This is a genomic window from Streptomyces sp. NPDC055955 (assembly GCF_042270245.1).
GTDB lineage: Bacteria > Actinomycetota > Actinomycetes > Streptomycetales > Streptomycetaceae > Streptomyces.
The window spans coordinates 1-57,070 of sequence record NZ_JBHJYS010000023.1; the positions used below are offsets into that span (position 1 = coordinate 1).

At 68.7% G+C, this 57,070-nt stretch carries 47 protein-coding genes and 9 pseudogenes (1 of these 56 cut by a window edge); 28 read left to right on the forward strand and 28 right to left on the reverse strand.

The window, feature by feature from the left end:
• Positions 1-259: 259 nt before the first annotated feature.
• Together ACFC96_RS35085 and ACFC96_RS35090 are read right to left on the reverse strand one after the other, a co-directional pair.
• Positions 260-604, reverse strand: a complete 345-nt coding sequence (locus tag ACFC96_RS35085; RefSeq protein ID WP_376616033.1) for a hypothetical protein — start codon at positions 602-604, stop codon at positions 260-262.
• A gap of 19 nt (positions 605-623) precedes the next feature.
• Positions 624-929, reverse strand: a pseudogene (locus tag ACFC96_RS35090) (amino acid oxidase); the annotation flags it as partial.
• Positions 930-2,120: 1,191 nt separating this feature from the next.
• Here ACFC96_RS35090 and ACFC96_RS35095 point away from each other — a divergent pair.
• Complete coding sequence (locus ACFC96_RS35095) at positions 2,121-2,480, forward strand: CAP domain-containing protein (RefSeq protein WP_340459786.1); 360 nt, start codon at positions 2,121-2,123, stop codon at positions 2,478-2,480.
• Between the two features lie 470 nt (positions 2,481-2,950).
• Positions 2,951-3,490 (forward strand): hypothetical protein, encoded by a 540-nt coding sequence (locus tag ACFC96_RS35100; protein ID WP_376616035.1) that lies wholly within the window; start codon positions 2,951-2,953, stop codon positions 3,488-3,490.
• On the opposite strand, the gene ACFC96_RS35105 is transcribed toward ACFC96_RS35100, so the two are convergent.
• Complete coding sequence (locus ACFC96_RS35105) at positions 3,468-3,731, reverse strand: hypothetical protein (RefSeq protein WP_376616037.1); 264 nt, start codon at positions 3,729-3,731, stop codon at positions 3,468-3,470. The two genes, ACFC96_RS35100 and ACFC96_RS35105, sit on opposite strands and share 23 nt — an antisense overlap.
• Positions 3,698-3,943, reverse strand: coding sequence for a hypothetical protein (locus ACFC96_RS35110; protein ID WP_340459788.1), 246 nt, complete (start codon positions 3,941-3,943; stop codon positions 3,698-3,700). The genes ACFC96_RS35105 and ACFC96_RS35110 overlap by 34 nt, the downstream gene beginning before the upstream one ends.
• Between ACFC96_RS35110 and ACFC96_RS35115 the strand changes: the two are divergent.
• Positions 3,939-4,616 (forward strand): annotated as a pseudogene (locus ACFC96_RS35115) (DUF5753 domain-containing protein); the annotation flags it as partial. The gene ACFC96_RS35110 and the pseudogene ACFC96_RS35115 sit on opposite strands and share 5 nt — an antisense overlap.
• 39 nt (positions 4,617-4,655) lie before the next feature.
• Here ACFC96_RS35115 and ACFC96_RS35120 read toward each other — a convergent pair.
• Complete coding sequence (locus tag ACFC96_RS35120) at positions 4,656-5,225, reverse strand: GNAT family N-acetyltransferase (protein ID WP_376616039.1); 570 nt, start codon at positions 5,223-5,225, stop codon at positions 4,656-4,658.
• A gap of 145 nt (positions 5,226-5,370) precedes the next feature.
• On the opposite strand from ACFC96_RS35120, the gene ACFC96_RS35125 reads away from it, so the two are divergent.
• On the forward strand, positions 5,371-5,802 hold the full coding sequence (locus ACFC96_RS35125; RefSeq protein WP_340458578.1) for a SpoIIE family protein phosphatase: 432 nt from the start codon (positions 5,371-5,373) through the stop codon (positions 5,800-5,802).
• Positions 5,803-6,031: 229 nt separating this feature from the next.
• On the opposite strand, the gene ACFC96_RS35130 is transcribed toward ACFC96_RS35125, so the two are convergent.
• Positions 6,032-8,044, reverse strand: coding sequence for an NPCBM/NEW2 domain-containing protein (locus ACFC96_RS35130; RefSeq protein WP_376616041.1), 2,013 nt, complete (start codon positions 8,042-8,044; stop codon positions 6,032-6,034).
• A 149-nt stretch (positions 8,045-8,193) separates the two neighbouring features.
• Here ACFC96_RS35130 and ACFC96_RS35135 point away from each other — a divergent pair.
• Both ACFC96_RS35135 and ACFC96_RS35140 read left to right on the forward strand, forming a co-directional pair.
• Positions 8,194-8,922 (forward strand): annotated as a pseudogene (locus ACFC96_RS35135) (IS5 family transposase); the annotation flags it as partial.
• A gap of 76 nt (positions 8,923-8,998) precedes the next feature.
• Entirely contained in the window at positions 8,999-9,424 is a 426-nt protein-coding gene (locus tag ACFC96_RS35140; RefSeq protein ID WP_376616043.1) for a GNAT family N-acetyltransferase, read from the forward strand.
• A gap of 13 nt (positions 9,425-9,437) precedes the next feature.
• Here the strand turns inward: ACFC96_RS35140 and ACFC96_RS35145 are convergent, their stop codons facing one another.
• Positions 9,438-9,845: a hypothetical protein gene (locus tag ACFC96_RS35145; RefSeq protein WP_376616045.1), complete on the reverse strand. Its 408-nt coding sequence runs from the start codon at positions 9,843-9,845 to the stop codon at positions 9,438-9,440.
• Positions 9,846-10,074: 229 nt separating this feature from the next.
• Here ACFC96_RS35145 and ACFC96_RS35150 point away from each other — a divergent pair, with 229 nt between their 5' ends.
• Both ACFC96_RS35150 and ACFC96_RS35155 read left to right on the forward strand, forming a co-directional pair.
• A complete protein-coding gene (locus ACFC96_RS35150) occupies positions 10,075-10,623 on the forward strand; it encodes an alpha/beta fold hydrolase (RefSeq protein WP_376616272.1) in 549 nt (182 codons plus the stop codon).
• Positions 10,624-10,986: 363 nt separating this feature from the next.
• Positions 10,987-11,188, forward strand: a pseudogene (locus ACFC96_RS35155) (transposase); the annotation flags it as partial.
• 48 nt (positions 11,189-11,236) lie between these two features.
• Here the strand turns inward: ACFC96_RS35155 and ACFC96_RS35160 are convergent.
• Positions 11,237-11,500, reverse strand: a pseudogene (locus ACFC96_RS35160) (aminoglycoside phosphotransferase family protein); the annotation flags it as partial.
• A gap of 430 nt (positions 11,501-11,930) precedes the next feature.
• Entirely contained in the window at positions 11,931-12,062 is a 132-nt protein-coding gene (locus ACFC96_RS35165; protein WP_376616047.1) for a hypothetical protein, read from the reverse strand.
• Between the two features lie 9 nt (positions 12,063-12,071).
• Here ACFC96_RS35165 and ACFC96_RS35170 point away from each other — a divergent pair, with 9 nt between their 5' ends.
• Positions 12,072-13,268, forward strand: a complete 1,197-nt coding sequence (locus ACFC96_RS35170) for a Gfo/Idh/MocA family protein (RefSeq protein WP_376616048.1) — start codon at positions 12,072-12,074, stop codon at positions 13,266-13,268.
• Between the two features lie 138 nt (positions 13,269-13,406).
• On the opposite strand, the gene ACFC96_RS35175 is transcribed toward ACFC96_RS35170, so the two are convergent.
• The 6 genes from ACFC96_RS35175 to ACFC96_RS35200 are packed head-to-tail and all read right to left on the reverse strand — an operon-like array spanning position 13,407 to position 19,559.
• The gene (locus tag ACFC96_RS35175) at positions 13,407-14,756 is read right to left on the reverse strand and encodes a Gfo/Idh/MocA family protein (protein WP_376616050.1); all 1,350 of its coding nucleotides are present in this window, start codon (positions 14,754-14,756) and stop codon (positions 13,407-13,409) included.
• Between the two features lie 2 nt (positions 14,757-14,758).
• A complete protein-coding gene (locus ACFC96_RS35180) occupies positions 14,759-15,781 on the reverse strand; it encodes a LacI family DNA-binding transcriptional regulator (protein WP_376267302.1) in 1,023 nt (340 codons plus the stop codon).
• Positions 15,774-16,376, reverse strand: a complete 603-nt coding sequence (locus ACFC96_RS35185; protein ID WP_376616052.1) for a hypothetical protein — start codon at positions 16,374-16,376, stop codon at positions 15,774-15,776. The genes ACFC96_RS35180 and ACFC96_RS35185 overlap by 8 nt, the downstream gene beginning before the upstream one ends.
• Positions 16,377-16,381: 5 nt before the next feature.
• On the reverse strand, positions 16,382-17,248 hold the full coding sequence (locus tag ACFC96_RS35190) for a carbohydrate ABC transporter permease (RefSeq protein ID WP_376616053.1): 867 nt from the start codon (positions 17,246-17,248) through the stop codon (positions 16,382-16,384).
• Positions 17,249-17,250: 2 nt separating this feature from the next.
• On the reverse strand, positions 17,251-18,216 hold the full coding sequence (locus tag ACFC96_RS35195; protein ID WP_376616055.1) for a carbohydrate ABC transporter permease: 966 nt from the start codon (positions 18,214-18,216) through the stop codon (positions 17,251-17,253).
• A 53-nt stretch (positions 18,217-18,269) separates the two neighbouring features.
• On the reverse strand, positions 18,270-19,559 hold the full coding sequence (locus tag ACFC96_RS35200; protein WP_340458391.1) for an ABC transporter substrate-binding protein: 1,290 nt from the start codon (positions 19,557-19,559) through the stop codon (positions 18,270-18,272).
• A 552-nt stretch (positions 19,560-20,111) separates the two neighbouring features.
• On the opposite strand from ACFC96_RS35200, the gene ACFC96_RS35205 reads away from it, so the two are divergent.
• Positions 20,112-20,348, forward strand: coding sequence for a hypothetical protein (locus ACFC96_RS35205; protein WP_376616057.1), 237 nt, complete (start codon positions 20,112-20,114; stop codon positions 20,346-20,348).
• A 70-nt stretch (positions 20,349-20,418) separates the two neighbouring features.
• On the opposite strand, the gene ACFC96_RS35210 is transcribed toward ACFC96_RS35205, so the two are convergent.
• Positions 20,419-24,339 carry a glycoside hydrolase family 2 TIM barrel-domain containing protein gene (locus ACFC96_RS35210; RefSeq protein ID WP_376616274.1) on the reverse strand — a complete coding sequence of 1,307 codons (3,921 nt, stop codon included), beginning with the start codon at positions 24,337-24,339 and terminating at the stop codon, positions 20,419-20,421.
• Positions 24,340-24,521: 182 nt separating this feature from the next.
• A complete protein-coding gene (locus ACFC96_RS35215; protein ID WP_376616284.1) occupies positions 24,522-24,989 on the reverse strand; it encodes a hypothetical protein in 468 nt (155 codons plus the stop codon).
• 101 nt (positions 24,990-25,090) lie between these two features.
• On the opposite strand from ACFC96_RS35215, the gene ACFC96_RS35220 reads away from it, so the two are divergent.
• Positions 25,091-25,294 carry a hypothetical protein gene (locus ACFC96_RS35220; protein WP_376616285.1) on the forward strand — a complete coding sequence of 68 codons (204 nt, stop codon included), beginning with the start codon at positions 25,091-25,093 and terminating at the stop codon, positions 25,292-25,294.
• Here ACFC96_RS35220 and ACFC96_RS35225 read toward each other — a convergent pair.
• A pseudogene (locus ACFC96_RS35225) lies at positions 25,195-25,830 on the reverse strand (GH59 galactosidase); the annotation flags it as partial. The gene ACFC96_RS35220 and the pseudogene ACFC96_RS35225 sit on opposite strands and share 100 nt — an antisense overlap.
• Before the next feature lie 7 nt (positions 25,831-25,837).
• Between ACFC96_RS35225 and ACFC96_RS35230 the strand changes: the two are divergent.
• Positions 25,838-26,137 carry a hypothetical protein gene (locus ACFC96_RS35230; RefSeq protein WP_376616059.1) on the forward strand — a complete coding sequence of 100 codons (300 nt, stop codon included), beginning with the start codon at positions 25,838-25,840 and terminating at the stop codon, positions 26,135-26,137.
• Positions 26,138-26,874: 737 nt separating this feature from the next.
• Positions 26,875-30,447 (forward strand): protein kinase, encoded by a 3,573-nt coding sequence (locus ACFC96_RS35235; RefSeq protein WP_376616060.1) that lies wholly within the window; start codon positions 26,875-26,877, stop codon positions 30,445-30,447.
• A 13-nt stretch (positions 30,448-30,460) separates the two neighbouring features.
• Here the strand turns inward: ACFC96_RS35235 and ACFC96_RS35240 are convergent.
• Positions 30,461-30,696: pseudogene (locus tag ACFC96_RS35240) on the reverse strand (IS5/IS1182 family transposase); the annotation flags it as partial.
• Between the two features lie 199 nt (positions 30,697-30,895).
• Between ACFC96_RS35240 and ACFC96_RS35245 the strand changes: the two are divergent.
• From ACFC96_RS35245 to ACFC96_RS35270, 6 genes are all read left to right on the forward strand, one after another.
• Positions 30,896-31,291, forward strand: a complete 396-nt coding sequence (locus ACFC96_RS35245; RefSeq protein WP_376616062.1) for a hypothetical protein — start codon at positions 30,896-30,898, stop codon at positions 31,289-31,291.
• Between the two features lie 753 nt (positions 31,292-32,044).
• Positions 32,045-32,356, forward strand: a complete 312-nt coding sequence (locus tag ACFC96_RS35250; protein WP_376616064.1) for a trypco2 family protein — start codon at positions 32,045-32,047, stop codon at positions 32,354-32,356.
• Positions 32,346-35,291 carry a trypsin-like peptidase domain-containing protein gene (locus ACFC96_RS35255; protein ID WP_376616066.1) on the forward strand — a complete coding sequence of 982 codons (2,946 nt, stop codon included), beginning with the start codon at positions 32,346-32,348 and terminating at the stop codon, positions 35,289-35,291. The genes ACFC96_RS35250 and ACFC96_RS35255 overlap by 11 nt, the downstream gene beginning before the upstream one ends.
• A 351-nt stretch (positions 35,292-35,642) precedes the next feature.
• Complete coding sequence (locus ACFC96_RS35260) at positions 35,643-36,236, forward strand: uridine kinase (protein ID WP_376616068.1); 594 nt, start codon at positions 35,643-35,645, stop codon at positions 36,234-36,236.
• 121 nt (positions 36,237-36,357) lie between these two features.
• A complete protein-coding gene (locus tag ACFC96_RS35265; protein WP_376616070.1) occupies positions 36,358-37,347 on the forward strand; it encodes a CehA/McbA family metallohydrolase in 990 nt (329 codons plus the stop codon).
• A gap of 62 nt (positions 37,348-37,409) precedes the next feature.
• Entirely contained in the window at positions 37,410-37,553 is a 144-nt protein-coding gene (locus ACFC96_RS35270) for a Uma2 family endonuclease (protein ID WP_376616072.1), read from the forward strand.
• 267 nt (positions 37,554-37,820) lie between these two features.
• On the opposite strand, the gene ACFC96_RS35275 is transcribed toward ACFC96_RS35270, so the two are convergent.
• Complete coding sequence (locus ACFC96_RS35275) at positions 37,821-38,840, reverse strand: LuxR family transcriptional regulator (protein WP_376616074.1); 1,020 nt, start codon at positions 38,838-38,840, stop codon at positions 37,821-37,823.
• 250 nt (positions 38,841-39,090) lie between these two features.
• Between ACFC96_RS35275 and ACFC96_RS35280 the strand changes: the two genes are divergently transcribed.
• Complete coding sequence (locus ACFC96_RS35280) at positions 39,091-41,835, forward strand: M4 family metallopeptidase (RefSeq protein ID WP_376616076.1); 2,745 nt, start codon at positions 39,091-39,093, stop codon at positions 41,833-41,835.
• Positions 41,836-42,485: 650 nt separating this feature from the next.
• Here the strand turns inward: ACFC96_RS35280 and ACFC96_RS35285 are convergent.
• On the reverse strand, positions 42,486-43,253 hold the full coding sequence (locus ACFC96_RS35285; protein ID WP_340459196.1) for a D-Ala-D-Ala carboxypeptidase family metallohydrolase: 768 nt from the start codon (positions 43,251-43,253) through the stop codon (positions 42,486-42,488).
• 549 nt (positions 43,254-43,802) lie between these two features.
• On the opposite strand from ACFC96_RS35285, the gene ACFC96_RS35290 reads away from it, so the two are divergent.
• Positions 43,803-44,156: a hypothetical protein gene (locus tag ACFC96_RS35290; RefSeq protein ID WP_376616078.1), complete on the forward strand. Its 354-nt coding sequence runs from the start codon at positions 43,803-43,805 to the stop codon at positions 44,154-44,156.
• Positions 44,157-44,167: 11 nt separating this feature from the next.
• A pseudogene (locus ACFC96_RS35295) lies at positions 44,168-44,287 on the forward strand (aldehyde dehydrogenase family protein); the annotation flags it as partial.
• A gap of 36 nt (positions 44,288-44,323) precedes the next feature.
• Here ACFC96_RS35295 and ACFC96_RS35300 read toward each other — a convergent pair.
• The 3 genes and pseudogenes from ACFC96_RS35300 to ACFC96_RS35310 form a co-directional block, all read right to left on the reverse strand.
• The gene (locus ACFC96_RS35300; protein WP_376616286.1) at positions 44,324-45,076 is read right to left on the reverse strand and encodes a hypothetical protein; all 753 of its coding nucleotides are present in this window, start codon (positions 45,074-45,076) and stop codon (positions 44,324-44,326) included.
• Positions 45,077-45,389: 313 nt separating this feature from the next.
• The gene (locus ACFC96_RS35305) at positions 45,390-46,319 is read right to left on the reverse strand and encodes an ADP-ribosylglycohydrolase family protein (protein WP_376616080.1); all 930 of its coding nucleotides are present in this window, start codon (positions 46,317-46,319) and stop codon (positions 45,390-45,392) included.
• A gap of 98 nt (positions 46,320-46,417) precedes the next feature.
• Positions 46,418-46,606: pseudogene (locus tag ACFC96_RS35310) on the reverse strand (hypothetical protein); the annotation flags it as partial.
• 298 nt (positions 46,607-46,904) lie between these two features.
• Between ACFC96_RS35310 and ACFC96_RS35315 the strand changes: the two are divergent.
• From ACFC96_RS35315 to ACFC96_RS35325, 3 genes are all read left to right on the forward strand, one after another.
• Positions 46,905-47,678, forward strand: a complete 774-nt coding sequence (locus ACFC96_RS35315; protein WP_376616082.1) for an SDR family NAD(P)-dependent oxidoreductase — start codon at positions 46,905-46,907, stop codon at positions 47,676-47,678.
• A gap of 369 nt (positions 47,679-48,047) precedes the next feature.
• Positions 48,048-49,058, forward strand: coding sequence for an aldo/keto reductase (locus ACFC96_RS35320; protein ID WP_376616084.1), 1,011 nt, complete (start codon positions 48,048-48,050; stop codon positions 49,056-49,058).
• A 49-nt stretch (positions 49,059-49,107) separates the two neighbouring features.
• Positions 49,108-49,527 carry an SRPBCC family protein gene (locus tag ACFC96_RS35325; RefSeq protein ID WP_376267354.1) on the forward strand — a complete coding sequence of 140 codons (420 nt, stop codon included), beginning with the start codon at positions 49,108-49,110 and terminating at the stop codon, positions 49,525-49,527.
• A gap of 196 nt (positions 49,528-49,723) precedes the next feature.
• On the opposite strand, the gene ACFC96_RS35330 is transcribed toward ACFC96_RS35325, so the two are convergent.
• The 4 genes from ACFC96_RS35330 to ACFC96_RS35345 form a co-directional block, all read right to left on the reverse strand.
• Entirely contained in the window at positions 49,724-49,942 is a 219-nt protein-coding gene (locus ACFC96_RS35330; protein ID WP_376616086.1) for a hypothetical protein, read from the reverse strand.
• A gap of 401 nt (positions 49,943-50,343) precedes the next feature.
• Positions 50,344-51,708: an FG-GAP repeat domain-containing protein gene (locus tag ACFC96_RS35335; RefSeq protein ID WP_376616088.1), complete on the reverse strand. Its 1,365-nt coding sequence runs from the start codon at positions 51,706-51,708 to the stop codon at positions 50,344-50,346.
• 640 nt (positions 51,709-52,348) lie between these two features.
• Positions 52,349-53,026 carry a response regulator transcription factor gene (locus tag ACFC96_RS35340; protein ID WP_376266386.1) on the reverse strand — a complete coding sequence of 226 codons (678 nt, stop codon included), beginning with the start codon at positions 53,024-53,026 and terminating at the stop codon, positions 52,349-52,351.
• On the reverse strand, positions 53,023-54,276 hold the full coding sequence (locus tag ACFC96_RS35345) for a sensor histidine kinase (protein ID WP_376616090.1): 1,254 nt from the start codon (positions 54,274-54,276) through the stop codon (positions 53,023-53,025). The genes ACFC96_RS35340 and ACFC96_RS35345 overlap by 4 nt, the downstream gene beginning before the upstream one ends.
• A gap of 124 nt (positions 54,277-54,400) precedes the next feature.
• Here ACFC96_RS35345 and ACFC96_RS35350 point away from each other — a divergent pair, with 124 nt between their 5' ends.
• The 3 genes in view from ACFC96_RS35350 to ACFC96_RS35360 are tightly spaced (each overlapping or abutting the next) and all read left to right on the forward strand, a layout consistent with a single transcriptional unit that may run on beyond the window.
• The gene (locus tag ACFC96_RS35350) at positions 54,401-55,348 is read left to right on the forward strand and encodes an ABC transporter ATP-binding protein (protein WP_376616092.1); all 948 of its coding nucleotides are present in this window, start codon (positions 54,401-54,403) and stop codon (positions 55,346-55,348) included.
• Complete coding sequence (locus ACFC96_RS35355; RefSeq protein WP_376616094.1) at positions 55,345-56,907, forward strand: hypothetical protein; 1,563 nt, start codon at positions 55,345-55,347, stop codon at positions 56,905-56,907. The genes ACFC96_RS35350 and ACFC96_RS35355 overlap by 4 nt, the downstream gene beginning before the upstream one ends.
• On the forward strand, positions 56,904-57,070 hold the start of the coding sequence (locus ACFC96_RS35360; RefSeq protein WP_376616096.1) for an ABC transporter permease. It continues 670 nt past the right edge of the window; only the first 167 of its 837 coding nucleotides appear in the window; the start codon lies at positions 56,904-56,906; its stop codon lies beyond the right edge, outside the window. The genes ACFC96_RS35355 and ACFC96_RS35360 overlap by 4 nt, the downstream gene beginning before the upstream one ends.

The window sequence follows — 57,070 nt, forward strand, 5'->3', positions numbered from 1 at the left end:
GCACCACGGCAAGGTGGTGCCGTGGTGCTACGGATCAGTGCCGGCATCTGCTGCGACGGCGGAAGACCACTGTGTCGCCGAACGGCTTCATAGCAAGCGCTGGCCTGTCCACCGACGTTCCAGCTCACCCTGACGGGCCGAAGTCAGTAAGGGGCCAACTGTAGCGCTAAGTCTCAACGCCGTGACCACCAAAGGAAGCACGGTCAGGGGCGAACTTGAGTGCCTACGGACCAACAGACCTGGTCCTTGGCTCAGTTGTTCAGGGTTGGATCGGGTCGACCATGCTGTCCGGGTGGGCCGCGACCACGTATCTCGTGGCGGTCACGCTGCAAAGGCCGAAGACGTGCATGAGGCGGACGGGATCGGCGGTCTCGCGGGCCTCGTCGAAGATCCGGTCTTGGCGGAGCTTGCCGACGGCGACGTCGGCCTTGTCGAACGCTGCCTTGACGACTTCCGGACTGATCTGCGGTTCAGCGTCATCGACAGCGGTCTGATTACTGCACGTCAGCGAGCCCGACGTCCTGCCCGGACCGCCCCTGTTCGACCGTCCCGTCCCTGCCCGTGATGAGCGATTCCAGCGGGCGTTCGCGGTGAAGCGAACCACCTGCCGCGAGTCCCTACGGGAACGGAAGTCCGATCTTCCCCGCGGACTGCGGGGTGATGGCCTCCAGTGCGCCCTGCACGCCCGAGCCGAGGTTGTGCGGGATCTTGCTGACGACGGCGCCCGTCTGTACGCGGCGCACCCCTATCGCCCTGGTCAGCGCCTTCGGTATCTGATCCATGCCGCCGACCGGCTGGAACATCAACATGGCCTGGTCGAAGCCGAATTCGAAGGAGAAGTAGCGCCCGACGCCGCTGGCGAACACCTCGGAGGCGGACGGCACGTCACCGAGCAGCACACCCTCCTCGCATTCGTGGCCGGGCTCGACGACAGCGTCGTCCTCGAGCCCGGCCTCATGAGCCGAAGCACGCGAGCTCTCACCAGCAAAGCCGGCTGAACCGGCGGACAAGGCCGGTCGAGGCACCCTAATTGTCACTAATGAGGCATTCGACTTGTTACAAAGGCGGCGTCGCGTTCCTTCGGCAGCGTTTCTGTCGCCAGTACCGAGGTGGAGCGGGAGCAGTTCGCCGGGGTCCGCCGAGGTTGCCCCCGCCAGCGGCAATCCTGCCTTCTGACACCCTCACCCTCCACGCACCAGCGGCGCCAACACGCGCCGCCGTCGTGGACGCCGCAGCTCGCGCCGACGGCAGTCGCGTTGGGCCGGACGGTGAGCACTCGTCGTCCCGTGACATAAGCCACACAAGCTTTTGGCTCTCAGGTCGTCGAATAGTAGATCGAGGCTTGGCAGCATAGTGCGTTTTATCCGTCTTGAAGCAGGCATATTCCGAGCCAGATCGAGCGGCATTCAACCCGCTCAACACTTTTCCCGTTCGGGTGGTGAACAACGGTTTCTGACGGACCAACGGGCTTCTTCGCAAGTCCGGGAGCCGGACCAGCACGCCTGCGCGCCCGTTTCAAGAGCCGTCCATGACTACGAGCCGAGCTAGTAGTGCCGCTTGTTGCCGCACCCCGACAACAGTTCTAAGAATGTCGGCCGCAAGGCGTCTCCGCGGCCCAGGTGCAGGAACTGGGCGGAGCCGGACCCCTGGGGGCGCTCCGCGATCACCGAGCGAGGTCACGCATGAGGAAGCACCGCAGAAAGCCGTCCCGCCGGCCGATAGCCATCGCTGTCATCGCCGTAGGAGCCGTGGGTGTGCCCTCCGCCGCCATGGCCTGCATGGACAACCAGGGTGATGCGGGCAGTCACCCCTCCAGCCACAGGGAGAACGTGAGCTCCCACCAGGGGTGGACGGACTGGTCCTGGAGTCATGGGCCGACTGCGGGAGCGTCGAAGAGCCCCACTGCGACTCCCAGCGCGCGTCAGACCAGCGCGTCTCCCAGCGCACCGCGGACCACCGCAACTCCCAGGGCACCACGGACCACCGCGACTCCCAGCGCACGTCAGACCACCGCAACTCCCAGCGCACGTCAGACCACCGCAACTCCCAGCGCACCACGGACCACCGCGACTCCCAGCGCACCTGCTACGACCTCACCGGCATCCGGATACACGGCTCGCGTGCTGACGCTCGTCAACAACGAGCGCAGCAAGGCCGGATGCTCCCCGCTGACGATGAACGCGAAGCTGACCAAGGCCGCTCAGGACCACAGCAAGGACATGGCATCCCACCGGAACATGTCCCACACGGGCTCCGACGGGTCGTCGCCCGATGACCGGATCACGCGTGCCGGATACAGCTGGAGCTCCTACGGCGAGAACGTCGCCTACGGCTACTCCACACCCGAGAAGGTCATGGCGGCCTGGATGTCCAGCCCGGGCCACAAGCGCAACATCCTCGACTGCTCGTTCAAGGAGATCGGCATCGGCCTCGCGCAGCCCGACAGCTACTGGACTCAGGACTTCGGCACGGCTCGATAGGGACGCGGCGGGGATAGTGCGCATCCCCCCGGCGGCCGCATCGTCATCCCGCAGCGGCTCAGGGGAACCGTCAGCGGATCGCCCGGATCATGCGGACGTTCTCCATCACCGGCATCCGCCTGCGCAGACGCGTGCGCACCAGGCGAGTTGTTCGAGCCAGGCATGAGGGACGCCGTGCGCGCCGACGGTGGCTCCTGGTCGAGCTTGACCAGGAACTTCTTGAACTCCTCGGCCCGGTGACCTTGTCGACGAAGTACGGGTCCGTCGACAGCCTAAAGGTCTGCGGCTCGGCGAGACCGGAGCCGCGCCGATCCCGTGGACACCACTGCCGTGCGGCTTCCCCCGCCGATCGGCGAACCCGCTTGCGATCTGAGGTGCAGCCACTGGACGGAGGGTGAGTTCGGGGCCGTTGGTCTGCGACATGGGAGGCCGACGGGCTTGCCATCGCGCCGGGTCGTAGGGTCTCGTGCATGCAAGCAGACAGCTCTCTGGAATCCCGTTCTCTCCTGATCAACGGCACTGTCGGCGCCGGCAAGACGTCGGTGGCTGAGAGCGTGGGCGGCCTTCTCGCCGATGCCGGGATACCTCATGCCGTCATCGACCTCGACTGGCTGCGCCAGTCATGGCCAGCGCCTTCGGGAGACCGCTTCAACTTCGGCATGATGGTGCGGAACCTGCGCAGCATGGCCGACAACTACCGTGCTGCTGGGGCAACTCGGCTGGTCCTCGCCGGTGTGATCGAGAACTTGGGCGAGCGGAAACTGTGCGGCGATGCGGTCAGCACTGAGCTTTCGACATGTCGGCTTCAGGTCGATTTGTCGGTCAACCACCAGCGTCTCATGCGGCGTCACGAGAACGAGCCCGAAGCGTTGCGATGGCACCTGGCCAGGGCCGGCGAGCTGGCTGGGATCCTCGACCAAGCAGCAGTCGATGACTTCATCGTTGACGCCACCACGCGCTCGGTCGGCGAGGTCGCAGTCGATGTGATCAAGAAGGTCGGCTGGCTGTGACGCAGCTGCTATGCCCCGCTGCCCACGTTCCTCCTGTGGCGCCGCATGAAGCTGTGGGATCGGAGCGCCACAGGCGGAGATCGACAGTTGGCGTGGACCAGCTCTCCTCCTTCGTCATGGTCGGCATCTGGTAGCTGATCGAGATCCGCTGGTCCAGCGCCGCCAGGACGCCGTGCTTCATCCGCTTGCGCAGCGTGAGCTGCCAGATCAGCAACACCGCGAACGGCGTCGTGGAGTCCATGTCGCCTGCGCCGTGGTGACCGCGTGCTCGCACCAGTCGCACACCGCACGGACCTTCTTCAGACTGTCCAGGACCGCCTCGAGGTGCTCGGTGGTCAGGAGTTCTTCCTGCACCATGACCACCGCGTTCTGCATCCCTACACAGAAACTCGTGCGCTGCCCCAGGATCCGCAGCACCGCCGTAGGCGTCTGCTGGAACTGAACCACGGACATCCGCCTGTGGTGCACTCACTGCGACGCCGTGAGCGAGGTCGAGGACTTGATCGCGTCGTCTCTCAATGCGGAGTCCCTGTACACGGAGTGGCGGCGGCGAACTCGCCAAGGGCTGCGGCAGCTTCAAGACAGCTACGTGCAGCTCTACCAGTCGACCCGCCTGTTTCGCGTGTACTCACCGACCCTCATTCCAGGACTGCTCCAGACCGAGGGATACGCGCGCGCACTGCTGAGCATCAACGCAGAACTACTCGACGTTCCCAACGACGCCGGGGCCGCGGCGGACGCCCGCGTGGAGAGATCGCAGATCATCCACCAGGCCGGGCACAGATTCGTCCTGGTCGTCGAGGAAAGCGCCCTGTACTACCAGCTCGGCGATCACGACGCGATGGCCGCACAGCTCGGCTACCTGCTCACCGCCGGCGCCCTCCCGGCGGTGTCCCTGGGCATCATCCCCATGAACACGCCAGCACGCGGCCAGTGGCCCCAAGAGGTGTTCCACGTGTACGACGACACGCTCGTTTCCGTGGAGCTCCTGTCAGCCCAAGTCAGTGTGACCCAGCCATCAGAGATCGCACTGTATCTGCGTGCGTTCGAGCAGCTGCGGAGCATGGCCGCATACGGCGCGGACGCGCGAGCGCTGATCGTGAAAGCCATTGATGCACTGGGCTGACCGTGTGGCTTCGTTCTTGGGCCTCGTGCGACGGCTAGCTCAGAGTGTGAGCGCGAACCGGCGGCAGACATGGATGCGCGCGAACTCGCTCCTCAGCTGCCGTTCTTCCTCGAGGCGGGCGTGCAGGAAGGCAGCCATAGGCTTCAGGCCCGGTCGACGACTTCCTACGGCACGAGCCGGTTCCCCAGGCTCGGTGTAGTAGTTCGCGTAGACGTGCAGGTAGTGGTCGCTCTCGATGAACCCCCTGGCCCGATACCAGCGCAGCGTGTCAGGAAGGTCTCGAGTCCAGGCATCAAGCGTGACCACGCCCAGGGCTCGTGCGCGAGCTTGAGCTTCTGCGAGGAGCGCCCGGCCGTGTCCTTGGTGCTGGTGGTCGGGATGGACAGCGACCGTGTCAATGGTCGCCAGGCCGCCGTCGACCGTCACGTCGATGATGCCGAGCACGGTCCCGGAATCCCACGCAGCGACCAGCTCGAATCCTGGTACAGGGATCTCCGGTTTCCTCTGCAGAACATCATCGAAGTAGGGGGTGTTCAGGAAGGACAGCACCCGGCAGCGGAGCCATGATGCTTCGTCTGCGGGGGCGTAGTCACGGATGATGCGGCTCACGTTCGTGATCCTCAGTCGTCGTGGAGTTCAACGGGGCGTGGTCACGAATCGGCGAGATCATGGACGTCACCCTGGACCTGAGCCCACCCGGCAGCAAACATATTTCCGCGCCAACCGAACTGGTCGAACGCCGCGGCCAGATGCGGTGGTTGTAACGGGCGTCGTGGTCACCGCGGCCGCCGCGCTCACGGCTGGCTATCTGCTAGGACGGCTGCGCCCATGGCGGCGTGCGGGCGACTGGGCAGCCGATCAGGTCCGCTTCACCGGGGCGGCAGTCTTCCGTCAGGCCACACATCGGGTGCTGCCCGGCCAGATCCCGGGCCGGGGTGGCGGTGGCGGCTCGGCGGTCAGCCGGGCGCTGCAACCCGGCGAGGTCCTGCTGCTCCATACTGACGGAGCGAGCGAGGCGCGCAACGGCGACGGCACCTTCTACCCCATGCAGGAGCGACTGGACACCCGCTTCCACAAGCAGCCCGGCCCCACCCCGGCAGAGGTCGTCTCCTACCTCGACACTGACCTCGGTCTTTTCGCCGACCGTGCCCACGACGACCTCGCCCTGCTCGTCCTGGCCCTGTGACCTATAACGACTCAGCCGCCTCTGACGACGGCAGGACCGTGGAGATGGCTGCTTCACCCAGGAACGGGCCCGAGGCCCTAGCTGTATGGATGAGGTCGAGGTAACCGCCCGGGACCTCGACACGCATCTGTCGGCCAACCGGATGTGCGAGGTGAACATGGACCACGCGACGGACCGCGGCTACCACTCCGTGATCGTGGAGCTGAGGACGCGACCCGTCCCGGAGCCACTAGGAACAAGTGACCTTCAGGCCGCCCCAGTCCGCGTGGTCGCTCCCGTTCCCGTCGTCGGCGGTGGTCGCGATCAGACGGACGAACTGGCCTCCGGACACGTCGACTTCGAGGGGCACAGCCTTGTCCTGCCAGCTGAGCTTGCCGGTGTCGACAGCCTTCGTGCGGTCCTTCCAGACCTCGAAGGTCACGGTGCCGCGCTGGGCGCCCACGTCGTCCTGCGCGTCGTCGACACCGACCTCGGCTTTGAGCGTGGAGCAATGGCCGGCCGTGTAGTAGACGGCTTCGCTCCACGCGTGCGTGCCCAGTCCCTTGGGGTAGACGGTGCCGCCGATGGTGAGTGGAGTGCCGTCACCCTGGTCCTGTTCGCCGTTGGTCATGTCGCGCTCCATCGGGCCCCAGCCGTTTGTGGACTTCACCCAGGTGGTGTCGCTGAGGTACGAGTCCCCGGTCGGTACCTCGTCGGCGACTGTCACCGTGGTGGTCGAGGTGTCGCTAACGGGGTGCCCGTCGAGCAGGTAGCGCGCGGTGGCGGTCAGCTCGTACGTTCCTGGCTCCAGCCCCTTGGGGGGCGTGAGCCGCCAGTCGCCGACGAGGGGCTTGTTCCGGGTGACGTACTCCGCCGTCGTCGGGCCACCGGTTTCGATGTGCCAGCCCTCGGGGGCGGTAAGCCGCACGGTCGCCTCGCGCAGCGGCCTGCCGCCCTGGTCGGCGAGTTCGGTGTGCACGCTGGTCACTTCGCCGGGCGTGACGAGTGAGGCGGGCGCGCCATCGTAGAGAAGTGGCGCGTCAACTCCGAAGCTGTGTGCGGGAGTCGAGGCGTCGCCGCCCCGCGCCGGGCGGACCTTGTAGATGACGAGACCGTGCGCGGGGACGGACGCCTGGATCGTGCCCTGGCTGCGCAGGTGGTCGCCGGTAAAGGCATCACTCAGTGCGTACGAGTGCGACTTGGGCACGTCGGTCGCCCCGGCCGTCGTACTGATCGTCGCGGCGTAGTCGTTCTCGTTGTAGAGGGCGACCGCGATGCTGCCGTCGGCAAGGGGTTTGGCCAGAACGTAGCGGCCGCCGGCCTCCGTGACGACCCTGGCCTGCTTGCCGAGGGGGTCCTGGTCGATGCCTGTCAGCGTGCGGTTGCCCACCAGCTTCAGGGTGGCCTCGGATGCGGTCGACAGGTCCGTGCCGAGCAGCAGGGGCGAGGCCATCATGACCCACATGCCGAAGTGGGTACGGTACTCGTAGTCGCTCATGCCGCCGTTGCCGACCTGGAGCATGTCCGGGTCGTTCCAGTGCCCTGGACCCGCGTAGTTGGCGAGGGGCAGGTTCGCACGGATGATGCTCTTAACGCTGTCCCAGTCGTCGGTGATGTCGCCAGTGGTGCGCCAGGAGTGCCCGCCGACCGAAGTGGCCCATTCCCAGGGCTTGTTGGCGCCCCACTCGCACAGGTTGAACAGCATGTTCCGGCCAGTGGCGGCGATGGCGTCGCCCATCGCCCGGTAGCGTTCCTGGGCGGGCAGACCCTGGTTGTTGCAGTTGTCGTACTTGATGTAGTCGATGCCCCAGTCCGCATACCGCTGGGCGTCGACCCGCTCGTGGCCGAGACTTCCCGGATATCCGGCACAGGTGGCCGTGCCCGCATCGCCGTAGATGCCGAGCTTGAGGCCACGCTCGTGGACATAGTCCGAGAGCCACTTCAGACCATTGGGGAACTTAGCCGGGTCCGCGACGAGGCGGCCGTCGGCGTCACGCTCCTTGAGGGCCCAGCAGTCGTCGATGTTCACATACTTGTAGCCGAGGTCCTTCAGCCCGAGGGACACGAAACGGTCCGCGGTGTCCGTGATCAGTTTCTCGTTCACACCGCAGCCGACGGCGTTCCAGCTGTTCCAGCCCATCGGCGGGGTCCGCGCCACGGATACGGCCGCGGGTTCGGCCGCGTTCCGCGCGTCGGCCGGGGCGGCGGCGAGCGCCGTGGCGAGGAGCGCAGCGGCGAAGGCGGTGGTCAGCATCCGTTTCATGAGGCGGGAGTAAACCGCGCGCCGCACGGGGTGCGCCAGAGCGGACGCCCCCTGCGGGCCAACGAGTCCAAAGAGTCCCCGTAGAAAGTCCAACTCCCTGACCAGTTCTGCCTCGAGCCTGCACCCGCTTTCCAGGACCCGGGGGGAACTTCAGCCGGCCTCCCGACCACGACCTGCGGAGCCTGTTGGACGCGGTCCTCTACGTGAACCGCACCGGGATCCCCTGGCGCTACCTGCCACACGACTATCCGCACTCGAACACGGTCTACGCCTCCTTCGTGCGCTGGCAGGAGGAGGGTGTCTTCGACCAGCTCAATAGCCTCCTGCGTCGGCAAGTCCGCAGGCAGGAAGGTCGGGAGGACGAACCGACCGCATGTGTCATCGACTCCCAGAGCATCAAAACCTCCACCAATGTTCCCGCCTGCGAGCAGGGCATCGACGCGGGCAAAGAGATTGTGGGCCGCAAGCGGAGCATCGTCATCGACACCGTCGGACTCCTCCTCGGAGTCCTCGTCACCGCGGCCAGCGTGCAGGACTCCATCGCCGGCCAGACGCTCATCGAACGCGTCGCCAAGCACCCCACCATCCGCAAGACCTGGGTCGACGGCGGCTACCGCCAGCACCTCGTCGAGCACGCCGCCACCCTCGGCATCGACATGCACATCGTCCGCCGCGACCCCGCCACCAAGGGATTTGCCGTCCTGCCCCGCCGTTGGACCGTCGAGAGAACCCTGGGCTGGCTCATGAACCACCGACGCCTCGCCCGCGACTACGAAGCCCACCCACACCGCTCCGAAGCCATAATCCACCTCGCAATGATTAACCTCATGACCCGCAGACTCACCGCCGAATCCACCCCGAGCTGGCGAGGCACCTGAACTACCCTCAACCCGGCAATCCGGGATGAAACAACAGGAGCAAACGCCCTCTGAGCGAGCGAGGCAGTATGAGGCCGTGATCACACAGATTTCGCGCGACGACCTGTCACTGCTTGAGCGGGCGGTCCGTCACTTCCGTGGAGCCGAAGAGGCCGATTTGGTTCGGGCGTTTGCTGACACACCCAGTGCACTCGCCCTCGTAGCGGCCGACGAGGCAGGGATCCTTGGGTGGTGTTGGGGGCACCATCTGGCGCGTCCGGACTCGGCATCGATGCTTTATGTTCACCAACTTGAGGTGGCGGAATCGCATCAGCGTCGCGGTGTCGGACGGGATCTTCTTCGCGCCTTCATGGAGGCGGGGGCGAAGGCCGGGGCCACGACGATGTTCTTGGCCACCGGCGAGGCGAACGTGGCGGCCCGGTCGCTGTACGAATCCCTCGGAGGTGGGCTTGCTACGCAGGGACCCACGGTGAACTACTGGTTTCTCCTCGATCCGCGGTAGGACCTGAGAGTGGCTATTGGCCGCCGTTGTCTCCGCGACGACTGATACTCGTGATCACTGTCGAGATATAGGCCTTGGGTGGGAGGCCCGAGTGGAAGCCTTCTGGCTGGCCGAAGACGACGAGCGCGCGCAGACGTGTTGGTGATGGCGCGTCTGCATCGTTCATCCGGGATATAGACGCCATGAGCGGGTGGAACGGCATCCTCTGCTCGGTGATGGAATCCGCAGCCGGGTCGGCGTGGTCAACGTGCCACTTCCCGCGCTTCTCAACGCGATCGTCGCGGCCTTGTTCCTGGTGGTGGAAACGGCTGAAGATGACGGCAGCGAGCCCCTGCCCGATCTTCTGGGCATTGCGGCACGCCGTCCATGGTCCAGGCAGAGTCGCGTCGGTAAACAGCGGCGCCGACAACCCTTCGGCCATGGCGTTCCACGAGCGAGCGCCCTGGCCTCGCCCACGCAGTTCCTCATCATCTCCGGCCCCCAGGGGAACGCTTCGCCGTCACCGTGACGCCCCAGCCGAGCGCAACACCCGCATCAGCCCACATGCACGCCCCTGAGCTGCGAAAACGGTTTGAAAGCAGGGTTTGAACTTGTTATTTGACCTTTGGCAGAGCCTCAGTGAGACCGGTAGGTTCTCCGCGGTGACCTCGATGGAGACGCAGGGCCTCGTGTCGATGACGGACGAGGCGCAGTTGCGCTGGATGGCGCTGGGAGACACCACCCGGCGGCCGGCCGTGGTCATGCTCCATGGCGGTCCGGGTCTGCCGGACTACCTAGGCGATGTAGCAGCCATGGTCGCGGACCTTGCGCCCGTGTACCGGTACGACCAGCGCGGCACGGGCCGGTCGCCGTGGCGGGGGCGCCATTCCCTCGCCCGGCATGTCGACGATCTCGCTGAGCTGCTCGACGCATGGGACGTGTCCAAGGCCGTGCTGATTGGGCATTCCTACGGCACAAACCTGGCGACCCGGTTCTGTCTGGCGCCCTCTGACCGGGTTGCCGCGATGCTGCTGATGTGCGGGCCATTCGTCGGCGATTGGCGCTCCGGGGACCGAGCGGAGCGCGATCGCCGAATGTCCGCAGCACAGCAGGAGCGGCTCCGCGCATTGGAGGAGTTGCCGGACCGCACGGAGGAACAGGAAGTCGAGTTGCTCACGCTGGCCTGGTTCACCGACCATGCCGATCCCGAACTTGGGTAGCACTGGGCCGCGCAAGGAGCCCGGCGGCGTCGCCCCGTCAACTGGACTATGAATGGCGAACTTGGCAGGGAAGGACGCGCGGACCCGCTCGATGATCATCTTGCCGAGCTGCGCGCGTGCCTGCCCACGCCAACGGAGCTCCTCGGTGGGACCGACGATCCCCGACCTGTGTCGGCTCTTGATTCACTTGCGCTCTGGCTCGATCTTCCGCTGACGCGGATCGAGGGCGCTGGGCACGAGCCTTGGCTGGAGCGGCCTAACGCCGTGCGTGCGCACCTTCGGCGATTCGTGCAAGGCACGGTGGGCGCATAAATTCCGGCGGGCTTGCTGGCTGGCGTCATCCCTGGCTGGCGGCACCGCGAGGGTCGGCTCACCCCGGCCCGCGTCCGCCGGGGGTTCAGGAACCTCCACCTTCACCTGCACAGCGCGGCCTGTGCACCCAAACCCTCAACTCCCGTCCCAGGGAGCCTACTTGGCTGGAAAGGGCCGGCGGACCGCCACCCGATACGACGTGGGCAAATCGGCTATACGCTCCCAAAGCATCGCTGAACGTAATCAACTCAAAATCTCGTCGCTTGGTTCCTTGCCGCTTTCACGTGACCTTCGGCGATTTCTACAGACCATCCAATCGCCTGGTTACCGCGTCGAAGGTCGGCCAGGGTGGCCCCTCTCGCAGCAAGCGGAGGAATTCTTCTCCGAATCCCTTCCCGTTCGGGAACTGGTCTCCGAGCTCCCAACGCCACGCTGCGAGCATCGCGAGGACGAGCTGTCGGCAGTCATCGAGCAGCCCTTGGTCGACGTCCGGGTAGTACTTGCAGACTTCCTCGGGAGCGTGGGCGAGGTCGAACTCAACCGGTCCACGGCAACACGTCTTCACTTGTGTTCGCGCGTCCAGCCTTCCCCTCACCTGTTGCACCCCGATGGCCGGGACGCTCTTGGGCTTGAACGCTCCGCTTCACACCCCACCGTTGCCAGCGACGCATGGGAGCGCGGGGACGGGCCTTGGCCACTGGCCCGAAGTTCAGCCGATCGATACCTCCTTCACGTGGCTGTCCTTACTTACCGGGACAAGCCCCGGATGCACGGGAGTTGATCTCTGTGTGACAGATCGCGGGCGACCTTCGCCCGAAGTGCTGCGGATGGGCAAGCACAGGCGCCCGGTCCGGACCGCTGAGCGCGAGGGCCAGGCTCAGGCTTTTTAACGCTTCCACCAGAGTTGCTCAGCCTGGCACATTGCGCGGTCCAAGCACCGTTCGGGTGGTGCATTGACTAGTAACCGGGCACTTGCTTCAATCGCTTGAAACGTATCAGCGCCGGTCGGAGACCGAGCCCAGGAAGCGGCCCGACGAGCTGCCCATGCAGGCCCACGACAGGTCCAGGAGTGCCATGCACTGGTTCGAGCCCCGTACGTCCCGCACCGGGACGGTGCCCGCCTGCACCGTCGAGCTGTGAGGGCACAGCCGACCCCGGTCGTCCTGGTCGGCGGTCGCGGCTACGGCCGTACGCACCTGGCCAACCTGCGACGACTCACCGACACAGGACGGGTACGGGTCGTCGGGGTCTGCGACCAAGCACCGCTCATGGCCCACGAGTTGGAGGGACTCGGGCCGTTCGAGTCGATCGTGCAGTCCACAGACCTCACACCGCTCCTCACGCGCACACAGCCGTCGGTCGCCGTCATCAGCACCCCCCTGCACACCCACGTACCGCTCGCTCTCAGCGCCGTACGGGCCGGCGCGCACGTCCTGGTCGAGAAGCCGCCCGCACCCTCGCTCGCCGGCTTCCGCCAACTCGCGGCAGGGCTGGCCGAGTCGGGCCGGGTGTGTCAGGTCGGGTTCCAGTCGTTCGGCTCCGAGGCCGTGCACGCCGTGCGACGGCTGGTCGCTGACGGCGCCATCGGGCGCCTCGTGGGGGTCGGCGGCGCCGGGGCATGGGTGCGTGAGGCCCGCTACTACGCCCGCTCCCCCTGGGCCGGACACCGGCGCTTCAAGACCGATGACGGAGCCCGCGCCGCGGTGGACGTGGTCGACGGCGTGCTCACCAATCCTCTCGCCCACGCCCTGGCCACGGCGTTGCGCGTGGCCGGCAGTGACCGCGAACAGGACGTCGCAGCAGTGGAGTTGGAGCTCTACCGGGCCCACGACATCGAGGCCGACGACACGTCCTGCGTGCGCGTGACCACCGCGCTCGGCACGAAGGTGACGCTCGCGGCCACCCTGTGCGCCGAGGCCAACTCTGCCCCGTACATCTTCGTGCACGGCGAGGCCGGCCGGATCACCCTGCACTACACCGAGGACCGGATCCTCTTGGAACGGCCTGGCCACGAGGCCGAACGGCTCACGTATCCGCGCACCGACCTCCTGGACAACCTCCTCGAACATCTCCGGGACGGAACCGACCTGTTGAGCCCGCTCGCCCGCAGCGGCGCGTTCACCCGGGTCGTGGAGTCCGTTCGGACCGCAGCCGATCCGGTGCGGCTCGCGCCGGGCGTCTGGCACCCAGTCGGCGAAGGTCCCCATGAGCGTCGGGTGATACCCGGAGTCGACGCCCTCACCGACGAGAGCGCGAGACGCCTCGCCCTCTTCAGCGAGCTCGGGACACCCTGGGCGAAGGCGACGGTGAGCGAGGCGGTCCGGCCTCACTGATCCGGCTTGCTTCACTGCCGCAACCCCCGCCGATGCGGCGGGGGTTGCCTCTACCGCGGTTCCCGCAGAGGTGGAGTGCCGACCATCGCCGGACGGCGGGGACACCTGGCATTCGTGTGCCCCCGTCTCCTGCACCGCTCAGTGACCCGCACCAGCGAACAGACCCGCCACGTCCACCGGCAGGCCCGTTGCCAGTGACTCGTTGCCCGCGATGCCCACCGCCAGGGCCCGTGCCCCGTCATGAGCCGTCGCGCCCTTGCCCGCGGCAGGGACCACGCCCTCGTCCGAACCGTCGCCGAGCGGGCCGAAGAGCTCCTTGAGCATGCGCAGATCGCCGCCTCCGTGCGAGCCCGCCGCGACCTCGAACGTCACCGCGCGCGGCTCCTGCCACAGCGGGCGCAGCAGGATGCGGGTGCGGCCCGGATTGTCCATCACAACGCCGCCGTGCGCAGCCTTCCCGGCGTCGCCGGATGTCCGCGGGCGCGGCCAGGTGTTCTCCTCGACCTCCAGCTCCAGGCGTCCCGCCGTGCCGTTGAACATCACGCGGTAGCCCTCCCACGGCGAGTATGCGGTGAGGTGGTACGTCATCGTGGCGCCCGAGTCGTAGCGGACGAGCACCGCCAGGTCGTCCTCGATGTCGATGCCGTCGCCGAATACGTTACGGTCGCGCAGATACGCCACGCCCTGCTCCGCTTCGGCGTCCAGGTAGAGGGACTTGAGGTTCGGGTCGTCGGCGAGATGAAGTGCATAGGGGTCGTCGGCGGCCGTCTGCGCGCCGTGAGCGCGCTCGTACTCACGGCGCAGCCCGGTGGCCTCGCCGTTGTCCCGCCCGTAGAAGACCAAACCGCCCTCGGCGTGCACGCGTGAAGGAGCCGCGTTCAGCCACCAGTTGACGAGGTCGAAGTGGTGGCCGGACTTGTGCACGAGCAGACCGCCGCTGTGCCGCTTCTCGCGATGCCAGCGGCGGAAGTAGTCGGCGCCGTGCCGCACGTCGAGCAGCCACTCGAAGTGCACCGACCGCACTTCGCCGATCGCGCCCTCGGCGAGCAGCTGCCACACCTTCTCGTGGGCGGGGTTGTAGCGGTAGTTGAAGCCGACGGACAGTTCGCCGCCGGTCCGCTCGACCGTCTCGAGGATGGCACGGCACTTCTGCGCGTCAGTCGTCAAGGGCTTCTCCGTGACGACCCGGCAGCCTGCCTCGAGGGCGAGGTTGATGTAATGGTGGTGGGTCGCGTCGACCGTGGTGACGACGACCTCGTCAACGCGTTCGCGGCGCAGCAGGTCCGCGAAGTCGTCGACACCGCAGGCCGCCGCTCGCCCCTTGCCGAGTCCGATGAGCAGGCGTTGGTGATGGGCGATCCGGGCGGCGCTGGGATCGGCGAGCGCCACTATGTCGTAGTGGGAGCGGGCACCGAGTGCCTTGGTGTACATCTGGGCGCGGTGGCCGGTGCCGACGATCGCGGTACGCCGGGTGGCGGGGGTGACCATGTTCAGAGTTCCTTCCGTAGGACGGGTCCGGTGGAACGGCGGACGATCAACTCGCTGGTCAGGACGGACTGGTGGGGTGTGCTGTCAGGATCGTCCAGGCGGCGCAGCATCAGGTCGACGGCCCGTTCGCCGAACGTGTCGAGGGGGATGCGGACCGAGGTGAGCGCGGGCGTGGCCACGGTGGCGAGCAGGGTGTCGTCTGCGCCGACCACACTGACGTCGTCGGGGACGCGCACGCCGCGCTCCGCGAGCCGGGCCAGCACGCCGAGGGCCATCAGGTCGTTGTGCGCGACGACCGCGGTGGCCCCCGCCGCGAGGGCCAGGTCGGCGACCTGTGCACCCATGTGGAACTTAGGCTCATGTGGTCCGAACTCCGTTACCTTCAGCGCCAGTTGCTTGGCGGCGTCGCGGACGGCGTGGCCGCGCTGTTCACTCGACCAGGAGTTGCGGGCGCCCAGGATCAGCGCCAGGTGGCGGTGACCGAGGGCGTGCAGATGGGCCACCGCCTGGCGCAGACCGTCCTCGCTCGGCGCGACGACGGACGGAACGCCGGGCACGCTCCGGTTCACGGCGACGCTGGGCACCTGCCGTACGACCTCGACGAGGCGGCTCTCATCCATCCTCGGGGAGACCAGGAGCAGCCCGTCCACCTGGCGGGCCAGGGTGAGCGCCAACTCGTACTCGTCGTCGGGGTGTTCATCGGTGTCGGCCAGGAACACCGCGTAGCCCTTGCGGCGAGCTCGGGCCTGCACCGCCTTGGCGATCACGGCGAAGAAGGGGTTCGCTATGTCAGGCACTATCAGGCCCAGCGTCCCGGTGCGACCGAGTGCGAGCGAGCGGGCGATCCGGCTGGGCCGGTAGCCGAGCCGCTCCGCCGCGGCGAGGACGCGGGCCCTGGTCTCCGGGCGTACTTGGTGCGGGGAGGCGAAGCAGCGGCTCACCGTGGAGGGGGAGACGCCGGCCTGGGCCGCCACGTCCTCGGCCCCCGCGGCCCCGACGCCTCTGCGCCGGTCGTCCTCAGCCATGGTGTCTCCGTCCCTGCGAGCGGGCCGGACGCCGGTCCACTGCCACCGCCGCCAGGGCGAGGACTCCCGCGACCAGCGGAGCGAGCAGCATCAACTGCCATACGCACACCACCGATATGAGCACCGCCCCGCCCAGCATGGCCGTCCCGGCCAGATCCCGGCCCGGCCGGGACCAGCGACCCGTGAGCGACCAGTGGGCGGCAACCCGTACCTGCACCACGATCACCGCCCCGGCCGCCCCGGCAACCACCAGAGCGAGGAGCCCGAACCCGGGCAGATCCCCGGCGGACGCCGCAAGGCGCAGGTCGGCGGCGAGGAAGGCGAGGGCCAGCAGGCCCAGCGCCCCCATCGCCGTACCACCGCGCAGCGCCGCCCGCCAGGTCGCCAGGAAGCGCCGGGCCGTACCGGAGGAGGGCCCGTCCGGCACACAGCGGCGTACCTCCGCGCAGCCCGCCGCCATCGCTGCCGGCCAGGTCACCACGAGCAGCGAACCGGCCGCCACGAGCAGCCCGATCCACAGCACCTCCGCGAAGAGCGTGAAGCGCTCGCCGTACGGGGTGTCGCGCCGACGGGCCGGCACAGAACCGGAGTCCATGGCCGTCAGCCCTTCATTCCGGATGTCGCCGCGCCCTCGATCAGCAGCCGCTGGAACGCCACGAAGAAGACGATCACCGGGAGCAGGGAAAGCACCGACATGCCGAGCATCGCCCCGTAGTCCTGGCTGCTGGTCGAGTCGACGAAGAGGCGCAGCGCCATCGGCAGCGGGTACTTCTCCGGCGACTGGAGGTAGACGAGCGGTGCGAAGAAGTCGTTCCACGACCAGATGAAGGTGAAGATCGCCGTGGTGATCAGCGCGGGCCGAAGGAGCGGCAGCACGATGTGGCCGAAGATGCGGAAGTGGCCGCAGCCGTCGATCACGGCCGCCTCGTCGAGGCTGCGCGGCAGATTGCGCACGAACTGCACCATCAGGAAGACGAAGAACGCGTCCGTGGCGAGGAACTTCCCCAGCAGCAGCGGGACGTACGTGTCGATCAGGCCGGCCTTCTGGAACATCGTGTACTGCGGGATCAGCAGCAGATGCGTGGGCAGCAGGATCGTGCCGATCATCACGGCGAACATGGGGCCGCGCCCCCGGAACCGCAGCCGCGCGAAGGCGTACGCGGCAATCGAGCAGGACAGGACGTTACCGAGCACCGAACCCAGAGCCAGGAACAGGGAGTTGGTGAAGAACCGCCAGGCCGGGACCTCCGCGATACCGTCCAGGGCCGTGCTGAACCCGTACCAGGTGATCTTCGAAGGCAGCAGGTCGAAGCTGGAGATGATCTCGTCGGCGGGCTTCACTGCCGCGGTGAACACCCACACCACCGGATAGAGGAGGACGAGAAGCAGGGCGAGCGCACCCACGTGCCAGGCGACGGAGCGGGTACGTGCGCGGGGTGCCCCGGTGGGGATGTGCGTCGTCGTCATGGTCACTTCTCCTCGCCCGCGTAGTGGACCCAGCGGCCCGAGGTCTTGAACAGCACCGCGGTGATCACGCCGACGACCAGGAGCAGCACCCAGGTCAGGGCGGCCGCGTAGCCCATCCGGAAGTCGTTGAAGCCAAGTTCGTACAAGTACATCGAGTAGACGTGGGTGGAACCGGCCGGGCCGCCCGTGCCGTTGGAGAGCACAAACGCCGAGTTGAACATCTGGAAGGCGTGCACCATCTCCAGGACCAGGTTGAAGAAAATCACCGGGGAGAGCATGGGGACGGTGACGGAGACCAAGCGGCGCCAGGGGCCCGCCCCGTCGATCTCCGCCGCCTCGTACAGGTCCCGCGGGATCTGCTGCAGGGCTGCCAGGAAGATGACCATCGGGGCGCCGAACTGCCATACCGACAGCGCCACGAGCGACATCAACGACCAGTCCGGATTGGAGATCCAGCCGCCGGCGTGCACCCCGAACACTCCGAGGAAGCGGTCGACGACGCTGCCCGTGGAGAACAGCAGCCGCCACACGATGGCCGCCCCGACGCTCGCGCCGATCAGCGACGGCATGTAGAAGGCGGCGCGGTAGAAGTTGCGGCCCTTGCGGCGGGTGTGGAGCAGGAGGGCCACCGCGAGCGCCGCGATGAGTTTGAGGGGCGTGGCGACGACTACGTAGAGGAGCGTCACGCCGACCGTGTCGCGGACCTCGGGGTCGTCGAAGAGGATGCGCTTGTAGTTGGCGAGGCCGATCCAGCGGGGAGCGTCGAACAGGTTGTAGTCGGTGAACGACATGTAGAGCGAGAACAGCATCGGCGCGAGCGTCAGCACGGCCGCGCCGAGCATCCAGGGAGTCAGGAAGACGTACGCGGCGCGGTCGTTGGCGCGCCGACGGCGACGCTGCTTCACCGGGGTGCTCGACGGTGTGCGGGTGCGGGGTATCGCGGCGTCGGTCGTCGTCGTAGAGGCCATGAGGGCTCCGTACGTTGAGGAGGGGGGCGGTCGGTCCGGTTCCGGCCCTGACGTCAGGCGAGGACGACCTTCGCCTGGTCGAAGAAGAGGTCCACCGCGTGGTCCACGGAGACGCGGTCGTAGAAGAGCTTCTCGGCGACGCGCTGCAGATAGACGTTGAGGGAGGCGCCGCCGTCGGCCGGTGGCGGCGGAGTCGGCGCGAGCGTCGGCGCGATCTCCTTCTCGTACGCCTGGACCTGCTGCACTGCCGGATCGGTGATCTCGGCGGCGCCCTCCTGGCTGGTGGTGGGCGGCATGCCGATGTTGGTGCCGAGGATCTTCGCCACCCGCCGGTCATTGATCATGAAGTTGATGAACTGTGCGGCTTCACTGACGTACGGGCTCTCGGCGGCGGCACTGAGCAGCATGCCGGGCTTGGCGTAGATGCCGGAGCGGCCGGTGTCGGTGGGGACCGTGGCCAGGGTCAGCTTGCTGCCGCGCATCGTGCTGCGGCCGCCGACCTGGTTGTCCCACTCCAGGTTGGAGGCGACGCGGCGGGTGCTGATGGGGTAGCCGGGCAGCGACTCCGGGACCACGTCCGGGCCCGCGAGCGCGCCCTCCTTGCGCCAGTTGTCGGCCTGGGCGAGGTAGCGGCGCATGTCGTCGCGGCCGAAGCCGAGTTCGCCCTTTTCGGTCCACATCTGCATGCCGTGCTGGCGCATGTACGTCTCGACGCCCATGTAGTTCTGAGCGGGGTTGTCCATGCCGAACTGCTTGCGCCTGGTGTGCCGGGTCACCTGGAGGGTCTGCTCCATGAACGTGTCCCAGTTCATCGACGCACTCGGCGCCCGCGCCCCGGCAGCGGCCCACACCTTGGCGTCGTACTGCACCGAGACGCTGTTGTGCGACAGGGGCAGTCCGACGCGGCGGTCCTCCACCATGCCCGCGGTGCGCAACGACGACACCAGCGTGGTGGCGTCGATCTCCTTGCCGGGACCGGTGTGCTCGCTGAGATTCGCGAGGACTCCGTGTTCGCCGAGCGTGCGGATCCATGCGTAGTCGATGTGCATGACGTCCGGCGGGCTGCCGCCAGCCGCCGCGGTGCTCAGCTTCGGCCAGAACGAGTCGAAGGCGGCGAAGCTCGACTTGACCTTGATCTTCGGATGCGCGCGCTCGAAGACAGCGATGCATTTGTTGATCAGCTCGGCCCGTACGTTGTCGCCCCAGAAGAAGTAGCGCAGGGTGACGGTGCCGCCGGCTCCGGCGGACCGGGAGGGTCCGCCGCAGGCTGTGAGCGCGGTACCTAGGCCGGTGGCCAACAGGGTGGACAGGGTGGTGCGGCGGGAGGGGGCGTCATTGCCCATAGAGGGCCTCCACGAGCGGTTCGGCGACAGTGGTTTCGACGGCGTGATGAGGTCGGACCTTTGCATGCGCTCGCAGGGGGGTCAATGCTTCTCACAAGGCAGAAAGGGCTTCAACTTCCTTTGCTGCACACCCTCTTGACAAGTCTCTGCGAGCGCTTGCAAGATTCTGCAGAAAGCGCTTGCCCCGAGGGGTTCCGGATCGATGGACAAGGCCCCGGCATGGACATCCGTGTAGAGATCATCTGCGAGACGGTGTGGGGCTCTGAAAGTCATCGCTGCAGATCAAGCGGCGTTGCCCTTGCCGAATGCCTCATCCATCCAGGCGGGAGCGGGCTTCGGCACCCGCCGAGGCCACTCAAGTCGCCGCTATCGCTTGGCGGCGGCGGGCGCGGCGTGACGATCAGTCGTGCTGCTGCGACTGGCGTACCCGGGTGTGGCGAACACGCCCGTAATGCTGCGACTGATGCAGATGAGCGACCGTGAGAAGAATGTTGAGATCCTGGCCTTGCGCCACGCGCCGCCTCAGCGCCGGCCACCGGCGACGCGCTCGCGGTGACCTACCCGGCGCCGCGCGACGTGACCTCGGTGACGGTCCTGCGCCCGGACGACGCGACGGCCTCGAAGGCACAGGTGCAGCTGCGGATCAACGGCGCATGGCAGCCCCTCGGCCCACTCGACGGTTCCGTCGCGACACTGCGCGCGCCCGCGGGGACGAGCGCGGACGCGGTGCGGCCTGCGTGGGACGACGGTTCGTCCGCGCCGGTGGTGAGCGAGGTGATCGTCAAGTAGCGGGACGTGTCGTGAACGGGCGTTGCCCGAGGAGCCGTTGACGGTATCCCGGGCAACGCCCTTCGCCCCGCTACTCCACCGCCGTGGGCGTGCGTGACAGCTTCAGGGCCTGCCCCACGTCGGTCAGCGGACGCAGCCGGAACGTGTACGTGTAGTCCCGGTTCGCGAGCAGCTTGTACGCGTCGTGCGTCTGCGCGCCCCAGCTGTTGTCGCCACCGACGCCCATCTGCCGGTGGCTGACGCGCAGGACGACCTCGTCGCGGGGGTCGAGCTGGTAGTCGTGGCGTGCGCCGAGCGACAGGTCCTCCGGGGTGAAGTGGGAGGCGTTGACCTCCACGAGCCCGTCACCGCTGACAAGGAGGCCGTGCCCGCGCCGGTCGGTGAGCGCGGCCCAGCGCACGTCCGTCTTGTTGCCGTTCTCCTGCGGCCTCATGTACGGGCTCCACTGCTCGGCGACGGTCGCCGACCAACGCCCTACGTCCGTACCGTCGTTGCGGTCCCAGTGGTTCTCCTCGGGTCCGCGGCCGTAGTAGTGCAGCCGGTCGAGGGCGGCGGGGAGCCGCAGCAGCGTGCCGACCTCGGGAATGTACGGGAGGGTCGAGGCGCCCGGGTGCAGCAGGTTGTCGACCTTGATCTCGCCGTTGCCGAAGACGGTGTAGGTGGTGGTGTACGTGGACTCGGTGGTCGTCGGAAGCGTGCCCTTGACGGCGATCTCCACCGCACGGTCCTGGAGGCCGCGCACCGTGACGCCGGTGACCTTGCGCCGGGCGCCGGCGTCCCGCCAGGTCTCGCTGCGGGTGTGCTGGCCGTTGCCGTGGTCGTTGTCGGTCGGGGCGCGCCAGAAGTTGGGGGCGGCGCCGGAGGCGAGGAGCTGCGCGCCGTCCGCCTCGTACGACGTGATCAGGCCCGTCGACTTGTCGATGACGGCCTTGAACCCCTTGCCGGTCACCGAGACGGCGACGTCGCCGTCCTCGTACGAGAGTGCCGGTACGTCGCCCAGCGGGACGGGCGTGACCTTCGGGCTCTTCGCGTCGATGGGCAGTTGTACGCGCGCCACCTCGAAGCCCGCGTCCGCCCAGGGCGCGTCCTCCTTCGTGGTGAAGGACAGGTGGAGGAAGTACTCGGCGCCGGGCGCGGGGTCGCTCGGCAGCTTCACGGGGACGGTGATGTCCTTGCTGCTCAGCGGTGCCACGTCGAGCTGCGCACGGCTCAGCCGGCCGCGCCCGACCACCTCGCCGTCGCACGCGAGCTCCCAACTGCCTTCGAAGTCACGGAGGTTGAGGAAGAGATTCTCATTGGTGAGCGTGACATCGCCCGCTCCCCCGCCCTTGACGGGCACGGCGTCGATCGCCTGGTAGATCCGCTTGACCTGCGCGGCCTTGCCGGTGTGGCCGCGGTCGGGGGTGATGATGCCGTCGGCCTCGAAGGCCCCGTCGTTGGGGTGGTCGCCCCAGTCGCCGCCGTACGCGAAGAAGGTCTTCGCCTTCGGCTTCTTCTCCTTCAGTCCGGCCGTTTTCGCGTCGAACCAGAACCGGACGCCGTCGTCCTTCGGTCCCCGCCCGTCATCGGCGAGTTCGGTGGCGCTCAGCGCACGCGCGTACACCCGCGCGCGACGGATGGTGCCGCTGAACTCGCGGGTCATGTTGTCGACGTCGACGGCGAGGGCGAGCGGGGCAGTGTTGCTCGTCGGCTTGTGTGTCGTCGCCTTGGTGGCCTTCGCCGCACCGTCCACGTACAGCGTGAGCGTGCCCGCGCCCGCGTCGAAGACGCCCGCGATGTGGTGCTCGCTGCCGCTCCACCCGTCGGCCGGAACGCCCCAGCTCGCGGTGATCCACTGGCCGCCGGAGTAGATGAAGAACTCCAGAGTCTTGCCGGACAGCTTGAGCGCGTACTGGGTGTCGCCCTTCGCCAGGATCGGCTGGTCGTAGCCTGTGACGCCCGGGGTCAGCCAGGCTTCGAGGGTGAGCGACCCGGTCAGGTCGAGGCGGTCGTCGCGCGCGAAGACCGTGGCGCCGCTGACGCCCTTGTCCCGGCTGAACTCCCCCACCGAGCTGATGATTTCGCCCCGCAGGCCCACCGGCCCTGTCTCCGTGAGGAGTTGACGGGCCGGGGTCGGCCAGGTCAGCGCCTGGTCGACGAAGTCCCAGATCCAGCCGCCCTGCAGGACGTCGTGGCGTCGGACGACGTCCCAGTACTCCTTGAAGTTGCCGGTCGAGTTGCCCATCGAGTGGGCGTACTCGATCATCACGTACGGACGGGTGTCGGCCGTGTCGGCGGCGCGCTTCTCCACGCTGCTCGGCGACTCGTACATCTTGGAGCGGATGTCGCTGACGCCGGGGCTGTCGTCGCCCTCGTACTGGATCACCCGGGTCGTGTCGTACGAGCGGATCCACTCGTGCATGGCCTTGAAGGTGGAGCCGGAGCCCGCCTCGTTGCCCAGGGACCAGATGACGACGGCGGCGTGGTTCTTGTCGCGGTGGACCATGTTCTGCGCGCGGGCCACGCACGCCTTGCTCCAGTCGGCGTGGCTGGTGGGGTACTCGTCGCGGACGCCGTGTGTCTCGAGGTTGGTCTCGCCGACCAGGTACAAGCCGTACTCGTCGGCGAGTTCGAGCCACTGGGGGTTGTTGGGGTAGTGCGAGGTGCGGACGGAGTTGATGTTCATCCGCTTGATGATCGTGATGTCCTCGATCATGTCGGCGCGGGTGAGGGCGGTGCCGCGGTCCGGGTGCATCTCGTGGCGGTTGGTGCCGCGGAACGAGACGGGCTGCCCGTTGATGCGCATCAGCCCGGCCTTGAGCGCGAACTCGCGCAGGCCCACGCGGTGCGAGAGCGTCTCGACGACCTTGCCCGACGGGTCGCGCAGCCGCAGGACGGCGGTGTAGAGGTACGGCGACTCGGCCGACCAGAGGCGGGGCGAGGGAACGGACTTGGTGTCCTGCACCGTGGTGTCGTCTGCGGAAGGGGTGACGGCCTGGGCGAGCGGGCGGGCCCAGACGGCGTGCCCGTCGGCGTCGTAGAGCTGCGTCTCGACGGAGTAGGCGCCTGTCTCGGCGTCGCCGCCGTAATCGCGGACCGTGGCCGTGACCGACAGCTCGGCGGAGGTGTAGGCGGCGCCGAGCGGGGTGTCGAGCTTGAAGTCGCGCATGTGGACGGCGGGAGTGGAGTAAAGGTACACCGAGCGGAAGATGCCGCTCAGCCGGATCATGTCCTGGTCTTCCAGCCAGTCGCCGTCGGAGTAGCGGTAGACCTCGACGGCGAGGTGGTTGGTGCCACCGGGGTCCAGGTGTTCGGTGATGTCGTACTCGGCGGGGGTGTACGAGTCCTCGTGGTAGCCCACGAGCGTGCCGTTGACCCACACGTAGTGGGCGGACTTGACCCCTTCGAAGTGCAGGAAGACGCGCCGGTCGGCCGCCCAGTCCTTGGGTACGGTGAAGGTGCGTCTGTACTGGCCCACGGGGTTGTGGCGGGTCGGCGCGGCGGGCGGCTGCGCCTCCTCGCCCTGGCCGTTGGGGCCCCACCACGGGTACGTGATGTTGACGTAGACCGGGCGGTCGTAGCCGTGCAGCTGCCAGACGGACGGCACCGGTATCGACTCCCATGCCGAGTCGTCGAGGTCCGTGCGGTAGAAGTCGTCGTTCTTGTCCGCGGGACGGTCCGTGTACGCGAACTTCCAGTTCCCGTCGAGGCTCTGGCGGTAGCGGGAGCGCGTCCGGTCGGCGGCGAGGGCCTGCTGGACGTTCTCGTACGGCATGAGCGTGGCGTGCGGCGGCTCGGTGCCGAGCTGGAAGACGTCGATGTGGCCGTTCCACTCGTCGCCCTGCGCGTCGATGCCGCTCGCGCCGCTGCCGTCACCGCCCTCGGCGGCGAGGGCGGTGACGGCGGGGAGCACGGCGGCGGGCAGGGCCAGCGCGCCGAGGACGGCGCCGCCGGCTTCGAGGAGCCGACGACGGCTGAGGTGCGGGTACGGGTACGGGTGCGGGTGCTGCATGACGGTGCCCTTCTGCGCGGATGGGGACACGTGCAACTGGTGAGGCGGGTAGAGCCTGTTGAGCCGCACCCACCCTAAGAACCCAACACAATCAACACAATGAAGTCGTCGGATTTTGTGGCTTCCTGAGTATTCTCCGCACCCGCAGCGCCACCTCGTCCCGCGGCGCCGTCTCGCTGCGGCTACGAGCCGTCGGCGCGCACCAGCCCGTCGTACGCCGCGGCCAGCCGCGCCGCGAGCTGCCGCGCACCGATGGTGTCGAGGCCCCCCTGCCCGCGCAGGCCCGCCTTCGCGGCCGAGCGCGCGGTGTCGAACAACGTCCAGGAGTCGGCCGTGTACTCCTCCTGCCGCGGGGTGCCCACGGCGTCGAGGGCGGTGCGGAGGGACCGCGTGTCCGCCTTCCCCGACACGTTCCTGGAGATCGCGTCGAACGCGTCGACGACGAGCTTGCCCGAGCGGAGCACGAACGTCGCCGTGTGCCGTCCTTCGGGCAGTCCGCGCAGCGCGTACGCCGCCGTGCGCTTGGCGCTGGCGGCCGTCCCGGCGTCCTTCGCGACGAGCTTGCCGTCGACGCGGACGTCGAGGACGGCGGTGCCGTCGTTGCCGCCGACGAGGTCGATGCCCGTGCCGGTGAAGGGGACGGTGACCAACGCGCCGGCGGTGCTGCTCGTCGACGTCGACCGGTACCAGTCGTTGGCGTCGCCGTACGCGGCGTTCCTGCTCGGTGCCGTCGTAGCCGACCGCGCTGTCCATGTTGTCGAGTTGGGCGTCGGCGTACGGCGTGTACCCGGCGATCTTCTCGACCTTCAGGTTGTCGAAGGCCGTCTTGTGGAAGTCCGTGCCGAGCTTGACCCGCCCCTCCGACTCCGGCGTCGGGTCCTCGTACGTGCTGACGGCCTTGCCGTCGATGTACGTCGTGATCGTGGCGCCCTTCGCCTCGACGGCGAGGCGGTAGTGGTCCGACGGCGCGACCGCGCCCTGCTCGATCACCGTGCCGTACTCGGAGAAGGTCCACGAACCGTCGGGGCCGATGCCGACGCCGTACGCCGCGTCGGCCGCCGTCATGCCCTTCTGCTGGCGCACGCCGAGCGTAGCGCGGCCGCCGTCCGCGTCGGGGAACGCGACGTCGACCGAGGCCGTGTAGTTCTCCCAGCGGAAGTCGCCGACCGTGGTGTTCGGGGTGCTCTTGTTCCAGGCGGCGGTGTCCTTCATGGACTGGTCCATGTACTGGTAGAGGACGTTGCCGCCGTCCGCGTCCTTGCCGACCTCCCACGCCCCGGTGTTGTCGACCATGTAACGCGGTTGGTTACCACGGGACTTGAGGTACGACGCGCTCTCGTGCGCGTACCCGAAGTCGTCGGTGTACAGGACGCGGTCGCCGGTGTCGTGCCGCTTGCCGGTCGCGTCGGTGTCGTGGACCGTGCGTTCGCCCGACCGCGGCAGGCGGCTCAGGGTCTCCTTGTCGCGACCGGACGGGGCGAGCACCGGCATCGGCGGCGTGCAGAGCGCCCTCGACCTCGCCGACCGCCTCGTCAAGAGCAACGCCAACTCCCAGCGCTCGCACTACATCTTCCAGCCGGCCATCGGCTCCTTCTACGAGGGAGCCCAGTACAGCCACAAGAAACTGGTCAGCGCGCGCGACCCATGGTGCCTGGTCACTGTCGTTGACGACGATGGTCGAGAAGTCCTCCTTGTCCGGGGCGGCGAGGGTCATGTAGCTGGGCGCCCCGTTCGAGCCGTCCCCGGTCTTGGCGGAGCTTGCCGACGGCGACCTCGGCCTTGTCGAACGCTGCCTTGACGACTTCCGGACTGATCTGCGGTTCAGCGTCATCGACAGCGGTCTGTCTACTGCACGTCAGCGAGCCCGACGTCCTGCCGGGACCGCCCCTGTTCGTCCGTCCCGTCCCTGCCCGTGATGAGCGAGAAGTGACGTGTCCCGGAATCCGCCGAACTCCAGGAATCCACCCGTAGTGGCCTGCGTTGCGCCACAGCACACGGCAGTTCGCCGCGTGCTACGAGGCCGGTAACCTCGCGTGGATATGACGTCGGACACAGAAGCTCCCGCAGCTGCAGAACCGAAGCCCGCCCAGGTTGTTCCTCATCAAGCCGACTGAACGTCCGCTCTCCCTCCACGGGGGGGGGCGGCCACGCATTACGCCTCCTCGACTGTCATGAGGAACGGGGCGAGGATCCGAAAGCGTGATCGTTGCGCTGTACACCCCCTGCACCCGAGGCCGCAGCCGCATCCGGGGGCTCTGGTGCAGGAGTTGTCGGTGCGGTGAGAACAGCAACCGATGCCGGGATGCAAACGTGCATATTCGAGGGGTGAGTGAGGCCGCCAGTAGGTGGTGAAGCCGCCGTTGCTGATGATCGCGCAGAGTTGGAGGAGAGCTTCGGTGCCGGATACCTCACCTTCGTCGCTGCCGAACTCAACACGCCCCACCCGCGAGAGGAAGGCCCGACACAGGAGAACTCCTCAGAGCCGCTCCACCACAACTCGCCCCGGACGACACCCGTAGAGAGCAGAGGATCCCCGTGAACTCACCCACGTCGCACGCCATCTGGGCCATCGGCGAAATCGTCGACGGCCGGTATCGAGTGATCGGTGAACTGGGACGCGGTGGGATGGGCATCGTCCACCGGGTGCGGCACCTGATCTGGGGCATCGACATGGCGGTGAAGAGTCCACGGCCTGACCTGTTCAGCTCTTCCGACGATCAGGAGCTGTTCGTGCGGGAGGCCGAGGCGTGGGTGTCCCTCGGGCTGCATCCGAACATCTGCGCCTGCCACTACGTGCGGTCCTTCGACGGCGTCCCCCGCGTGTTCGCCGAGTACGTCGACGGCGGCAGCCTCGCCGAGTGGATCGCCGACGGTCGCCTCTACGCCGGGGACGCCCGTCAGGCCCTCGCCCGCGTGCTCGACACGGCGATCCAGGCGGCCTTCGGGCTCGAACACGCCCACCGTCGTGGGCTGGTGCACCAGGACGTGAAGCCGGCCAACGTACTGCTCGACGGCGCGGGCGTCGCGAAGATCACCGACTTCGGTCTCGCCCGGTCCAAGACCGGCACGTACCAGACCCGCCTCCAAACGGCGCCGGAGGCCAGCGTGTTGGTGCCGACGGGCGGTATGACCGTGCCGTACGCCCCGCCGGAGCAGCTCGCGGGCGAGCCCGTGGGGCGGCGCAGCGACGTGTACAGCTTCGCCGTCTCGGTGTTGGAGATGGTCACCGGCAGGGTGCGGTGGTCGACCGGTTCCGTCGCGGGGCTCACCCTGGAGGAGTACCTGGCCGATCCCGCCAACCCCGTCGCCGCTCCTGCGGAGATCGCGCATCTCCTGCGGCGCTGCCTGCGCCAGGACCCGGCCGGCCGGCCGCCGTCCATGGCGGATGTCGCGGGCGTGCTGTGCGACGTGTACGAGCAGGTGACCGGCTCGACGTATCCGCGGCCGACGCCGCGGGAGGCCGACCTCCGCGCCGACGAGTTCAACAACCGCGGCCTCTCGCTTCTCGACCTGAGCCGCGAGAGCGAGGCGGAGAGCGCGTTCGAGCAGGCACTGGATGCCGACCCGCGCAACATACGGGCGCTGTACAACGACGAGTTGCTGCGCTGGCGGCGTGGCAGACGCAGTGACGAGGATGCGGTCGCCCGTCTCGAGGGCGCGCTGCGGGACACCGGCGACCCCAGTGAGGCCCGCCTCCTCCTCGCCCAGATTCAACTCGAGCGCGGTGAACTGCCAGCGGCTCGTACGCTATTGGACGCCGTGGGACGCGAGCGCCCCGATGAGCCGGAGGCCGCGGCAGCACGGCAGGCGGCCGACTCCGGTGCGGTCGGCCACGCTCGCTCGCTCACCGTGCGGCGCGTGCCGTGGCCGGCGCCACGCCTTGACGAGCTGGAGCACCCGCGCTCGAGGGGGTTCGCGACGTACGAGTCGCTGCCCGTCGCGCTCACCCACGACGCCCGGCTGGCACTGACCGGCTGCCCGGACGGCACGCTTCGCCTGTGGGACGTGCCCAGCGGACGCTGCGTGAAGACCCTCAGGGGGCACCGGAGGGAGGTAGAGGCGGTCGACCTCACCCCGGACGGCCGCCACGCACTGTCGCAGGGCGCAGACGGAGTGGTGCGCTTGTGGAATCTGTCCGAAGGGTTCCTGACGCGGCTCCTGAGCGACAACCCGCTGCACCACGGTGAGCCGAGACTCAAAGATCTCTCCGGTGTCGAGCGAGTGTCTCCCGGCCCTCATCGGCGGTCCGTTCATCTCACTCCCGACGGTCGCACCGCGGTGGCCATCGACGTGCAGGGCACCGTCCGGGTGTGGGACACGGCCGACGGTCGACTGCGGCGCGTCCTGCCGGGCCATACCGAAGGCGCGGGGGTACAGGTGGCCGCCGACGGCAGTCGCGTCATCGCCACCCCCACCGTGAAGAACCCTTTCCAGGTGCCCGAGGACCAGCGCGATTTCGCCGCCGTGGTCTGGGATGTCGACTCGGGCCGGCCTCTTCACACGCTGGGCGGGCACCGCGTCATGCCGAAGGTGCTGCACATCTCGCCCGACGGCCGCCGGGCGGTGACCGCGTCGTTCCACGAACTGCGGCTGTGGGACGTGGAGTCCGGTCGCTTGCTGCGAACCTTCGTCGACGCAAACAGCTCCCACGCGGCCTCCCTGTCCCCCGACGGCCGGCTGCTGGCCAGCGCCGGACCCACGTACCACGGCATCCGGCTGTGGGAGACCGACACCGGGCGCTGTCGGCGCACCTACCGGGGGCACGAGGCGGACGCCACCGCCGTCGCGTTCCTCGACGGCGGACGCACCCTGGTGTCGGCCGGTGCCGACCGGACGGTGCGCACCTGGTCCCTGCCGGGCGGCTATGCCTGCGCGCCCCGGCTGAGCCGCCCGCGCCACCACGCCGAGTTGAGCGGGCTCGGCTCGCGGGTCGACGTCCTGCTGGCCGACGCGGCACGGGCACAGGACCGCGGCCGATACGGTGTGGCGCTTGGCCATCTCCACGAGGCGCGAGCGATCGACGGGTACGCACGGGCGCCCCGCGTGATGGCTGCCTGGCGCGACCTCGCCCGGTTCACGCACCGCGTCCGGCCGCGGGCGGCGTGGCCCGTGCGTGAGTTCACCCCTGGCGGCGGCAAGGACGGGCGCGTCGCCCTGACGGCTGACGGCCGGCTGGCCGCCACCGGCAGCTGGGATGACACGGCACGGCTGTGGGACGTCCACACCGGTGCTCTGATGAAAGAGTTCACCGGCCACGCCGAGCACGTGTTGGAGGTCCACCTCAGCGAGGACGGCAGTCGGCTCCTGACGGCCGACAGCGCGGGCGCGGTGCGACTGTGGCACACCGGAAGCGGCGCCTGTCTCCGCGCCCTGAGGCCCGACATACCCCACCCCATGGGGAACCATCTGCCCGTCGCGGCCTGTCTGCTGCCCGGTGGCGACGAGGCCGTCATCGCCACCGAGAACGCCGTGCACTGGTGGAACCTGACCGCCGATGGGATCGTGCGGACCGTGAAGGCCCCCGGACAGCACCACGAGAGTGTCATAGCCGCGGCGCCCGACGGCCGCACCATCGCGGTCGGCGGCTCCCATGGCGTGCAGCTGCTCGACGCCCGCAACGGCAGGCTCCTGCACACCCTCACCGACCCACGCGTCACTCCCGGCAACTACGAAATCGTGGAGCGGATGTGCTTCACCCACGGCGGGCAACGCCTGATCGTCGCCGGCGGCTACCTCCTGTCCTACGCCGACACCATCCGCGAGTGGGATGTCGCCACCGGCACAGCGATCCGCGACTTCGGCGCGCCCCACGCATGTTCCGACCTCGCCGCCACCGCCGATGGCGACTTCGCCATCTCCTGCGGCACCGGAACGCAGGTAGTGGCCTGGGACGTACGATCGGGCCGCCGACTGCTCGCCTTCGACGCCCATGCCGCAATGTCGCCCCCCATCAGGCTGGCGATGACACCGAACGGCCAACTCGCCCTGGCCCGAACCATGGACGGCACCCTACGGGTGTGGCAGATCGACTGGGAACTCGCGGCAGCGGAAGAGCCGGAGGACCGTCCCATGGACGCCACGCCACCGACCGAAGGGGCAACGCAGTGAGCTGTCTCCAGTCTCACGCTGAGGCGTGGTGAAGGACGAGGACGGCTTTCACAATGTTGGTGACGTGGTTGGTGCTGCAGCAGAATTTGCGCAACAGGGGCCAGCCTTCAGGCTGGCCATGGCCTGCTCGCCAACGCAGCCGATCTCGGCGTGGGCAGAGCCGCGCAATCCGCGTGAGGCCGGCAGCAGGCCGCCGAACGTGTCGGTGAGGACCTGGACGTTCATGCCATGCCGTTCATGTTTCCCGCTCTTGGCGATTTTCCAGCGGGCGTTCGCGGTGAAGCGGACCGCCTGCCGCGAGTCCTTACGGGAACGCAAGGACGGCTTGAAGTTCCCCCTCTGAGCTGGACAGCCTGATACGGGGACGACAGGACCCGGAGGGAGCAGTTCCAGGTAGTGCGTATCCCTCCGCGTTCCGGTGCCGCCTCGGACACTGCATGATCGACCCGTGCTGATCGAACTGGTGAAAGTCTCTCAGTTTGCCTCGAGCCCCTGGCTGGCCCAGATCCAGACCCCGTTCGGAGGAACAGCGGTCCGCTGGCACGGTGAGCAAGCCGCGAAGCCGGGCAAGTACCACGTCGAGTGGACGGTCGACCAGGACATCTCCTGGGGGCGGAACGCCATGCCGGCCGTCGGCGTCGGACCAGGAGTCCGACCCGGCGGGCACTGCGTCGTCCTGCGCGGCAGGCTCAACCTCACAGACGACGGCACCGCCGTGCTGGACTTCGACGGCACTCAGATCCTCCTGGACCTTGCCGATCCCCTGCCCGAAGGTGTTGCCGGCACGTGGGTCGAGCTCTTCATCGAGCGCGAGAAGATCGCTCTCTATCCGTCCGGACTTTGACCAGAGGCCAGTTCTTGGTCGTCTCCCACCCTGACAACCAGATCTCATCAACGCGATCAGGTTGATCAGGCAGATAGATCACGGTGGCTTCGGGGTCCATGCCGACCGCGGCAGCCACGAGTTCGGGGTCGACTGAGCAGACGAGGCGGACGCTGAACCCCGCCTCGATCTCAACCGCCTGCGGACCTAAAGGAACCGGCCGAAGCCCTTCAAGATCTGCACATATTCGCGCCGGATCGAGGCGGCCCGCCCGGCCAGAGCCAGACGCCAACGACACCATCGACATCCTCTGGTGTGAAGTCCCAGGCGGACCGGCCCGGCGCGGTGAGCGTCCGTGCCAGTAGGCCGATGTCATTCTCGACCGTCACCGCACTGAACCTACGAGCCCGCCATGAGGCAACGAACGCCTCAACACAGTCGGCCTGAAACTCCCATGGATCGGCGGTCACCGGTTTCAGCAGGACAACACCGCCCTGGCCCACCCCCAACGGGGATGCCATCGGCACACCTTCTCGCACCTGATCACGTGGCCGAGCGGACACGGGTCGGCGCACCGGGCCGGGGAGCCGATGGCCTGACCGGCATCACCGTACGCCTCAAGGAGTCCCACATCGCCTGGGCCGACCACCGACGGGCCCTTTGAGCCATCCTGAGGCCTGAGACAAGTCAGGCCGTGCCGTGGTGAGTTGTCTTCACCGATATGCTCGATGCGCATGTGGTGGGCAGGTTGACGCACGAAACGGGGTGCCGGTGGTGGACGACGCGGTGGAACTGGCGGACATGATCGCCCAGTTGCGGGGCGAGCTGAGCCGGGCCATGTCGGACGGCGACGGCGACGATCTACGGTTCCGGGCGGAGCGTGTCGAACTCGAGCTCACCGTGGGGGTGGAGCGCAGCCGTGAGACCGGGGCGAAAGTGCGGTTCTGGGTGCTCGACGCCCAGCACGCCGCACGTTCGGCGCACACGTCCTTGCAACGGCTCACGCTGACCCTCCAGCCGGTGGACGGCGCCGACCCCGAGCGCTCCGCGCTGATCTCGGGCGATGAGCTGGCCGATGAGCTCTGAGCCCGGGCCCGCCGGGGCCGGACTCGATCCACACCGCATAGCCGAGATCATCGTGGAGGGCCGCGGCGGGCGGCGGCGGGGTTCCGGGTACCTGATCGGCGACGGCACCGTGCTGACGGCGGCTCACGTCGTGGCGGATGCGATCGACTTGGCCGTACGCTGCGATGCCGACCGGCCCACCCAGTGGTCGGCGCAGGCGACCGTGGCATGGTCGAACGCGGGCGTCGACCTCGCCGTGCTGACCGTCGCGGCACCCGCCGCACAGCAGTGGGCACCGGTGGCGTTCGGGCGGATCACCGACGACGAGGCCGTCGTCGTCGATGTGCACACGGCCGGCTTCCCGTTGTTCAAGCGGCGCAGTCGCAACGGTGTCCCCTTCCGCGAACTGCACCATGCGGTGGGGACCGTCGCGGCGCTCTCCAACCTTCGTACGGGGACGCTGGAACTGACCGTGGCCCCGGCCGGGTCCGATCCCGACCCGGCCGCGTCGCCGTGGTCGGGGATGTCCGGTGCGGCGGTCTGGGCTGGACACCGCATCATCGGCGTGGTTGCCGAGCACCACCGGTGGGAAGGCGCGGGCCGGCTCACCGCGGTCCGCCTCGACCATGCACTGCGCGAGGTCGACACCGACGAACGGACCCGCCTCACCCGGCTGCTGGGCACGCCCGGCACCGGGCCCCTGCCTCTGGCCGTCCCCGGTGCCCCCGACCCCGCACAGGCCCCGGGCACACGGGTCGTGGGCGTCCCCGTCTCGTACGGCATCGAGCTGTTCAAGAACCGAACCGCCGAACGCGACACCGTCATCGGCCACTTGAGCGATCCCACCATCCGCATGGTGACGATCCTCGGGCGTCGCGGCATCGGCAAGAGTGCCCTCGCGGCGAAGGTCATGGACCTCCTGCACCGCGGGGAGTGGCCCATGGGCGCCGAGGGGCGGGCCCCGGTCGGGCTGGTCAATCTCTCCACCCGGACCTCCGGGATCTCCCTGGAGCGGCTCTACTTCGACTGCGCACGGCTGCTCGACACCGACGGGGAGGAGCACCTGCGCAGGGTGTGGTCCGCGGGCGGATCCACCCAGCACCGGCTGGCGGAGCTGTTGCAGGCCCTCGGCGAGCGGCCCGTCGTCATCTTGATGGACAACGTGGAGGATCTGCTCCTCGAGGACGGTGGCATCGCCGACCCGGACCTGGCGGTCCTGCTCGACTGGCTGTTTCGCGCGGGCAGCGGTCCACGGCTGCTCGTCACCAGCCAGATCCCGGTTCGCCTCGCACCCGAACTACGGCGCTTCGCCGCTCAGGTGACCCTCTCCAAGGGCCTCAGTCCGCCGGAGGCCGCGACGCTGCTGCGTGAGCTGGACCGGGACGGCAGTCTCGGCATATCCGACCTGTCCGACCGCGAACTGCTCGACGCCGCCGTCCACGTCCACGGTGTTCCGCGCGCCCTCGAACTCCTCGTCGGCGCGCTCGCCGACGACGCGGTGCTGCTGCCCTCCTTGCACGACGTCCTGCAGGACTTCACCCGCCGTCAGGACGTGGTGGCCGCCCTCGCCCAGGACCGCTACGACCAGTTGGACGAGCAGGCGCGCACCGTCCTCGACGTCCTCGCGGTGCTCCGCAGGCCCGTGGGGCAGCACGCGGTCGAAGAGATCGTGCACGTCCTCGACCCCCGCCTGCCTGTGCCCGCCGTGCTCGGGCTTCTCGTGCGCGCCCGGCTGGTCGCCGCGGACCGGGCCACCCGCACCCTCGCTCTCCATCCGCTGGACGCGGACATCGCCCGCGACCAGATGCCCTGGGACGGCCCACTCGGGAGGCAGACCATGGAACGACGCATCGCCGATTGGTACGGGGACCAGACGACGCCCGACGGCACCTGGCGTACCCCGGATGACCTCGAGCCGCACCGGCGGCAGTTCGACCATCTCGTACGTGCCGGGGACCACGACGCCGCGGCGCGGGTCCTGACCGGGATCAGCAACTGGCTGGTCTGGCACGGGTCGGTACTGACGGCCCTGTCCATGCACCTGACCGTGGAGCCGCACATCACCGACGAGCGGGTACGCCTCGCCCACACCGTCGCGTTCGGCCACGCACGGTTGAGCGCGGGCCCCATGGAACAGGCGGTCACGCTGTTCACCACAGCGGCCGCGCTCGCCGAACGCCTCGGCGAACGGGCAGCGCTGCAGAACGCGCTCTTCGGTCTGGGCGATGCCCACCGGCAGCGCGGCGACCTTCCGGCCACCGTGGAAACCCTCACCCGCGCCGCCGAGCTGGCTCACGACCTCGGCGACACCGAGAACGAGGTCCACGCCTGGCTCTCGGTCAGCCTCACCCACAGCTACCTGCGCGACGGCGAGCAGGCCCTGGACATCGCCGACCGGCTCGCCGCTCTCGCCGGTACGACGCGTGACCCGCTCACCTTCGCCCGCGCCGGCAACGCGCGCACCATCGCCCTTCTCACCCTGGGGCGCTGGACCGAGACCATCTCCACGGGCGCCGATACAGTCCGCGCCTATCGCGCCGCGGGCAGCCAGGAGGCGATCGCGTACGCCCTCAACGCCCAGGGCATCGCCCACCTCGCCCTCGACGAACCGGCACGCGCGATCAGCGCACTGGAGGAGGCGCGCAGGGAGGCGTCACAGATGCAGAACCCCAGGGCCGAGGGCGTATGCCTGCTCAATCTCGCCTGGGCGTACTGGTGCGACGAGCGGATGGACGATTGCGCAGCCACCGCCCAACGCGCTCTGACCGCGCTGGAGATCGCCGGTGCCACACAGGCGGCAGCGGCCCAGTCCCTGGCCGAAGCAGCCCGCACCGTGAGCGCCTCTCCCCCGGCCGCGGCCGGCGCCCTGCGGCGCGCGGCCACCGCTCTTGACGGAAACGCCGAGGTCGTGTCCGCGGCATGGTTGCAGACGCGGGCTCGCGGGTTGGAGGCCTGACTCCGCCTCGGTCCATGAGAACGTCCCGCCCTTCGTCGCGGTGCCCGAGCGGGATCGGGAGCATCCCGGTGCCGCGCAAGGGAATCAGGTGCACGCCGGCCCGGCCCCGACCGTGGCCCGCCCCGCTCGGAGTGCCGGTCCCAGGCGCGCGCTACCGACTCCGACGCTGCGCGTCGGCTGCGGATGATCGCTGACACTAGCCCAACAACGGTCAGCACTTGTTCACGGCTTTGGACAGCGCAGCACTCGAACAGCAGTGGAGCGAAACACCGAGTCGGAAGGGGCCCCAACAGATCAGAAAAGCGGAAGGTCGCTCTTCCATCGGGTGCCTTCTGTGACCAGACTGCGGCCATGACGATGCTCCCGATCAGAGCGGAACACGTGGCAGCTGCCATCGACACACGAAGCCGCGACGGCGTTTGCTTGGTCGCGATCGACGGGATGGGCGGCTCCGGCAAAACAACCTTGGCGGCGGCCCTCGTGGAGTTGCGCGGCGCCACGGTGGTGCACGGCGACGACTTCTACCGCCCCATGGATCCCAAAGAGCGTGCTGGCCTGGACCCCGAAGAAGGCTACGCCCGCTACTTCGACTGGCAGCGACTGCGCGAGGAAGTACTTCTCCCACTCGCAGCCGGCCGTGACGCCACCTACCGGCGCTACGACTGGACCACAGGAGATCTGGCCCCCGATGAACTTCACACCGTCGCCGCCTTGGGCACCGTTGTCGTCGAGGGCGTGTACACAGCCCGCCCGGAGCTTGCCGACTCCTACGACCTGCTCGTCTACGTCGACACACCGCGTGAGGAATCCTTGCGTCGTCTCCGAGAACGCGGCGACGACCACGGCCCCATCGACTGGGAGGCTCGCTGGCGTCTGGCAGAGGAGCACTACCTAGCAGCCACCCAACCCGAGCAGCGAGCCCACCTCGTGATCTCCGGGCATTAGCTGATCATTTCAGAATGAGATCTTGATCTGACCTCTCGACTGCGACGGCGCTCAGGAGCGCGACGGAACCCGGTTACCCTGCTTACGCGTTGGCTTGACAGGATTTGGGGAGGGGAGAATCTTGTCGAGTCTGAGCTTCCCGCCGACGCGGGCGGTCGGACGCGGGGCGGCCTGGTACCGCGGGGACTGCCATGTCCACTCCGCCCACTCGGACGGGGAACTCGCTCCCGAAGAGTTGGCCGTCCGGGCGCGGGCCGCCGGGCTCGACTTCATCGCGACGACGGAACACAACTCAGCTGCGGCCCCCGGCGCATGGGGGCATCTGGCCACCGATGACTTTTTGATCATTCTCGGTGAGGAGGTGACCACGAAGACCGGACACTGGCTCGCGCTCGGCACCAATCCCGGCCAGGTCGTCGAATGGAACCACCAGCTCAGGGACGGACTGATCGATCAGTGCCTGGACCAGGTCCATCGAGTAGGGGGTCTGTGCGTGGCCGCGCACCCGCGTGCGCCCTATCCGTCGGGCGATTTCAAGTTCCCCTTCCGGGGCTTCGACGTGGTGGAGGTCTGGAACGGGCTGTGGGCTTCGGACCGACCCTGGAATGCTGACAACGAGGCGGCTCTGGCGGAGTGGGGGCGCAGCCTCGCAGCAGACATTCACACGGGGTCGTGGCGGCCGGCGATGGGCAACAGCGACACCCACTTGAAGGGGCAGATCGGCATCCCTCACACGGTGGTCTTCGCCGAGGAGCTGAGTACGGAGGCGGTCCTGGCCGGAATCCGTGCCGGCCGCAGCTGGATCGCGGAGTCGGCGGACGTGGACGTATCGTTCACCGCCAATTCCCATGGCTGGGTTGCCGGAGTAGGAGAGCGGCTCGCGACGCATGGTGGGAAGGTCGAAGCACGGGCAGCAGTTCAAGGTGTGCCGATGGGGACCGTCAGCTTCCACACCGGCCGAGGGAAGGTTCACCGTGTGCCTCTGCCCGGTGGCGGGACGGGGGAAGGAAAGTGGGACACGACAGCTGGGGACTCAGCGTTCGTCCGCATCGAGGTCCGCCATCCCAGCGGGCACGTCGCCGCACTCACCAATCCGATCATCCTGACCTGACCGCTCACTCACCCAGCGGTGCGTAGGCGACGGAGGACCGTGAGGCCGTTTCCGCACACGGCGTGCTTGCCGTCGTAGAGATCGCCTCGCCGTCGACCCGGGTCACCGACCGCACACTCAAGCCGTCGCTGTACGCAGCGGCCGGCATCGAGCACTACCGGCGCATCGAACTGAAGCCCGCGCCCAGGGTCTCATCGGCCGCCTGAAGAACGGCGCCTGTGCCGACCAACCGCCACTCCTGGCAGGCGCCGTCGCCCTGATCGAGGAGCCCTTCCCGATCCAGTTTCGCCCCCTCCGCATCCCCGGTCCGCAGGTAGACAGTTTGATCAGTACGACCGAGGTCCCTGCGTCGACGACCGGCGTCTTAACCACCTTTCCAGAAAGGCCCGTTGGGCATCGGTCAACGACAACGGCGGAATCCTCGGTCCCGGACGGCTCATACCCGACCAGCGACAAACCTCTGACTCAGGTCGCTAGTTGATCGTCAGCCAGCCGCGCAGTGTCGCCTGCACCCCCGCCTGGAACCTGGTCTCCGCGTTCAGCACCGCCATCAGCCGGGTGATGCGCCGGCGCACCGTGTGCACATGGACGTCCAGGCGGCGGGCGATCGCCTCGTCCTTGAGGCCGGACGTGAGCAGCGTCAGCAACTCCCGGTCCTCTTTGGTGATCTCCTCGTCCGTGACCGACCCGATGGGCACGGCGTGCTCCCACACCGCGTCGAAGAGCGGCACCAGGGCGTGGCTGAGCAGGGAGTCGCTCACCACCAGGGCGGTCGCCGTCGGATCCGCCGCGTCGGTCGGCGGGAGCAGTGTCACCCGCCGGTCGACGGTGATCAGCTTCGTGGGCAGCTGTGTGCCCACCCGGATCTGCACACCCTGCGCGGACAGGTCGACCAGGCCACGGGCGCGGCCGTGGAAGCTCAGCCCTTCCCGGTCCACCACCACCCGCACCCGCGCCCCGCGCCGCACCGGATCGGTCACGTCCAGCGGGGCGGGCATGCCGTCCGGCTCGCTCGCCGCGTAGGGCGGCCGGTCCAGGAGCGCCACGTCCTCGGTCGCGGACACCAGCAGCGCGGCTACGCGCTCGGCGATGGCCGCCCGGCCGCGGATGGTCTCGATGCCGATCGCACGGGTCGCGTGCGCGGTGTTCAGGAGTCCGGCCGCCAGCCGGTCCACGGAACCCGTCAGCTCCTCCAGCTCGGCCGACCTGTGCAGCAGTTGCGCCTGGTGGAGGTGGATCAGGCTGCGCAGTGCGGTGGCGGGCGGAACGGCGCTCGGCAGCCCGCCGTCCCGGACGGGCTGGGTGAAGCCGCGCTCGTCGAGCCGGTTCAGAGCGGCGGTGGCCCGTCGCACCGACAGGCCGACGGCCCGGGCCAGGGCCGACCGTGAGGCAGGCGCGGGAACGTTCAGCAGGGCCTCGTAGACACGGAGTTCGTCGGCTCCGAGCCCGAGGGCCTGCCACTGTGCGTCGTTGTCCGGACCGTCCCACCCCATGCCGGAGATCTTGGCCGGTCAGAGCGGTCCACACAAGTGTGCACGTACACAAGTAGACGGCCGGAACGCATTGTTCAGACACCGTCACCGGTATTTGCATGTCCGCATCCGACATCCATTCACGTACCAGTGACACCAAAGGAGCACCGTGCGGACTTCAGCACGCAGAACGACAGACAGGGTCAGAGGCATAGCCGTCGGCCAGGGTGCAGCCGCATTGCTGGCGGCCGCGGGCCTCTTGGTGACCGCGATGCCGGCCGCCCACGCGGACACCGACACCCCGGCCGCCGCGTCGTCCGTGAGCCCGGGCGACGACACCGACACCCCCTCGCTCGTCACCGGTCTGAACGAGTCGGCCGACGCGAGCGCGAGCGCCGCCGACGCCGCCCGTGAGCACCTCGCCGGCAAGAAGGGCCGCTACCACATCGCCGACGCCAAGGGCGACCTCAAGACGGTCTCCACCGAGGACGCCAAGGGCGGCCTGGAGACGGTGCGGCTGCAGCAGAAGTACAAGGGCGTGTCCGTCCTCGGCGGCGAGTACGTCGTCCGCATGACGAAGAAGGACGGCAAGCGCACCGTCACCGGCACCTCCGGCAAGTACTTCACCCAGCTGAAGCTTGACACGGTCACCCCGAAGGTCTCCGAGGACGTCGCGGTCGAGCGCGCGATCGGCGCCGTCACCTCGCAGCTCGGCGGCGCCCCGCTGCACGCGCCGGCCAAGGGTGACAAGAGCGCGAAGGCCGAACTCACCGGCAAGGCCGTCGGCGTCACCGTCCTGCCGCAGGGCACCGGGGTGCTCACCCGGCACATCACCGTCACGGGCACCAATCCGGCGGACGGCACGGCCGTCAAGCAGGAGGTGTACGTAGACGCCCACTCCGGCTTCCCGGTCATGCAGTACAGCGGCATCCAGACGTTCGGCTCGACCGCCGGCGCCTCCGGCGCCGCGGACGGCGTCGCGACGCTCCCGGACGACGCCACCCCGACGGCGGCTCCGTCATTCGTCGTCAAGGGCTCCGGCACCCGCTACAACGGCCAGAAAGCCGACCTGAACCTGTACAAGGGCGCCGACGGCACCTACCAGATGTACGACTACGGGTTCCGGGACGCCGCCACCCCGTTCTCCGGCCCCCTGCTGCAGACCTGGGACGCCCGCGGCGTCGACGTCTCGGCCGCGTCGGGCGCCTGGCCCAGCGGCGCCGCGATCTTCAAGTCGGACACCCCGGACCTCAGCGCGGACTTCACCGACTCCGGCGCGGTGGACGCCCACTGGGCCGCCAACAAGGTGTACGCGTACTACAAGAACCACTTCGGCCGTAAGGGGCTCGACGACAAGGACGGGTACATGTACTCGCTCGTCGGCGTCACCGCCAACGGCCAGCCGTACGACAACGCCTTCTGGGACGGCTCAAAGATGGTGTACGGCCAGGGCGGCGGCGACTTCCGCACCTTCTCGGCCGACACCGACGTCGTCGGCCACGAGATGACGCACGGTGTCACCGAGCACACCGCGGGCCTGGTCTACGCGGGCCAGTCCGGCGCGATGAACGAGGCGATCTCCGACTACTTCGGCAACGCCATCGACCTGGAGGCCAACGGCCAGTCGATGGACGACCCGGACGCGGGTCTGCTCGGCGAGGACCTGTGCACCACCAAGAGCCCGCGCGAGTGCGCCCTGCGCGACCTCAACGACGGCCACACCACTTCCAAGGACTTCATCGGTACCACCTACCGCGGTGACAACGGCGGTGTGCACCTCAACTCCACGATCTTCTCCGGCGCCCTGTGGGACATCCGCCAGGACCTCGGCGGAGATCTCGCCGACAAGATCGTCTACCGTGCGCTGACCGCGTACATGACGCCGCTGGACGGCTTCACCGAGGGCCGCGCCGCGGTCATCGCCGCAGCCCAGGAGCTGGGCGTCACCAAGGCCCAGCTGAAGAAGGTCAAGAGCTCCTTCGACGCGCACGGCATCGTCCCCGGCTGGGAGACGGCGCTCGGCGTCGACACCGACACGCTCATCGCCAAGGACAACGTCGCGGGCACCGGCGTCGATGCGGGCGGCGGCAAGTACGCGGTCTCGCGCTCCAACGAGGACGGCAGCGAGCCGTACGCGGTGTGGGTCGGCAACACCTCCGGCAAGGGCCAGCCGCAGCTGGTGAGCCCCAACAACGGCAACTACAACGTCTACGCGAGCACCGACGGCAAGAACGTCGCGTGGGCTGAGTATGCCTACGACGCGGTGAAGATCCACGTGCGCCCGGTCGGCGGCGGCGTCGACAAGGTCGTCGACGGGATCGGCACCGACGTCACATCCGTCACCATCAACGGTGACGTCCTCGCCTACGGCTACGTCAACCCGAAGACCGGCCTCCCCCAGGTCCGCTACGTCAACATCAAGACGGGCGCGACCACGGAGATGAGCACCAACCCCGTCATGGCGACGACGCTGCCCTCCGTCCACGACGACAAGATCGCCTACGCGAAGCTGTGGGCCGAGTCCGACGGCTACAAGCTCGGCGTCGAGGTCTACGACACCGCCACCGGCAAGCGTCAGCTGATGCCGATCGACAAGAGCGCCGTCTACGGCATCGGCCAGACCGCCTTCACCGACGACGGTGTCTTCTGGGTCGAGGACAACGACGTCACCGACACCGGTCAGGCCGCCGTGATGCGCGCCGACGCCGACGGCACGAACCGCACCACCCTCACTCCGGAATCCGGTGCGGGTTCGCTGTACGCCTACCAGCTCACGGCCTCCGACGACGCGGTCACCGTCCTGACGCTGCCGCCGGCCACCTCGTGGGCCAACGAGACGCTGCCGAAGCTGTACCAGGTCGCGCCGGACGGCAAGGGCGGCCCGCAGCGCGTCTCCTGCAACCGCGGTGACCAGGTCTACCCGTCCGCCGACACCGGCCAGCGGGTCCTGTGGCTGGACGGCACCACCGGCTACACGAACCTCGTCAAGCGCGACAGGCCGGCCGGCACGTGCTGATCTGACGCGCTGAACACGAAGACGGCCGGGCTCTCGCAGGAAAGAGCCCGGCCGCCTCTCGCAGGTGCCGCTCAGTCGCTCAGCCGCTGAGCCGCTGAGCCGCTGAGCCGCTCAGCCGTTGGCCGGCGCCTGCAGTCGGTCGTAGGCGCCGTTGAACAGATGCACCGGTCGCACCGAAGATTGACGACCGGCCTGTCCGTCTCAAGCGCCGACGAGTTCACCTCCCAGCGCCTGGCGAGACGTGAAGCCGGACCTTCCACGGGAAGATCCGCAGACCTGCTTCGCCCGACCAGCCTCACCCCAGAGCAGGCAGGCCCTGAGCGTCTGGCCGAACTCGTCCCGGGCCACTGGTCTGTGGAATCTCTGCACACGTGCGAGACGTCACCTACGGCGAAGACAGCTCCCGGATCCGCACCAACGCAGCGTCTCGCCTCATGGCCACCCCGGGCAACCTCACCATCGGCCTGATGCGAATGGCCGGCCGGCACAACATTGCCGCCGCAACCGGTCGCGCCCCGACTGCCGGGTCCGGCCCGATACGAGATGGGGCCGCGCAGTTGGCGGGACGCGACCCCAGGTGGCGGGGAGGGCCGACTCGGCTTGACTGTCGACCCCAGCAAGATCATTTCTTGATGGGGTCGACAGTAAGGCTAAACGGTGCCGTTCTCCCACCACCACGCCCGGCCCAGGTCCGCCCGGCTGTCGACGTGCTGGTGGTCCGCGGTGTACGTCTCCAGGCCCGAGAAACCGCAGGTCTCCGCTCTCTGGTAGACGGTCTTGTTGGACACCCCGGAGACCGCGAGGTCGGCTGCCGTGCCGTAGAGATGCATGCTGTCGCTGGCGCCGCCGACGTCGGCGTTGTGCGCGATGCTGCGGAAACCGGAATTGACCGTGATCGGAACGTTGCCGAGCTTCTTGCGCAGCGCCTCCAGCTTGTACATCGCACGGCGGACGTTCTCCTTGACGTCGGCCGCGCTCAGTTTGCCGCCCGAGAAGGTGCCGCTGATCCGGTCGGCGAACTCGCTGAAGTCGAAATGCGCGGTCGAACTGTCCGACTGCTCAAGCGCGTTGAGCTGCGCCTGGGTCGCGGGCCCGGCGCTGCCGTCGACGGCGAGTCCGTAAGCAGCCTGGAAGCGGCGCACCGCCGCCGCGGTGCCGGATCCGAAGTCGCCGTCCACGGCCACACGGCTCTGGCTCGCGCTGTCCGCAGCCCACCCAGCAACTCTGATCTGCAGCTCGGTCACGTCGGCGCCGGTGGCCCCCTGGCTCAGGGTTCGCGACCAGGAGTAGGCCTGCGCGGCACCCGTCACCAGAACGGGGCCCAGTACGACGCCGATGCCGGCGGCCAGCGTCCCGCGCAGTGCCGTACGGCGGTCGAACGGGCGCGGAGCGGAAGAAGAGGGGAACGCAGAAGCCATCGTCGTCCTTTCACGGACCTGTCGCAGCAGTGTTGATGTGTGCTGATGAATGTCAGTGTCATGGACATGGAAACCAAAGGGAAGAGTGCAGAATCCGCCCCCGACCCCTCGGGATGCCGGCACCCAACGGAGCGATGAGTACGGGCATCGGACGGTCCAGGGCAGCTGGGTCGGCCTTGGACCGGTTGGTCTTCGCCGACATCGCGATCAAGGAGCGGGTATTCCCAGGTCGTTGGCGTAGGCCTCCCCGTTCCACCTGTGACGCCCCTGGCCGCCCGAGCCGTACGACTGGACGTGCACCCGCGGCGCGGCCCAGTCCTACCCCACCGAGCACGGCGTGTTCCCCACCGCCTGGCGGCACACCTACCCCACCCGCTTCGACCAGCTGCGGCATTGGGCCGCCCGCCGGTACCCCACCCGCACCGCCCGCTGAGAAGCCATCCGCTTTCCGAACGTGATCTTTTGATTCTGGCTGGTGGCGCGTGAACTTCCTTCTCTGGCACGTCGGTTCGGGTGGTTCGTCTACTCGCGTCGTTCGCGGAGGTGGCTATGCCGTCGGTGCTCGGATTGCTGGAGACGCGGGAGAAGAACGTCCGGGAGGTGGTGGCCCGGCTGCGGGAGGAGGCCGAGCGGGTGCAGGCCGAGCTCGGGTCGGCTCAGGCGGAGTTGTCACGGATGGCCGATGCCCGGGCGAGCGGAGGTGCTGTCCCGGGACGGCTCCGCGGGCGCGGGCCCTGCGCCCGGTGCGGTGGCCGGTTCCGTGGTGCCCGAGCGGTTGACGGCATGGGGGTGCAGGTCCTCACGGCGGAGTACCAGCAGATTCTGTCGGTGCTCGCCGAGCCGGCGGCCGCGCAGAAGCCGGCCCCGGATTGGAAGCATGCTCTACTGCCCGAGCCTGCGTGACGCGCAGGCCCACGGTAGGCCGGAACATGGAGGCTCCGTTCGGCGGGTTCAAGCAGAGGGGGGTGGGCCGGGACGTGGGCTCGTACGCGCTGCATGCCTACAGCGACCTCCAGTCGATCGTCTGGCAGGGGCGACCGGTGCCACACCTGCCTCTCATCCTCCTCCTTCTACTGCGGCGGCTGGCGGTACTGAGGCGGTTGCTGCTGCCCGTACTGCAGGGGCTGTTGCTGGTGCTGCGGTGCGCCGTACGGGGGCTGCGGCTGCCGGGGCTGGGGCTGGCCGCCGTACCCGGGTGCCTGCTGGCCGTACTGCTGCGGCGGCTGGCCGTACTGCGCAGGCTGCGGCTGCCCGTACTGCTGCTGGGAGCCCGGCGGGAGGTAGAAGACCTGACCGGGGGACGGCTCGTGGCGCACGAAGCCGGCTGTCTGGAGATACGCGCCGGCCTTCTTGTGGCGCAGGAAGTTGACCCAGACGCCGATGCCGACCAGGACGACCATGCCGCACAAGTAGCCGAGGGCGAGACCCATGGAGTCGCCCAGGAAGCTGAGCGAGCGCAGGAGCGCCATGAAGAGGACCACCCCCACGACCGGCAGCCGCTTCAGCAGCGCGGACTTGCCGGTCAGGTCGAACAGAACCCGCTTCTTGTTGAGTTCCAGCATCTGCGGCGGGATCACGGGCACCTGCGGCGCGTACGGCCAGTACTGCGCGGCGCGTGCCTGCGCCTGCGGGCTCGGGTCGGGCATGAAGCGCAGCTTGATGGACAAGGCCCCCTGCCGGACCCCGGCGTACTGGTAGCCGAACAGCTCGGCGGTGGACACCAGCGTCGCGAGCCGCTTCATCATCAACACCTTGGTCGTGAACTCGAACGGCATGCCCCGGTGCATGTGGTCGAACAACTGGACCGTCTGGCGATCTGCCATGCGTCTTCCGTCCCCCGTCGTGGCGCGCCCGGCACTGCCGCACGCCGCCGCTGTGGCAAACATTCAGGAGGGGCAGCCTAGCCAGCCATGCTGTCCAGGCCGCCCCCTCCCCTTCTGGAAGGCCGCACTCCAGGCCTTCGACATCACCTTCGACAGCCGACTCACCGCCGGCCGCGGCTCATCCAGTCCGACCGAGTTCCACCGATCGCTACACAGACCGTCCAGATGCGTGGACGCAGAAGGGCTGCCTGGGTACTGCTGGCCGGGTGGCTGTCCTGGACCGTGCAGGTGTCCGCGAGGGGCAGCACCCGGTTCAACTTCCGAGGCAGTACGCAAGGTGGAGCAGATCTGCCAGGCGCAGCACCCGTCCGTCGAATCCTGGAAGGGGCACATGGAGCGGCTGGGTCCAGTGGGCGGGAATTGCATCCAGCCCGTAGCGCGCCCCCGCAAGGCCTCCGGTCACTGCGGCGACGGTGTCCGTGTCACCGCCGAGGTCGATCGCCGCGCGAATCGCGTCTTCGAAGCTGTTGGTGGTGCGCAGGGCCCAGACGGCGGAGCCCAGGCAGGGCCAGACGGCACCGTTGAACTCGGTTGCCTGATCGGGGTGCCAGTCGGGAGCGAGGACTGTGGCATAGCGGCCCCGGTGGTCGGGATGGACAAGAGCCAGGATGTCCGGGAGCGCGGCGAGGGGGTCGACCTCCTCGAACGTGACACGGATGAGTTCGTGGAAGATCGCCGTGCCTTCCCAGGCCGCGCGGTCCCCGTGGGTGAGCGCAGCGATGCGGCGGGCCGCGTTCATGGTGGCTTCTTGGCCGGCGGCGGCGAAGTAGACCGCCGAGGTCGACGCGCGCATCAAGGAGCCGTTTCCCGCTGCTCGTTGGTTGACCTGGAAATGGGTCGCAGCAGCGAGGTCCCAGGGCATGCCGTTGGTCAGGACGTCTTCGGTCTGCAAGCCGATGTCCTTCGGTTCTGATGCTGCCCACCGCTGGAAGCGGGCGAAGATGTCCGGCAGATCCAGGCCGCCCCGCTCCAGCAGCGACTCCGCGACCAGGACGGCCATCTGCGTGTCGTCAGTGGCCTCGCCGGGGTCCCAGCCACCGCCTCCGCACATCTCGCCACCATCACCAGGCGCGGGAAACCGCGCGGAGAACGCTCCATGGGGACCAAACTCGAAGGGGCCGCCCAAGGCGTCACCCGCCGCTGAGCCGACGACCGCGCCGGCGGCCCGCTGAATCCGCTCCATCCGCGCAGGTTATCTGTGCCGCGCCGACGGCCGCGCGACGCCTTGGGGCCGCCGCGGGTGAAGCGCCGCCGCAGCGCCTGCTCAGCCTCGGCCGTCCCCAGACGGGCGACGAGGCGGGTGGTGGTGCTCTGGCTGAGGACGACCGCGTCGGCGACCTGCTTCATCTGCAGGTGCTCGCCCTCGCCGTCGCGCTGGCGGCTGAGCACGTCGAGCAGCCAGTACTCCCGCGCCCTGCAGGCCGGGCACGGCCTGCAGCGCGCTCGATGTGCGCCTCGATTGCCGTACAGGAGGTAGAGGGCTGCCTATCCGTTGGCGAGGGCGGTCAGCTGGGGAGGGTGGTCAGCGCGGGATCCGTGGCGGGTCCGGGACCGGGCGGAGCGCCGGCAAGGTGCGGGCTGCACCGGCCTGCCGAAGAATCGTTTACGTCCGGTCCTTCGCCATGACCGTTTCCGCCGCTCCGGACGACTTCCACTCGCCATGGGCCGATCCTGACCGTCCCGAGGTCCGGACAGACGCCGGTGCGGCGCAGGCGGGCGCGGCCCGCTGCCGAGAGGCCGCCATCACATTCGGAAGGGTGCCCACCTGATGCAGATCGATCTCAGTGGACGTACCGCGCTGATCACCGGGTCGACGGCGGGGATCGGCGAGGCGACCGCGCAGGCGCTGGCCTCCGCCGGCGCTGACGTCGTGGTCAACGGCCGCAACGCCGACCGTGTCGCCGAGACGGCGGAGCGGCTCGGCGGGCGCGGCGTCACAGCCGATGTCGGGACAGCCGAGGGGACGGCCGACCTGGTCCGGCAGCTGCCCGATGTCGACATCCTGGTCAACAGCACCGGCATCTTCGAGACCAGGCCGGTGTTCGAGATCCCCGACGCGGACTGGCTGCGCCTCTTCGAGGTCAATGTGCTCTCCGGCGTGCGCCTGGCGCGCCACTACACGCCACGGATGGTCGGGCGCGGGTGGGGCCGTGTGATCTTTGTCAGCAGCGAGGCGGGCGTGCAGACGCCGACGGACATGGCCCACTACGGGATGACCAAGACGGCGCAGCTGGCCGTGTCCCGCGGCATGGCCCAGGAGGTCGCCGGCACCGGGGTCACGGTGAACTGCGTGCTGCCGGGGCCGACGATGAGCGACGGCGTGCTGGCCATGTTCAACGAGCTCTATCCCGGTCTCGACCCCGGTGAGCAGGAACGGCGCTACCTGTCCGAGAACCGGGCGGCCGCGTCCCTGCTCAAACGCCTGATCCGCCCCCACGAGGTGGCCGCCATGATCACTTACGTGGCGTCGGAGCAGGCCTCGGCGACCACGGGCAGGGCGCTCGGCGTCGACGGCGGCCTCGTCCCCACGATCCTCCCCTGAGGGGGGCGCCCGACGTGGGGCCGAGGCGCTCATCGTGCGGACGCTTTTGACTTGCAGGCCCGTCCGTACCGCAGTGAGGGCGGAAGTGGCCCTCCTTCGCCGGCCCCACGTGCCCGCTGTACTCAAATCGACCAGATCGCCCGGGCGGAACCTTCTGCATTACCCAGCGTCTGCAATTATTCTCTATGTAGGTAAGGCGCTCGCGCATTAAATGTTGCCGCGCCCCGGCCCTGAACAGGGGACCGCGGTGCATTCAGCGCCAAAGCCCCGCCGGCAGGGCAGCCCCACAGAGGCACCCGATCCCCCTGTGCCTCTCCCCCACGTCAAGAACGCCTCCGACACGGAGACATCGATCGAAAAGGCACCGTCATGTCCCTCAAGAACATCCTTCCCGGCAAGCTCGGCTTCGGCACCGCTCCGCTCGGCAACATGTTCCGCGCGATCCCCGACGAGGAGGCCGCCGCCACCGTCGAGGCCGCCTGGGACCAAGGCGTCCGCTACTACGACACCGCCCCGTTCTACGGCGCCGGCCTCTCCGAGCAGCGCCTCGGCAAGGTCATCTCCACCAAGCCCCGCGACGCCTACGTCCTGTCGACCAAGGTCGGCCGGGTCATCCTCGACGAAGTCGAGGAGGGCGCCCGCGATCTCGGCGAGAAGGGCGGGATCTTCGAGCACGGCAACCCGAACAAGATCGTTCACGAGTGGACCGCCGAGGCCACCGAACGCTCCATCGAGGACAGCCTGAAGCGCCTCGGCGTCGACCGGCTCGACATCGTCTGGGTCCACGACATCGCGCAGGACTTCCACGGCGATGTGTGGCTGCAGAAGTTCGAGGAGGCCCGCACCGGCGCCTTCCGCGTGCTGTCCCGGCTGCGGGACGAGGGTGTCATCAAGGCGTGGGGTCTGGGCGTCAACAAGACCGAGCCCATCGAGTTGACCCTCGCGCTCGACGAGCCGCAGCCGGACGGATTCCTCCTCGCCGGCCGCTACACACTCCTCGACCACGAGCACGCCCTGCAGCGGCTCCTGCCCATGGCGCAGGAGCAGAACGTCGGCATGGTCGTCGGCGGCCCCTACAGCTCCGGCATCCTCGCCGGCGGCGCCCACTTCGAATACCAGCAGGCCCCGCCGCAGATCATCGAGCGCGTCGGGAAGCTCAAAGCCCTCGCTGAGAAGCACGCCATCAGCATCAAGGCCGCCGCCCTCCAGTTCTCCCTCGCCCATCCCGTCGCCGACGCCGTCATCCCCGGCGCCACCCGGCCCAGCCGCATCGCCGAGGACATCGCCGCCCTCGACAAGAACATCCCGGCCGCGTTCTGGCACGACCTGCGCGCCGCCAACCTCGTCAGCCCCGCCGCCCCCCTCCCCAACGGCGCCTGACCCCCACCCCGAAACCCTCACGCCGGCACCAGAATCCAGGAGAAGGATCATGGCCTCCACCTCCGTCAGCCGCATAGTGCCCGCCTCCCCCGACAAGGTCTGGAACCTCATCGGCGGCTTCGACACCCTGCCCGACTGGCTCCCCTACATCCCCGAGAGCACTCTGCTCGAAGGCGGCCGCGTCCGTCGGCTGAAGAACCCCGAGGGTGATGTCATCATCGAGCGCCTCGTGGACTTCAACGAGACCGAGCGCCACTACAGCTACGCCATCCTCCAGGCCCCGTTCCCGGTCAACGGCTACGTCTCCACCATCCGGGTCCACACCGTCCCCGGCCGGGACGACGTCGCCGAGGTCCAGTGGTCCGGCCGCTTCAACCCCGACAACGCCACCGACGACGAAGTCGTCGACCTCTTCACCGGCATCTACGCCGCCGGTCTCGACGCCCTGAATCAAACCCTCTCGGCCTGACATCGGAGCCGTCCCCTGCCGGCCCCACCTCGCGGCCCGGATACGCACCCCGCACACCCGGGCCGCAGCGCGCCCAAGGCGCCAAGTCGTCCAGCGGCCGGACCATCCAGGACTGCCGATACGGCAGGCAAGGCGAGCTGCGCGGCCCAAACGCCCCGTCCAGCAGGTGCGACAACGCCCCGCCCCTAGGCAAGGATCAGGCAGCCACGGTGAAGCCGACGGCGGCCGGGACCTGCTCGCGCAGTAGCGCGAAGCCGACACCCAGCTTCACCTCATACGCCTCGGGCTGGATACCGACCTCATACGTGGAGCACTCGCCGCACCAGTTGATGTCCTCGAGCACACACTGCTGGACCTCTGGGCCGACCAGTTCATAAAAGAAGTCAGTGCCGACGACCTCAAGGCATCTGACCATCCCCGCAGGCGCGGGGGCGACGCCATCCCGATACCGATCACGCCCATAGCAATCGGACCATCCCCTTCGGCACGGGGGCCACATCTTTTCCAGCTCGGCAACGAACTTGGCGATCAGACCGTCCCTGCGGGCCCTGGAGCTCCGGTGTCGTCGAAGGACACGTCAACCGGATCAAGATAGTCAAACGCCAGATGTTCGGCCGGGCCGGCTTTCATCTCCTCCGCTCTGACGCCCGGAGAAGACGACACCGCCACCGTCACTGCCCGGCAACTGCACGATCCGACGATGTGCATGTGCCGGCGAGACGGGCTCGGCGATCGCATCATCGCAATCGTCGAGCCCGCGACGCACGTCAGCGTCTCATGGGCAGCCGCCTGAAACGGCTCGTCGGCTACGACACCTCAACGATGGTCTCGCGGGAGCCGCCGGTCGTGATCACATCCGTGCCCGGGAGCGTCGGACCGCCGTTGGTGTGGTGCCGTCCGCGGCCGTTTCGTCGTGTTGAGCAGCACCGACGCGTCCTTGACGAACGTCGCCGAACTGTTGCTGTTGGCCGTGACGACATCGGGACGCCCGTCGCCGTCGAGGTCGGCCACCGCTGCGGCATACGGGTTGCTGCCGCCGTTGAGCCCGAATGCGAGCGGGCTGCCGAACGCACCCGTGCCGTCGCCCTCGACCACCACGACTTCGTTCGAGCCGGAGCTGGAGACGACCAGGTCGACGTGGCAATCGCCATTCAGGTCGGACACCGACGCGGAGGTGAGGTTCGACCCCGCCGACAGGAGGCTCGCGGTGCCGAACCCGCCCGCGCCATCGCCGAGCAGGACGGCGACGCGCCCCGGCGTGCCGGGCGCCACCATGACGGCGTCCAGCTCACCGTCCTCGTTGACGTCGGCGAGCTTGAGCTTGGCCGGCAGCGTCATGCCGGCCGAGACGCTCGACGCCGCGCCGAAGCCCCCGTCTCCGTCGCCCAGCAGCACGGAGAGGGTGCCGGCCGATGAGTTCGACGTGACGAGATCGAGATGGCCGTCGCCGTCGAGATCGGCGGCCGCGATGCCCTGCGGGCCGGTACCGCCGCCCAGTCCGAACCGCGTCGCCGCGCCGAACGTGCCGTCCCCGTTGCCGAGCACTACCGCGACGTTGTTCGTGTTCGTGTTGGACGTCGCGAGATCCGGCTTGCCGTCCTCGTCGAAGTCGCCGACGGCGACGTCGTTCGGCCAGCGCACGACACACGGGTTGTCGCCCGTGGTGTCGCACCCGGGCCTGGGGTTGAGTTGCACCGCCGCCCCCGCGCCGAGAGCGCCGGAGCCATCGCCGAGCCAGACCAGAGCGACGTTGCCGCGCGCGTCCTGGCTGATGACGTCCTTGTGGCCGTCGCCGTTGACGTCGCGGATCACTGCCGAGTTGATAAAGAGGTTCGACCAGGAGGTGCGCGGCGCCGCGTACTTCGTTACGGCGCCGTAGCTGCCGCCGCCCGAGCCGAGGAACACGCCGAGGCCCTCGGTGCGGATCGCCGTCACGAGGTCCGGCGTCCCGTCGTTGTTGAGATCGCCGATCGCGACGGCGGAGCTGCCGCGGCCGTTGTCGTCGAGGTTCACCGCGGTACCGAACCTGGTCGTGTGGGCGACGGCCGCCGAGGCCGGGCTGCCGGCCGTCACGACGGTCGCTACCGCGAAGATGAGCGTCAGGACTCGGCGCGACCGACCGCGCGTGAACGCAACTGAGCGGCTGTCCGGCGTGAGGTGCCGACGTGGTGATCTGTACATGGGCGAGGCCCCTCCTCAGGGCCTGACGAACAAGAGTTGGAGACGCACTTCGGCAGTACAACTGCCGATTGGCGAAGTGCTGTGCCGGTCGTTACCGATCCGGCCCGTGCCGCCGGCGATGTCTCGATCGGAAGCTCTCTGGTGGGGACGGTGGCGGTCCGGTCGTGCGGCGGCCCGCCGGGCAAGGGGCCGCTGGGCGCTGGACCGGAGTGACCGCGCGGCACCGTACTCGTCGGCGTGCCCACTCAAGATCGCAAAAGTGGCCGCCTCCGGGCTACGTACGATCCAATGAAAGAGACCGTGAATTTCCGCCCGCATTTGTGGTCGGAACCTATGCCGGAACGGATAGGCGCACCCCCCAAGGGGCGGCCGTCATTCGTCGAACTGGCTTGATATTTCCGGTCCTTGACCGAATGTTGAAGGCGTGAGGGACTGCTCGGCTCGGTGAGACCGGATGGTGCCGGTCGGTTTGTGGGAGATCGCGGAGCGGTGCAACGGCGCGCGCATGGACCGGCGCTCCGACCCAACGTTTGTGAGAGTAACCGCGTGTGTCAGTCTCCGAAGTCGGCTGCGCAGATGACTGGAGTCGGGTGCGCTGAGCGCGGCCTCCGCTCGCGGGCCGCCGGCCCCTGGCGGCTGCTCAGTCGGGTGGGACGGCTGGGTCGATGATCCGATACCCCACGCCGGGTGTGGTGGCGATGACCGAGGGGCCGCCGAGTTTGCGTCGCAGGCGGCTGATGGTCACCGTGACGGTGTTGGTGAACGGGTCGGCGTGTTCGTCCCAGACCTGTTCGAGGAGGTCCTCCGTGCTGAGGAAGGCGGGGCTCGCGTTCAAGAGGGCTTCGAGTACCGCGAATTCCTTGACGGAGAGGTCGAGTTGGTGGCCGTCGCGGCTGGCGGTGCGGCGCATCGGGTCGAGTTCGATGCCCGCCGTGCTCAGGGTGCGGGACCGGGCGGCGGGACGGCGGCGGGCCAGGGCGCGGATGCGCAGGACGAGTTCGGGAAAGTGGAAGGGCTTGGCGAGGTAGTCGTCGGCGCCCAGGGTCAGGCCGCTGACGCGGTCGCCGGGTGAGTCGGCGGCGGTCAGCATCAGGACCATCACGCGGCCGTCCCGCTCGGTGATCATCTGGCAGAGGGTGTCGCCGTGGATACCTGGCAGGTCGCGGTCAAGCACGACGACGTCGTACGCGTTGACGTCCAGCTTGGCTGCGGCGTCGAGCCCGTCGTGGGCCATGTCCACGGCCATACCTTGGTCGCGCAGTCCCTCGGCGATGACTTCGGCGAGAGGGCGGGTGTCCTCGACCACCAGAACTCTCAACGCGCCACGCCCGTCTCTGTGTCGAGGGCTTCCACCGTCGCCCTGCTGTCCGTACGGGGGAGGATGATGGTGACGCGCAGGCCGCCGTCGGGGCGGGCGCGCAGATCCAGGGTTCCATGGTGGGCCTGGGTGATGGCCGCGACGATGGAGAGGCCGAGGCCGCTGCCCTGGCCCGTGCCGGTCCGGTCGGCGGAAAGGCGGCGGAAAGGCTGCACGAGGTCCGCCACCCGCCGCTGGTCGAGGACCGGTCCGCTGGACTCGACGACGAGGGACACTGCGCCCGCGTCGTCTCCTGCGACCCGTACCTCGACACTTATCCAGCCCCCGGGGGCGTTGTATGCGATCGCGTTGTCGACCACGTTGTCGGCCACGCGGCGCAGCAGCGTCTGGCTGCCCCACACCCACGCGGAGTCGTCGATCCGGCTATCCCGCACGGCCAGGCCCTTGGCCGCAATGTCAGTTGCTCGTCCGGCCAGGGCGGTCAGCGCGAGTTGGCCGAGGGCGAGGCGCGCCGTGTCGCTGAACTCGCCGTGCTGGGTGCGAGCCAGGACAAGGAAACTCTCCAGCAGCCGGTCCACCTGGTCGAGTCCGGCGCGCATCCGGGCGGCCAGCGTGGCCGTGGTCTCGGGTACCGGACCCGGCTTGGCGAGGGCCACGTCCAGAGAGGCCCGCATCGTGGTGAGCGGGGTGCGCAGCTCGTGGGAGGCGTTGGCGACGAAGAGTCGCTGGGCGTCGAAGGAGCCTTCCAGGCGGCCGAGGAGGTCGTCGATGGTGTCGGCGAGGTCCTTCACCTCGTCGCCGGGGCCGCCGATGGCCAAGCGTTCCTGCAGGCTGTCGGCGGTGATCCGGCGGGTGGCCGCTGTCATCACGCGCAGCGGGCGTAGCACTCGGCCGGCGACAAACCAGCCGAGCCCGACCGAGATCACTGCCATGACGCCGAGGGCGATGGCGCAGCCGAGCAGGATCTGCCGGGACTGGGTGTCGTGCGCCTGGGCCAACTGCTGCCCCAACTCGGCGATGCGGCCCTGGGCCTGTGCCGCCGTGGCGGGCTGATCCGTGCCGCCATCAGGGGCGGTCTGGCTGGAGCGCGATCCGCCGGATGCCACCACGGCCGTGATGGCCAGCAGCGCCGTTCCCGACAGCAGGAACAGAGTCACGTACAAGGCGGTGAAGTGGGTGCGGACAGTGCCACGGCGCAGGCCGAGGCGGGCGGTCAGGCTCGCGAGCCGTCGGGGCGGACCCCATTTCATCCGCATGCTCCCCTCTCACCACCGCACCAGGACACCTACCAGGTCAGGCTAAGCCCAGGCGCCTAACAGCGAGATGACAGTGGCCGTTCGGCCCCTGCAACCTGCTCCGTCACAGAGTGGGGCCATGAGCGATGAGAGTACGAAGGCGACGATCGAGGTCATCGGACTGCGTAAACGCTTCGGTCCACAACTGGCTCTGGACGGGATGACGTTCACCGTGCGCCCCGGACGGGTGACCGGCTTCGTCGGCCCGAACGGCGCGGGCAAGTCGACCACCATGCGCGTGATCCTGGGCCTTGACGCGGCTACGGAGGGAAAGGCCCTGGTCGGCGGGGTGCCGTACCGCACCCTGCGTCGGCCGCTTCGGCATCTGGGGGCACTTCTCGACGCCTCCGCGCTGCAGCCGAGCCGCACCGCCCGTAACCACCTGCTGTGGCTGGCCTACTCACAGGGCGTGCCGGTCCGGCGGGTGGACGAGGTCATCGACCAGGCCGGCCTGGGCACGGTGGCCCGGCGCAAGGCCGGCGGCTTCTCTCTGGGCATGCGCCAGCGCCTGGGGATCGCTGCGGCGCTGCTCGGTGACCCGCCGGTCGTCATGCTGGACGAGCCGTTCAACGGCCTCGACCCCGACGGCATCGTGTGGATGCGCGGCTTCCTGTCGTCGCTGGCCCGGCAGGGCCGCGCCATCCTGGTTTCCAGTCACCTGATGAGCGAACTCGAAGACACCGCGGACCATCTCGTGGTGATCGGCCGCGGCCGGGTCGTCGCGGACACCAGCGTCTCCGAGCTGCTCGCCGAGGCGTCCGGCGGCCGGGTCACCCTGCGTACCTCCGCGGCTCCGCGCGCCGCCCAGGTCCTGCAAGGCACGGGCGCCACCGTTCTCGCCACCGGCCCCGACACCCTCGGCGTCACGGGCCTGACCGACGAGGAGATCGTGGCCCTGCTCGCCCGAAACGGGGTGCCGTTCTCCCAGGTGTCCACGCACCGGGCGACGCTCGAAGAGGCGTACATGGAGCTCACCCGGGACACGGTGGAGTACCGGGGCATCCCGGCGGGGAAGGACACGCGATGACCGCCACCTTCACCCCTCGTCCCTCGGCCACGAGGCGCGCTGAGCAGAGTGGGTTCCTCAGGACCCTGCACGCCGAGTGGACGAAGTTCCGTACGGTACGCGGCTGGGTCCTCGCCATGGCGGGGGCACTCCTGGTGACGATCGTGGTCGGCCTGCTCGGCACGGCCGCCCCCGCCGCCGGCGGTCGTGGCGCCGACTCCGCCTCGTACCCGAAGGGCCCCGGCGGCGAGGCCGTCAACGACAGCTTCTACTTCGTCCACAAGACGCTCACCGGCGACGGCACCCTCACCGTCCCCCTCCGGTCGCTGACCGGTGTGACCGACATCGATGCTGGCAAGACGTCCCAGGGCGCCACGCCCTGGGCGAAGGCCGGGATCATCGTGAAGGAAAGCCTCACCCAGGGAGCCCCGTACGCGGCGGTCATGGCCACCGGCGGCCACGGCGTGCGCATGCAGTACGACTACACGCACGACACGGCCGGCCCTTCCGCCAAGGTCTCCCAGGAGTCCGCGCGCTGGCTGCGCCTGGTCCGCTCCGGTGACAGTCTCACCGGTTCCACCTCCACCGACGGCTCCCACTGGACCAAGGTCGGCCTCGCGAAGCTGCCCGGGCTTGCGCGCACCGTGCAGGCCGGGCTCTTCGCGACGTCACCGGAGGCGAAGCAGGACACCGCGGCGGGCACGGGCTTCAGCCCCGCCGTGGCCACAGGCACCTTCGGCCGTCCCTTCCTCACCGGCGGCTGGTCCCAGAACGCGTGGAGCGGCGCACAGGTGGGCGGCGACGCGGGCACCTCCGGAAGCTACACGAACACCACCAAGGGCGGGTTCACCCGGACCGACGGCGGCGGGTTCACCGTGACCGGTGCCGGTGACATCGCACCGGTCGTCGGCGGGCCCGTCATGGGCGTCGGCTTCTCCGTCGAGAACTTCCTCGTCGGCACCTTCGCCGGGCTCATCGTGGTCATCGCCGTGGGCACGGTGTTCATCACCGGCGAGTACCGGAGCGGTCTGCTGCGTACGACCATGGCGGCAACTCCCCTGCGGGGCCGGGTGCTTGGTGCCAAGGCGCTGGTGGCCGGGGGCGTCGCGTTCGTCATCGGCCTGGCTGCCGCCGCGGTCACCCTTCCCATCGGGGAACGCAGCGCGCGCGGCAGGAGCTTCCATGTCTTCCCCGTCACGTCAGCGACCGAAGCGCGCGTCATCGTCGGCACCGGCCTGCTCTGCGCAGCAGCCGCCGTGCTCGCTCTCGGCGTCGGTGCCCTGCTGCGGCGCAGCGCCACGGCGGTCGCCTTGGTCATCGCGTCGATCGTGCTGCCCTTCCTGCTTGCCACCTCCGGCGTACTGCCCCCGGGCGTCTCGGAGTGGCTGCTGCGGGTGACTCCGGCTGCGGGCTTCGCCATCCAGCAGACCCTGCCGCAGTACGCGCAGGTGCTCAGCGTGTACGAGCCGTCGACCGGCTACTACCCGCTGGCGCCATGGGTCGGCCTCGCCGTGCCGTGCGGATACGCCGCGCTCGCCTTCGGTCTGGCCGCGGTACAGCTGCGTGGGAGGGACGTATGAGTCTCCTGAGCGATGCACAACTCACGAACACGGCGGAGGGCGCGTGGCGAGGGGACTTCGGCCGCGCTCTGCGCGCGGAGTGGACGAAGCTGCGCACCGCAGGGGACCTGGGCAGGTCACTCCTGCTCGCCGTCGCGCTGACCGTGGCCGTCGGCTGCGGCAC

What these genes read in the sequence shown, in the direction of transcription:
- ACFC96_RS35260 (WP_376616068.1), top strand. Translation starts at nt 35,643, where the DNA reads ATGACGATGCTCCCGATCAGAGCGGAACACGTGGCAGCTGCCATCGAC.
- ACFC96_RS35220 (WP_376616285.1), top strand. Translation starts at nt 25,091, where the DNA reads ATGTTGTCGAGTTGGGCGTCGGCGTACGGCGTGTACCCGGCGATCTTC.
- ACFC96_RS35315 (WP_376616082.1), top strand. Translation starts at nt 46,905, where the DNA reads ATGCAGATCGATCTCAGTGGACGTACCGCGCTGATCACCGGGTCGACG.
- ACFC96_RS35345 (WP_376616090.1), bottom strand. Translation starts at nt 54,276, where the DNA reads ATGAAATGGGGTCCGCCCCGACGGCTCGCGAGCCTGACCGCCCGCCTC.
- ACFC96_RS35200 (WP_340458391.1), bottom strand. Translation starts at nt 19,559, where the DNA reads ATGGGCAATGACGCCCCCTCCCGCCGCACCACCCTGTCCACCCTGTTG.
- ACFC96_RS35185 (WP_376616052.1), bottom strand. Translation starts at nt 16,376, where the DNA reads ATGGACTCCGGTTCTGTGCCGGCCCGTCGGCGCGACACCCCGTACGGC.
- ACFC96_RS35280 (WP_376616076.1), top strand. Translation starts at nt 39,091, where the DNA reads ATGCCGGCCGCCCACGCGGACACCGACACCCCGGCCGCCGCGTCGTCC.
- ACFC96_RS35275 (WP_376616074.1), bottom strand. Translation starts at nt 38,840, where the DNA reads ATGGGGTGGGACGGTCCGGACAACGACGCACAGTGGCAGGCCCTCGGG.
- ACFC96_RS35100 (WP_376616035.1), top strand. Translation starts at nt 2,951, where the DNA reads ATGCAAGCAGACAGCTCTCTGGAATCCCGTTCTCTCCTGATCAACGGC.
- ACFC96_RS35105 (WP_376616037.1), bottom strand. Translation starts at nt 3,731, where the DNA reads ATGGACTCCACGACGCCGTTCGCGGTGTTGCTGATCTGGCAGCTCACG.
- ACFC96_RS35180 (WP_376267302.1), bottom strand. Translation starts at nt 15,781, where the DNA reads ATGGCTGAGGACGACCGGCGCAGAGGCGTCGGGGCCGCGGGGGCCGAG.
- ACFC96_RS35335 (WP_376616088.1), bottom strand. Translation starts at nt 51,708, where the DNA reads ATGTACAGATCACCACGTCGGCACCTCACGCCGGACAGCCGCTCAGTT.
- ACFC96_RS35320 (WP_376616084.1), top strand. Translation starts at nt 48,048, where the DNA reads ATGTCCCTCAAGAACATCCTTCCCGGCAAGCTCGGCTTCGGCACCGCT.
- ACFC96_RS35195 (WP_376616055.1), bottom strand. Translation starts at nt 18,216, where the DNA reads ATGGCCTCTACGACGACGACCGACGCCGCGATACCCCGCACCCGCACA.
- ACFC96_RS35150 (WP_376616272.1), top strand. Translation starts at nt 10,075, where the DNA reads ATGGAGACGCAGGGCCTCGTGTCGATGACGGACGAGGCGCAGTTGCGC.
- ACFC96_RS35255 (WP_376616066.1), top strand. Translation starts at nt 32,346, where the DNA reads ATGAGCTCTGAGCCCGGGCCCGCCGGGGCCGGACTCGATCCACACCGC.
- ACFC96_RS35355 (WP_376616094.1), top strand. Translation starts at nt 55,345, where the DNA reads ATGACCGCCACCTTCACCCCTCGTCCCTCGGCCACGAGGCGCGCTGAG.
- ACFC96_RS35285 (WP_340459196.1), bottom strand. Translation starts at nt 43,253, where the DNA reads ATGGCTTCTGCGTTCCCCTCTTCTTCCGCTCCGCGCCCGTTCGACCGC.
- ACFC96_RS35190 (WP_376616053.1), bottom strand. Translation starts at nt 17,248, where the DNA reads ATGACGACGACGCACATCCCCACCGGGGCACCCCGCGCACGTACCCGC.
- ACFC96_RS35330 (WP_376616086.1), bottom strand. Translation starts at nt 49,942, where the DNA reads ATGGTCAGATGCCTTGAGGTCGTCGGCACTGACTTCTTTTATGAACTG.
- ACFC96_RS35130 (WP_376616041.1), bottom strand. Translation starts at nt 8,044, where the DNA reads ATGAAACGGATGCTGACCACCGCCTTCGCCGCTGCGCTCCTCGCCACG.
- ACFC96_RS35210 (WP_376616274.1), bottom strand. Translation starts at nt 24,339, where the DNA reads ATGCAGCACCCGCACCCGTACCCGTACCCGCACCTCAGCCGTCGTCGG.
- ACFC96_RS35145 (WP_376616045.1), bottom strand. Translation starts at nt 9,845, where the DNA reads ATGGCCGAAGGGTTGTCGGCGCCGCTGTTTACCGACGCGACTCTGCCT.
- ACFC96_RS35325 (WP_376267354.1), top strand. Translation starts at nt 49,108, where the DNA reads ATGGCCTCCACCTCCGTCAGCCGCATAGTGCCCGCCTCCCCCGACAAG.
- ACFC96_RS35300 (WP_376616286.1), bottom strand. Translation starts at nt 45,076, where the DNA reads ATGGCAGATCGCCAGACGGTCCAGTTGTTCGACCACATGCACCGGGGC.
- ACFC96_RS35110 (WP_340459788.1), bottom strand. Translation starts at nt 3,943, where the DNA reads ATGTCCGTGGTTCAGTTCCAGCAGACGCCTACGGCGGTGCTGCGGATC.
- ACFC96_RS35175 (WP_376616050.1), bottom strand. Translation starts at nt 14,756, where the DNA reads ATGGTCACCCCCGCCACCCGGCGTACCGCGATCGTCGGCACCGGCCAC.
- ACFC96_RS35290 (WP_376616078.1), top strand. Translation starts at nt 43,803, where the DNA reads ATGCCGTCGGTGCTCGGATTGCTGGAGACGCGGGAGAAGAACGTCCGG.
- ACFC96_RS35305 (WP_376616080.1), bottom strand. Translation starts at nt 46,319, where the DNA reads ATGGAGCGGATTCAGCGGGCCGCCGGCGCGGTCGTCGGCTCAGCGGCG.
- ACFC96_RS35350 (WP_376616092.1), top strand. Translation starts at nt 54,401, where the DNA reads ATGAGCGATGAGAGTACGAAGGCGACGATCGAGGTCATCGGACTGCGT.